42 protein-coding genes are annotated in these 43,870 nt (G+C 72.2%); 19 read left to right on the top strand and 23 right to left on the bottom strand.

Annotation, left to right across the window (positions count from 1 at the left end; translation table 11 throughout):
- Positions 1-237 precede the first annotated feature (237 nt).
- Positions 238-735, top strand: a complete 498-nt coding sequence (gene tamR, locus HZS56_RS02150) for a MarR family transcriptional regulator TamR (protein WP_064728313.1) — start codon at positions 238-240, stop codon at positions 733-735.
- Here the strand turns inward: tamR and HZS56_RS02145 are convergent.
- Positions 694-1,461, bottom strand: a complete 768-nt coding sequence (locus tag HZS56_RS02145) for a LuxR C-terminal-related transcriptional regulator (RefSeq protein WP_216718904.1) — start codon at positions 1,459-1,461, stop codon at positions 694-696. The two genes, tamR and HZS56_RS02145, sit on opposite strands and share 42 nt — an antisense overlap.
- A 305-nt stretch (positions 1,462-1,766) precedes the next feature.
- Between HZS56_RS02145 and HZS56_RS02140 the strand changes: the two genes are divergently transcribed.
- Positions 1,767-2,267 (top strand): GNAT family N-acetyltransferase, encoded by a 501-nt coding sequence (locus HZS56_RS02140; protein ID WP_216718903.1) that lies wholly within the window; start codon positions 1,767-1,769, stop codon positions 2,265-2,267.
- On the opposite strand, the gene HZS56_RS02135 is transcribed toward HZS56_RS02140, so the two are convergent.
- Positions 2,245-2,589, bottom strand: coding sequence for a MerR family transcriptional regulator (locus HZS56_RS02135; protein ID WP_216718902.1), 345 nt, complete (start codon positions 2,587-2,589; stop codon positions 2,245-2,247). The genes HZS56_RS02140 and HZS56_RS02135 overlap by 23 nt on opposite strands.
- 112 nt (positions 2,590-2,701) lie before the next feature.
- Between HZS56_RS02135 and HZS56_RS02130 the strand changes: the two genes are divergently transcribed.
- Positions 2,702-3,598 (top strand): NmrA/HSCARG family protein, encoded by an 897-nt coding sequence (locus HZS56_RS02130; RefSeq protein ID WP_216718901.1) that lies wholly within the window; start codon positions 2,702-2,704, stop codon positions 3,596-3,598.
- Positions 3,599-3,683: 85 nt separating this feature from the next.
- On the opposite strand, the gene HZS56_RS02125 is transcribed toward HZS56_RS02130, so the two are convergent.
- Together HZS56_RS02125 and HZS56_RS02120 are read right to left on the bottom strand one after the other, a co-directional pair.
- The gene (locus tag HZS56_RS02125; protein WP_216718900.1) at positions 3,684-4,604 is read right to left on the bottom strand and encodes an alpha/beta fold hydrolase; all 921 of its coding nucleotides are present in this window, start codon (positions 4,602-4,604) and stop codon (positions 3,684-3,686) included.
- 202 nt (positions 4,605-4,806) lie between these two features.
- On the bottom strand, positions 4,807-5,268 hold the full coding sequence (locus tag HZS56_RS02120; protein ID WP_216718899.1) for a MarR family winged helix-turn-helix transcriptional regulator: 462 nt from the start codon (positions 5,266-5,268) through the stop codon (positions 4,807-4,809).
- Positions 5,269-5,452: 184 nt separating this feature from the next.
- Between HZS56_RS02120 and HZS56_RS02115 the strand changes: the two genes are divergently transcribed.
- A complete protein-coding gene (locus HZS56_RS02115; RefSeq protein ID WP_216718898.1) occupies positions 5,453-6,676 on the top strand; it encodes a cytochrome P450 in 1,224 nt (407 codons plus the stop codon).
- 68 nt (positions 6,677-6,744) lie between these two features.
- Positions 6,745-6,945, top strand: coding sequence for a ferredoxin (locus tag HZS56_RS02110; RefSeq protein ID WP_216718897.1), 201 nt, complete (start codon positions 6,745-6,747; stop codon positions 6,943-6,945).
- Positions 6,946-7,177: 232 nt separating this feature from the next.
- Here the strand turns inward: HZS56_RS02110 and galK are convergent, their stop codons facing one another.
- The 3 genes from galK to galT form a co-directional block, all read right to left on the bottom strand.
- Positions 7,178-8,341 (bottom strand): galactokinase, encoded by a 1,164-nt coding sequence (gene galK, locus HZS56_RS02105; protein WP_216718896.1) that lies wholly within the window; start codon positions 8,339-8,341, stop codon positions 7,178-7,180.
- 167 nt (positions 8,342-8,508) lie between these two features.
- The gene (gene galE, locus HZS56_RS02100) at positions 8,509-9,471 is read right to left on the bottom strand and encodes a UDP-glucose 4-epimerase GalE (RefSeq protein WP_216718895.1); all 963 of its coding nucleotides are present in this window, start codon (positions 9,469-9,471) and stop codon (positions 8,509-8,511) included.
- Complete coding sequence (galT, locus tag HZS56_RS02095; protein ID WP_216718894.1) at positions 9,468-10,529, bottom strand: galactose-1-phosphate uridylyltransferase; 1,062 nt, start codon at positions 10,527-10,529, stop codon at positions 9,468-9,470. The genes galE and galT overlap by 4 nt, the downstream gene beginning before the upstream one ends.
- A 227-nt stretch (positions 10,530-10,756) precedes the next feature.
- Here galT and HZS56_RS02090 point away from each other — a divergent pair, with 227 nt between their 5' ends.
- Both HZS56_RS02090 and HZS56_RS02085 read left to right on the top strand, forming a co-directional pair.
- A complete protein-coding gene (locus HZS56_RS02090) occupies positions 10,757-12,445 on the top strand; it encodes a sodium:solute symporter family protein (protein WP_216718893.1) in 1,689 nt (562 codons plus the stop codon).
- Positions 12,446-12,466: 21 nt separating this feature from the next.
- On the top strand, positions 12,467-12,775 hold the full coding sequence (locus tag HZS56_RS02085; protein WP_216718892.1) for a hypothetical protein: 309 nt from the start codon (positions 12,467-12,469) through the stop codon (positions 12,773-12,775).
- Between the two features lie 198 nt (positions 12,776-12,973).
- Here HZS56_RS02085 and HZS56_RS02080 read toward each other — a convergent pair whose 3' ends face one another.
- The 4 genes from HZS56_RS02080 to HZS56_RS02065 form a co-directional block, all read right to left on the bottom strand.
- Positions 12,974-13,654, bottom strand: coding sequence for a helix-turn-helix transcriptional regulator (locus HZS56_RS02080; RefSeq protein WP_216718891.1), 681 nt, complete (start codon positions 13,652-13,654; stop codon positions 12,974-12,976).
- 214 nt (positions 13,655-13,868) lie between these two features.
- Positions 13,869-15,677: an outer membrane protein assembly factor BamB family protein gene (locus tag HZS56_RS02075; RefSeq protein WP_253913565.1), complete on the bottom strand. Its 1,809-nt coding sequence runs from the start codon at positions 15,675-15,677 to the stop codon at positions 13,869-13,871.
- A 58-nt stretch (positions 15,678-15,735) separates the two neighbouring features.
- Positions 15,736-17,562 carry an outer membrane protein assembly factor BamB family protein gene (locus HZS56_RS02070; RefSeq protein ID WP_216718890.1) on the bottom strand — a complete coding sequence of 609 codons (1,827 nt, stop codon included), beginning with the start codon at positions 17,560-17,562 and terminating at the stop codon, positions 15,736-15,738.
- A gap of 291 nt (positions 17,563-17,853) precedes the next feature.
- Entirely contained in the window at positions 17,854-19,665 is a 1,812-nt protein-coding gene (locus tag HZS56_RS02065) for an ABC-F family ATP-binding cassette domain-containing protein (protein WP_216718889.1), read from the bottom strand.
- Between the two features lie 156 nt (positions 19,666-19,821).
- Here HZS56_RS02065 and HZS56_RS02060 point away from each other — a divergent pair, with 156 nt between their 5' ends.
- Positions 19,822-20,412 (top strand): Uma2 family endonuclease, encoded by a 591-nt coding sequence (locus tag HZS56_RS02060; protein WP_216718888.1) that lies wholly within the window; start codon positions 19,822-19,824, stop codon positions 20,410-20,412.
- A 16-nt stretch (positions 20,413-20,428) separates the two neighbouring features.
- On the opposite strand, the gene HZS56_RS02055 is transcribed toward HZS56_RS02060, so the two are convergent.
- The 6 genes from HZS56_RS02055 to rsmI form a co-directional block, all read right to left on the bottom strand.
- Complete coding sequence (locus HZS56_RS02055; protein ID WP_216718887.1) at positions 20,429-21,325, bottom strand: 4-(cytidine 5'-diphospho)-2-C-methyl-D-erythritol kinase; 897 nt, start codon at positions 21,323-21,325, stop codon at positions 20,429-20,431.
- A gap of 15 nt (positions 21,326-21,340) precedes the next feature.
- Positions 21,341-22,258, bottom strand: coding sequence for a 16S rRNA (adenine(1518)-N(6)/adenine(1519)-N(6))-dimethyltransferase RsmA (rsmA, locus tag HZS56_RS02050; protein WP_216718886.1), 918 nt, complete (start codon positions 22,256-22,258; stop codon positions 21,341-21,343).
- Between the two features lie 603 nt (positions 22,259-22,861).
- Positions 22,862-24,292, bottom strand: a complete 1,431-nt coding sequence (locus HZS56_RS02045; RefSeq protein ID WP_216718919.1) for a resuscitation-promoting factor — start codon at positions 24,290-24,292, stop codon at positions 22,862-22,864.
- 237 nt (positions 24,293-24,529) lie between these two features.
- Positions 24,530-25,429 (bottom strand): TatD family hydrolase, encoded by a 900-nt coding sequence (locus HZS56_RS02040; RefSeq protein WP_216718885.1) that lies wholly within the window; start codon positions 25,427-25,429, stop codon positions 24,530-24,532.
- Positions 25,430-25,470: 41 nt separating this feature from the next.
- Positions 25,471-25,908 (bottom strand): hypothetical protein, encoded by a 438-nt coding sequence (locus HZS56_RS02035; protein ID WP_216718918.1) that lies wholly within the window; start codon positions 25,906-25,908, stop codon positions 25,471-25,473.
- Between the two features lie 209 nt (positions 25,909-26,117).
- Complete coding sequence (rsmI, locus tag HZS56_RS02030) at positions 26,118-26,966, bottom strand: 16S rRNA (cytidine(1402)-2'-O)-methyltransferase (RefSeq protein ID WP_216718884.1); 849 nt, start codon at positions 26,964-26,966, stop codon at positions 26,118-26,120.
- 96 nt (positions 26,967-27,062) lie between these two features.
- Here rsmI and HZS56_RS02025 point away from each other — a divergent pair, with 96 nt between their 5' ends.
- A complete protein-coding gene (locus HZS56_RS02025) occupies positions 27,063-28,808 on the top strand; it encodes a dolichyl-phosphate-mannose--protein mannosyltransferase (protein ID WP_216718883.1) in 1,746 nt (581 codons plus the stop codon).
- Here the strand turns inward: HZS56_RS02025 and HZS56_RS02020 are convergent.
- Positions 28,805-29,389 carry a TetR/AcrR family transcriptional regulator gene (locus tag HZS56_RS02020; protein ID WP_216718882.1) on the bottom strand — a complete coding sequence of 195 codons (585 nt, stop codon included), beginning with the start codon at positions 29,387-29,389 and terminating at the stop codon, positions 28,805-28,807. The two genes, HZS56_RS02025 and HZS56_RS02020, sit on opposite strands and share 4 nt — an antisense overlap.
- A gap of 120 nt (positions 29,390-29,509) precedes the next feature.
- Here HZS56_RS02020 and HZS56_RS02015 point away from each other — a divergent pair, with 120 nt between their 5' ends.
- Positions 29,510-30,682 carry a saccharopine dehydrogenase family protein gene (locus tag HZS56_RS02015; RefSeq protein WP_216718881.1) on the top strand — a complete coding sequence of 391 codons (1,173 nt, stop codon included), beginning with the start codon at positions 29,510-29,512 and terminating at the stop codon, positions 30,680-30,682.
- Positions 30,683-30,905: 223 nt separating this feature from the next.
- Here HZS56_RS02015 and HZS56_RS02010 read toward each other — a convergent pair whose 3' ends face one another.
- Positions 30,906-31,484: a TetR/AcrR family transcriptional regulator gene (locus HZS56_RS02010; protein ID WP_216718880.1), complete on the bottom strand. Its 579-nt coding sequence runs from the start codon at positions 31,482-31,484 to the stop codon at positions 30,906-30,908.
- Positions 31,485-31,604: 120 nt separating this feature from the next.
- Here HZS56_RS02010 and HZS56_RS02005 point away from each other — a divergent pair, with 120 nt between their 5' ends.
- A complete protein-coding gene (locus HZS56_RS02005; protein ID WP_216718879.1) occupies positions 31,605-32,051 on the top strand; it encodes an anthrone oxygenase family protein in 447 nt (148 codons plus the stop codon).
- Here HZS56_RS02005 and HZS56_RS02000 read toward each other — a convergent pair.
- On the bottom strand, positions 32,023-33,102 hold the full coding sequence (locus HZS56_RS02000) for an SDR family NAD(P)-dependent oxidoreductase (protein ID WP_253913564.1): 1,080 nt from the start codon (positions 33,100-33,102) through the stop codon (positions 32,023-32,025). The genes HZS56_RS02005 and HZS56_RS02000 overlap by 29 nt on opposite strands.
- A 135-nt stretch (positions 33,103-33,237) precedes the next feature.
- Between HZS56_RS02000 and HZS56_RS01995 the strand changes: the two genes are divergently transcribed.
- Positions 33,238-33,510, top strand: a complete 273-nt coding sequence (locus HZS56_RS01995) for a hypothetical protein (RefSeq protein ID WP_253913563.1) — start codon at positions 33,238-33,240, stop codon at positions 33,508-33,510.
- A 49-nt stretch (positions 33,511-33,559) separates the two neighbouring features.
- Here HZS56_RS01995 and HZS56_RS01990 read toward each other — a convergent pair whose 3' ends face one another.
- Positions 33,560-34,666, bottom strand: a complete 1,107-nt coding sequence (locus HZS56_RS01990; RefSeq protein WP_216718878.1) for an ABC transporter substrate-binding protein — start codon at positions 34,664-34,666, stop codon at positions 33,560-33,562.
- A gap of 278 nt (positions 34,667-34,944) precedes the next feature.
- Between HZS56_RS01990 and HZS56_RS01985 the strand changes: the two genes are divergently transcribed.
- From HZS56_RS01985 to HZS56_RS01975, 3 genes are all read left to right on the top strand, one after another.
- Positions 34,945-35,226 carry a hypothetical protein gene (locus HZS56_RS01985; RefSeq protein ID WP_216718877.1) on the top strand — a complete coding sequence of 94 codons (282 nt, stop codon included), beginning with the start codon at positions 34,945-34,947 and terminating at the stop codon, positions 35,224-35,226.
- Between the two features lie 165 nt (positions 35,227-35,391).
- A complete protein-coding gene (locus tag HZS56_RS01980) occupies positions 35,392-37,008 on the top strand; it encodes a penicillin-binding transpeptidase domain-containing protein (RefSeq protein ID WP_216718876.1) in 1,617 nt (538 codons plus the stop codon).
- Positions 37,009-37,144: 136 nt separating this feature from the next.
- Positions 37,145-38,818, top strand: a complete 1,674-nt coding sequence (locus HZS56_RS01975; RefSeq protein ID WP_253913595.1) for a penicillin-binding transpeptidase domain-containing protein — start codon at positions 37,145-37,147, stop codon at positions 38,816-38,818.
- Between the two features lie 28 nt (positions 38,819-38,846).
- Here HZS56_RS01975 and HZS56_RS01970 read toward each other — a convergent pair whose 3' ends face one another.
- A complete protein-coding gene (locus HZS56_RS01970) occupies positions 38,847-39,248 on the bottom strand; it encodes an SsgA family sporulation/cell division regulator (protein ID WP_216718874.1) in 402 nt (133 codons plus the stop codon).
- 198 nt (positions 39,249-39,446) lie between these two features.
- Here HZS56_RS01970 and HZS56_RS01965 point away from each other — a divergent pair, with 198 nt between their 5' ends.
- The 4 genes from HZS56_RS01965 (at position 39,447) to HZS56_RS01950 (ending at position 43,528) form a co-directional block, all read left to right on the top strand.
- The gene (locus tag HZS56_RS01965) at positions 39,447-40,571 is read left to right on the top strand and encodes an energy-coupling factor ABC transporter permease (RefSeq protein WP_216718873.1); all 1,125 of its coding nucleotides are present in this window, start codon (positions 39,447-39,449) and stop codon (positions 40,569-40,571) included.
- The gene (cbiQ, locus tag HZS56_RS01960; protein WP_216718872.1) at positions 40,572-41,333 is read left to right on the top strand and encodes a cobalt ECF transporter T component CbiQ; all 762 of its coding nucleotides are present in this window, start codon (positions 40,572-40,574) and stop codon (positions 41,331-41,333) included. It begins immediately after the preceding gene.
- Positions 41,321-42,148, top strand: a complete 828-nt coding sequence (locus tag HZS56_RS01955; protein ID WP_253913562.1) for an energy-coupling factor ABC transporter ATP-binding protein — start codon at positions 41,321-41,323, stop codon at positions 42,146-42,148. The genes cbiQ and HZS56_RS01955 overlap by 13 nt, the downstream gene beginning before the upstream one ends.
- A gap of 192 nt (positions 42,149-42,340) precedes the next feature.
- Positions 42,341-43,528, top strand: a complete 1,188-nt coding sequence (locus tag HZS56_RS01950) for a serine hydrolase domain-containing protein (RefSeq protein WP_216718915.1) — start codon at positions 42,341-42,343, stop codon at positions 43,526-43,528.
- 49 nt (positions 43,529-43,577) lie between these two features.
- On the opposite strand, the gene HZS56_RS01945 is transcribed toward HZS56_RS01950, so the two are convergent.
- Positions 43,578-43,853: a DUF1876 domain-containing protein gene (locus HZS56_RS01945; protein WP_216718871.1), complete on the bottom strand. Its 276-nt coding sequence runs from the start codon at positions 43,851-43,853 to the stop codon at positions 43,578-43,580.
- Positions 43,854-43,870 lie beyond the last annotated feature (17 nt).

The following is a 43,870-nucleotide window of genomic DNA, read 5'->3' as shown; positions in this document are numbered from 1 at the left end:
AGCCGGGGCGGTCGGGCGGGAAAGGCGATCGAGCGGTCGGGGGCCGCGGGAGGTCGGGGTGGGAGAGGCGGTCGGACAGGCGGATGGCGGAAGGCCGGGCGGGTGGCGGGAAGGCGGGCGTACGGGGCGGGAACGGCCGCGGGGAAGAGATACCCACCCTCGCCCGCAACCTATCTCGATGTCAAGACAGTTGATGTCAAGAGACTTCACGTCGACACAACCACTACACTGATCGCCATGGAGGACGAGGTCGATCGGCTGGTCGCTGCGTGGCGCCGGGAGCGCCCGGACCTCGACGTGGAACCGCTCGAGGTGCTGAGCCGTGTGAGCAGGCTCGCCCGGCACCTGGACCGTGCACGCCGGCTGGCCTTCTCCGAACACCAGCTGGAGCCCTGGGAGTTCGACGTGCTCACGGCCCTGCGCCGCGCGGGCACCCCGTACCAGCTCTCCCCCGGCCAGCTCCTCACCCAGACCCTGGTCACCTCGGGCACGATGACCAACCGCATCGACCGCCTGGCGAAGAAGGGCCTGGTCGAGCGGTTGCCCGACCCCAGCGACCGGCGCGGTGTGCTGGTCCGGCTCACGGACGAGGGCCGGGACCGCGCGGACCAGTCCCTGGCCGGGCTGCTGGCCCAGGAGCGCGCCATCCTGGCCGAGCTGTCCCGGGCCCAGCGCGGCGAGCTGGCGGCTCTGCTACGCCAGCTGACCGCCCCGTTCGACAACATCCCCGGATAGGTCGGCGGGCCCGACCCCGGCCCGGCGGGCCAGTGCGACGGCGGCGAGGGTGCTGTGCACGCCCAGCTTGCCCAGCACGTTCTGCATGTGGGTCCGCACGGTGTGCGGGGACAGGTACAGCCGTTCCGCGACCGCCTTGCGCCCGAGCCCGGCGACCATGCAGCGCAGCACCTCCCGCTCCCGCGGCGTCAGCGACTCCACCAGCCGCTCGCTCTCGGTGCGGTGCTTGCGGGCGGCGGTCAGCTCGCGCAGTACGCCGGTGAGCAGGGCGGGCGGCAGATGCGTCTCGTCGCGCAGGACGCCCCGTATGACGCTGAGCAGCCGGGACAGGGAGCAGTCCTTGGCCACCCACCCGGAGGCCCCGGCGCCCAGTGCGAGCGCCGCCCGCCGGGGGTCGTCCCGCTCGGCGAGCACCACGATCCGCGCCCCGGGCTGCGCCGAGCGCACCCCGGCGACCAGCGAGATCCCGTCCACGAGCCCGTCCTCGTTGCCGTCCCGCACGGGCACGGCGGGCCGCGCGCCGGGCACATGGCCGCCCAGGTCGGCATCGACGAGCAGCACGTCGAACCGCCGCCCCTCGGACGCGGCCCGCTCCATGCAGCGCAGGGCGGCCGGACCGCTGCCGGCCGCTGAGACGTCCACGTCGGGCTCGGCGGCCAGGGCGGCGGCGAGCGACTCGGCGAAGATGCGATGGTCGTCGACGACCAGGACTCGGATACGAACCACGAAACCCCCTCCCCCGAGCTCCTCGAGGAGCAGGGGATACCCATCGTCTGTCCGTCCTGAAATGACGACACCGGCACCGGCACGGCGCCCGAAGCCCCGTGTCCGGCTGTGCGCCCGGTACTCCGGGACGGGTCGCCGCAGCCGCACGGCCGCCGCCGTGCAGTAAGTGCTACCCCCGCCCCGGGCGCCGTACCCGGCTGTCTCGCCCCCTGAACGGCACCGGCCCCCACCGGTGCTGTCCATCAGAGTACGGGCGGGCGCCGGGAGCGGAAGGCTATTTGCAGAACTGACAGCCCGGCGCGTTTATGGTGAGCCGCATGTTTCGTCTCGTGACAGAAGTGGACAGGGCACGGCGCGATCTGCTGCGCACCCGCCTCCGGGAGACGAACACGGCTGCCTCCTCCGTCCTGCGCTCCCTGCGCGGTACCCCTCACGAACGCGAATTCCCGCTGCACGTGTGGGTGCTGGACGGCACCGGCGCCCTGGCGGGCGGTCTCGTCGGCCACACCTGGGCGACCTGGCTCCACGTGACGTACCTCTGGGTCGAGGACGTGCACCGGGGCTCGGGCCTGGGCTCCGCCCTCCTCGACGAGGCGGAGCGCACCGCCCGCGCCGAACGCGGCTGCACCGCCGCCCGCGTGGAGACCTGGGACTTCCAGGCCCCCGGCTTCTACACGGGACGCGGCTACGACGTGATGTGCGTGATCCCCGACTACCCTCCGGGCCTCACGGAGTACACGCTGGTGAAACGGCTGGGCCCCGGCGCACCGGCGGCCGGCGCGCCTACCGCCCGTGCGCCTCGGTGATGCAGGCGTCGAGGCGGTCGCGGGCGTCCCGCAGCTCCGTCATCCGCCCGTCGAGGCGGTCGCGGGCGGCCGCCAGCAGCTCCAGCAGCTCGGGGGAGGGCGCCTCGCCCGGTTCGGCGAAGGGCAGGATCTCGCGAACGGTCCTGCTGGGCAGGCCCGAGGCGTAGAGCCGCTGGATCACCGCGACCCGTTCGACGGCTTCCTGCGGGTACTGGCGCTGGCCGCCCGGGGTCCGGGTGGAGTGCAGCAGGCCCTGCTGCTCGTAGTAGCGCAGCGCCCGGACGCTCACCCCCGCCTTCGCGGCGACCTCTCCGATCCGCACCCGGGCCTCCCGACTCGGTCCCTCGCGCAGCGTTTGCCCCTGACGCCGACGTCAGGTTCTAGCGTAGCGAACACGGCACGAGCCGCCCCTTTTCCACCTGTGGAGTACGTCTGTGACCAGTACCGGTATCGGAGAGACCGTCGTCGTCCTGGGGGCCACGGGACAACAGGGAGGGGCGGTCGCGGCGGCGCTGCGGGCCGACGGCCGGACGGTGCGCGCGGTGGTGCGCGACCCGTCCGGCAGCCGGGCCCGGGCCCTCGCCGCCACCGGCGTCGAAACCGTCCGCGGCGACCTCGGCGATCCCGGCTCGCTGCGCGCGGCCTTCTCGGGAGCGCACGGCGTCTTCAGCGTCCAGCCGAACTCCGGCCAGCCGGACGCCGGAGTCGGCGACGAGGACGAGGTCCGCTTCGGCACGACGGTGGCCGACGCCGCCGTGCGCAGCGGCGTCGCCCACCTCGTCTACAGCTCGGCGCTCACCGCGGGCGCGGTGACGGGCGTTGCCCACCTGGACACCAAGCACCGCATCGAGGCGCATGTGCGGAGCCTGGACATCGCCGGCACGGTCATCCGCCCGGCCACCTTCATGGAGATCCTGCTGTCGCCGGGCACCGGCCTCGGCAAGGGACAGCTGTCCTTCCTGACGCGCCCCGAGCGGGCCATGCAGTTCATCGCGGTGCGCGACATCGGCCGGATCGCCGCCGCGGTCTTCGGCTCACCCGACCGGTACGCCGGCCGCACGATGGAGATCGCCGGTGACGCCCTCACCGGTGAGGCCCTGGCCGAGCACCTGACCCGGGCCGCCGGCCGGCCGATCGGCTACCGCAGGCTGCCCGGCCGGGACGGCGTCCTCGGCAGGCTGGCGGCACTCGTCGACGACGGCAGGCTGGCGGGGAACGCCGACCTCGGCGCGCTGCGCGCGGAGTTCCCGTTCCTGCTCTCCTTCGACCAGTGGCTGAAGGGCCCCGGCGCGGGCCCTCTCGTGCAGGCGCTCCGGCCGACGGGCGCCTAGGACGTTCGCTGTGCGACGGGGAGTGGCCCCGGGTCGTGGCGGGGGAAGCCACGGCCCGGGGCCGGTCTGCGGGACGGGGGCGGGGTCAGTGCTGGTGGGCGGCGCGGTGGGTGACCTTCTGTACGGCCTTCAGGGCGAGGTCGGGGCGGTCGGTGTGGATGTAGTGACCGCTGCCCTCGGCCGTGGTGAGCCTGCTGTGGGTAGAGATGCGCTGCCACTCCCGCTGGCCCTCGGCCCACATCGTCTCCAGGGCGGGCCCGTACTCGGGGACCTCGGCGTACTGCGACTCGTGCTTGAGGATCTCGACCGGGATGTTCCCGGCGGAGCGGACCGGGCCGTCGGCGATGACGAACTGCTCCGGGTTCTGGCCCTCGTTGGCGGCGATCGCACCGTCACGGACCTGGGCGGGCACACCGGTGGCGTCGGCGGGGATCGTGCGGTTCATGTCGCGGGTCAGGTGCGGAATGGTGGCGTCGAGGAGGACGAGGCCCTTGACCCGGTCGGTGTGGCCGGGGGCGTAGCGGGCGGCGATGTAGCCGCCGAGGGAGTGTCCGGCCAGGACGACCGGGCGGTCCCCGGCGAGGCGGTCGAGGACTCCGGTGAGCAGGGCGCCGGTCTCGTTCATGGTCTGCAGGGTGCCTGCCTCGGGCTTGTCGCTGGCGCCTTCGCCGAGGCGGTCGTAGGAGCAGACCCGGTTGTGCCTGCTCAGCGACTTCTGGAGCGCGGCCATGTTGTCCAGGCCCTCGCCGCCGCCCGCCATCAGCATCACCAGAGGCTGACCGCGGTGGGCCCGGCCGGAGCAGGAGACGTTGACGGTGTGGCCGTCGACGCGGATCTTCTTGGTGCCGGTGAAGTCGGTGCCGGTGAAGGAGGCCCCCGCGGCGGAGGAGGAGGCGACGGTGCTGGTGGTGGCCTCGGCCTGCTCCCCGTTGAGGGCGAGTCCCGCGCCGGCCGCGGTGCAGGCGACGGCGATCGCGGCGGTCGTCTTGGCGAGGGTGCGGAACACGGGAGCCTCCAGCAGGCAGGAGTGGTGGGAGTACGGGGCAGGTGCGGGGTCTTTCCCGGCCGGCCGGTTGTCGTTCCCGGCGACTGATGAGGACTCTATGGATCCGGCGCCCCGCGATCGTCACCCCGCGGTGGACATCTGCGCGTAGCTCCCCCGGGGGACAGGCCCCCTCACGCACCGCCCTTCCCGGTGTCCGCGCGGGTCAGCGCGGCCAGGGACGCCCGGTGAGGCGTTCGATGTCGGTGTTGAACTGCTGGAGGTCCTCGACGAAGCGCCGGAGCCGGTCCGCCGGCCAGTCGGCGAGGACCTCGGAGAGGCCGGAGGCGATGGCCTCGCGGTCGGCGTGCAGGCGCTTGAGTCCCTCGGCGGTGACGCGGAACTTGCGGGCCACACTGCCGTTGGGATCCAGCGTCCGCTCCACCAGTCCCTCCCGCAGCAGCGCCGCGGTCTGCCGGGTGAAGGTCGACGGGGCGAGCCCGAAGGCCTCGACGAGGTCCGGCACCGACATCGGACCCTGCACCTCCAGGCGGCTGAGCAGGACGTAGGCGCTGCGGTCGAGCGCGTCGCCGCTGCCGCGCACCCGGCGCGGGGAGGTCATCTCCATGTGCCGGGTGAGGATCAGGAACTCACGCTCGACGCGGTCCCCGGCCTGCCGTGGGTCCATGCCGTCCTCCTCAGGGCCTCGGGGTGCCAGGTCGTGGCGCCCACCACCCTATGTCCGCACCGGAACCGGTCCGTCCCGGACCCGGATCCGACCCTTTCGAAAGTGCATCATGCACTTTTACTGTATGGTGCACTGCGCAGGTTCTCCAGATGGACGCCCCACCGCCTTTCCGAGGAGACACACGATGACCGAACAGGTCGTACGTCTGCCCCTGAGCACCGACACGGCGCTCGACGCCCCCGCCGAGTGGGAGGAACTGCGCGACCGGTGCCCCGTCGCGCACGCCTCCCTGCCCAGCGGCGACACGGCGGTCTACCTGACCCGGTACGAGCACGTCAGGAGCCTGCTCTCCGACGCCCGCTTCGTACGCCCCACCGCGAAGGACAACGCCGCCCGGGTGGCGCCCGGCGGCGTCGGCGGTGCCGCCGCCACCGGCAGCAGCTCCGCCCTGCCCGACCGCGGGGAACCGCACCGGCGCTGGCGCCGCCGGGTCGGCAAGTACTTCACCGCCAAGCGGATGGCCGCCCTGCGCCCCGGCATGGCCGCCATGGCCGAGGACCTCGTCGACGCCATGGTGGAGCGGGGCGCCCCGGCCGACCTCCGGGCGGGCCTGGGCTTTCCGCTGCCCGTCTACGTCATCTGCGACCTCCTCGGCGTCCCGGCCGAGGACCGGGAGCGCTTCTCCCACTGGTCCGACACGTTCCTGAGCGTGACCCGCTTCAGCGCCGACGAGATCCGCAGCGCGCACGAGGAGTTCGTCGCCTACATGGCCGGGCACATCGCCGCCAAGCGCGCGCAGCCCGCCGACGACCTGCTCAGCGCGCTCATCCAGGGGAGCCCGGACACCGAGGACGCCGACGACGCCGAGGGCCTGAGCGACGACGAGCTGGTCGCCACCGGCATGGGTCTGCTCGTCGCGGGCCACGAGACCACCGCCAACATGATCGGCAAGATGGTCTCGATGCTGCTCGACGACCGCAGCCGCTGGGAGCAGCTGCTGGCCGACCCGGCGCTGGTGCGCACCGCCGTCGAGGAGGCACTGCGCTTCGACGCCAACCTCGGTTTCGGCGTGCGCCGTTACATCAGCGAGGACATCGAGATCGACGGGCAGCTCGTGCCCGCGGGCAGCACCGTGGTGTGCAGCATGCCCGCCGCCAACCGCGACGAGCAGGCGTTCACCGGCGCGGACGACATGGACCTCTCCCGCCTGCCCAATCCCCACCTCACCTTCGGCGCGGGACCGCACTCGTGCCTCGGCCAGGCCCTGGCCCGCACCGAACTCCAGGTCGTCCTGGAGACGCTGCTCACCCGTCTGCCCACGCTGCGTCTGGCGGTCCCCGTCGCCGAGCTGCGCAAGACCGAGGGCCTCCTCGTGGGCGGCCTGCGCGAAGTCCCCGTCGCGTGGTGACCCAGGTGTCGCCTGGTGACCCCGGTCCGACGGACCGTCCGGAGCAGCGAGAGCGAGAGGAACGCCCCATGAAGCTCAGCGTCGACGAGGACAAGTGCTGCGGCGCCGGTGCCTGCGTCCTGGCCGCCCCCGAGGTCTTCGACCAGCGCGACGAGGACGGCGTAGTGATGCTGCTGGTGGACACGCCCGGCACCGACCAGCACGCCGCCGTGCGGGAGGCCGCGGCGATGTGCCCCGCCGGGGCCATCGAGGTGACGGAGACTCCCTAGGGACACCTCGGGTCCCCCGGGCCCTCGGGACCACCGGGCCAGGGACCACCGGGCTTTGGGGATCCCCAAGGGCCCCCGGGGATCCCCAAGGGCTTCTGGGCCCCTGAAAGGCCCAAAAGGACCTCCTGGGCCCCCTTGGGACCGCGGGGACCCCTGGCCCCCTGGGACCCCTGAGCCCCCTGGGACCCTGGCCCCTGGCCCCTGGCCCCTGGCCCCTGGGCCGGAACAGCCGTCACCCCACGCGCCGGGCCCCCGCCGAAGGCACCGCCTCGAAGGTCCGTGGCGTCTTGAAGGCCGCCGCCGCGAAGGCGTCCCGCACCGCCTCGGTGACGGGCTCCACGTCGGCGGCCTCCACCAGGACGATCGCCGAGCCGCCGAAGCCGCCGCCGGTCATCCGGGCGCCGAGGGCGCCGGCGGCGAGGGCCGTGTCGACGACCAGGTCCAGCTCGGGGCAGGAGATGCGGAAGTCGTCGCGCAGCGAGGCGTGGCCCTCGACGAGGACGGGGCCGATGGCGCGGGTGTCGCCGGACTCCAGGAGCGAGACGACGCGTTCCACGCGCTCGTTCTCGGTGACGATGTGCCGGACCAGGCGGCGGATCTCCTCCTCGTCGCCGAGGCGTTCGAGGGCCGCGTCCAGGTCGGCGTACGGGACGTCGCGCAGGGCGTCGACGCCCAGGAGCGCGGCGCCCTTCTCACAGCCGGCGCGGCGCTTGCCGTACTCGCCCTCGCTGTGGGAGTGCTTGACCCGGGTGTCGACGACGAGCAGGCGCATGCCCTCGGCGGCGAGGTCGAAGGGGATCTGCCGCTGGGAGAGGTCGCGGGTGTCGAGGAACAGGGCGTGGCCCGCCTCGCAGCAGGCGGACGCCGTCTGGTCCATGATGCCGACCGGGGCACCGACGTAGACGTTCTCCGCACGCTGGCACAGGCGGGCGAGCTGCCGGCCGCACAGGCCCAGGGAGTAGAGGTCGTTCAGGGCGAGGGCGACGACGACCTCCAGGGCCGCCGAGGAGGACAGCCCCGCGCCCGAGGGGACCGTGGAGGCCAGGTGGACGTCGGCGCCGGTCAGCTCGTGGCCCGCCTCGCGCAGCGCCCAGACGACACCCGAGGGGTACGCGGTCCAGGCCTTGTCCGAGCCGGGGGCCAGGTCGGCGACGCGCAGCTCGACGGGGCCGGCCCCGATGTCCGCCGAGTGCAGGCGCAGGATGCCGTCGTCGCGCCGGGAGACCGCCGCGACGGCCGTGTGCGGCAGGGCGAAGGGCATGACGAAGCCGTCGTTGTAGTCGGTGTGTTCGCCGATGAGATTGACCCGGCCCGGCGCCGCCCACACCCCCTCCGGCTCCGCTCCGTACAGCTCCCGGAACCGCTCGCCGACGGTCTCCGCGACAGCCTCGCCCATGCCCTGACCCCTCGTACTTCCGTGACTTGGTGGGTACCGGCCGAGCACCGGCCGGTACGTGCCGGGTACCAACCGGCGCTGACCGGTACGTGCCGGGCAGCAGTACTGCCCGCCACGAGCCGGGTACCAACCAGTACTGCCCGGCACTGACCGGTACCGGCCGTGTCCTAGCCGGCGCGTCGCTGCGCGAACTCCCACGCGTCCGACACGATGCCCGCGAGATCCGCGCGGGACGGGTTCCAGCCCAGCTTCTCGCGGGCGGTGTCCGCCGAGGCCACCAGGACCGCCGGGTCGCCGCCCCGGCGCGGGGCCACGACCTCGGGGATCGGGTGGCCGGTCACGCGGCGGACGGTCTCGACGACTTCGCGGACGGAGAAGCCGTTGCCGTTGCCCAGGTTGCAGATGAGGTGCTCGCCCGGCTCGGCGGCCGCCACGGCCAGCAGGTGGGCGTCGGCCAGGTCCGCGACGTGGATGTAGTCGCGCACGCAGGTGCCGTCCGGCGTCGGGTAGTCGTCGCCGAAGACGGAGATCGCGTCGCGGCGGCCCTGTGCGACCTGGAGGACCAGCGGGATGAGGTGCGACTCGGGGTCGTGGCGCTCGCCGCAGTCGCCGTACGCGCCCGCGACGTTGAAGTAGCGCAGCGAGACCGCGCCCAGGCCGTGGGCGGCCGCCTCGCCGGTGATCATGTGGTCGACGGCGAGCTTGGAGGCGCCGTACGGGTTGGTGGGCTTCGTCGGCGCGGACTCGACGATCGGGACCTGATCGGGCTCGCCGTACGTGGCGGCGGTGGAGGAGAAGACCAGGCGCCGCACGCCCGCGGAGCGCATCGCCTCCAGGAGGGCCATGGTGCCGCCGACGTTGTTCTCCCAGTACTTCTCGGGCTTCACGACCGACTCGCCGACCTGGGAGAAGGCGGCGAAGTGCAGGACGCCGTCGAAGGAGGCGTCCAGCCACTTGGCGGCGTCGCGGATGTCGCCCTCGACGAAGGCGGCGCCGGCCGGGACGCCCTCGCGGAACCCCGTGGAGAGGTTGTCGAGGACGACGACCTCGTGGCCGGCCTCCAGCAGATGCTGGGCGACGACACTGCCGACATATCCGGCCCCGCCGGTCACCAGGTACTTCCCGCTCATGAACTCGCTACCTCTCGCAGTCGCTCGGCCGCGCGCTCCGGAGGCACGTCGTTGATGAACACGTTCATGCCGGACTCGGAGCCCGCGAGGAACTTCAGCTTGCCGGACGTACGGCGGATAGTGAAAAGTTCCAGGTGGAGCGCGAAGTCGTCCCGTGTCACGCCCTCGAATTCCTCCAGGTGTCCGAACGGTGCCTGGTGCCAGGCCGCGATGTAGGGCGTCGGCGGCTCCCCCGCGCCGAAGATCCGGTCGAAGCGCCTCAGGAGTTCCAGGTAGACCTCGGGGAATTCCGTGCGCGCCGCCTCGTCGAGGCCGAGCAGGTCGGGCACCCGGCGCTTCGGGTAGAGGTGCACCTCGTACGGCCAGTGCGCGGCGTACGGCACGAACGCCACCCAGTGCTCGCCCTCCAGGACGACCCGCTCCCCGTCCAGCTCCTCCGCCAGTACGGCGTCGAACAGGTTCTCCCCGCCGGTGGCGTCCTTGTGCGCGGCGAGTGAACGCAGCATCAGGGCGGTGCGGGGGGTGGTGAAGGGGTAGGCGTAGATCTGCCCGTGCGGGTGGCCCAGGGTCACTCCGATCTCGGCGCCCCGGTTCTCGAAGCAGAACACCTGTTCAACGGAGGGCAGATGGGACAGCTCGGCGGTGCGGTCCGTCCAGGCGTCGAGCACGAGCCGGGCCTGTTCCTCGCTCAGGCCGGCGAAGGAGGCGTCGTGGTCGGAGGTGAAGCAGACGACCTCGCAGCGGCCGGAGTCGCCGGCCAGCGAGGGGAAACGGTTCTCGAAGACCACGACGTCGTACGACGAGTCCGGGATCTCGCTCAGGCGGTCGCCGCGCGAGGGGCACAGCGGGCACTGGTCGGCCGGCGGGTGGTAGGTGCGGCCCTGGCGGTGCGAGGCGACGGCGACCGAGTCGCCGAGCAGCGCGTCGCGGCGGATCTCGGAGGTGGTGACCGTCCGCTCCAGCGGGCGGCGGTCCACGGCCTCGCGGACGGTGTCGTCGCGCAGGTCGTAGTAGACGAGCTCGCGACCGTCGGCCAGCCGGGTCGAGGTCTTCTTCACTGCCGGACTCCTCTGCGCCACGCGCTCTGCGTCACTCGATGAACTCACTCCACCACTCAACACAATCCAACATAACACATCACAACCCACCACCCCCAGCACCCGCCCCCGCACCCTCCACACCGATCATCACAATCAAACAAATTTCATTACCGGAAGTGTTCAAATACTGAACGCGGAGGCGTAGGTTCCGCTCCGGATCAGTTCGCGAACGAAGCGAGTGCTTAATGCAAACCCCCACACACCCCACATACCTAGCGGCAGAGCTTCGACTCCCCACCAACTGGCTCGACTACACGATCCTGGGGATCTACTTCCTGGTCGTCCTGGGCATCGGCTTCGCCGCCCGCCGCTCGGTCAAGACCAGCCTGGACTTCTTCCTGTCCGGCCGCTCGCTGCCCGCCTGGGTCACCGGCCTCGCGTTCGTCGCGGCCAACCTGGGCGCGACCGAGATCCTCGGCATGGCCGCCAACAGCGCCCAGTACGGCGTCTACACGACCCACTGGTACTGGATCGGCGCCATCCCGGCGATGGTCTTCCTCGGCCTGGTGATGATGCCGTTCTACTACGGCTCGAAGGTCCGCTCGGTCCCCGAGTTCCTGCTGCTGCGCTTCGACAAGGCATCCCACCTGCTGAGTTCGGCCCTGTTCGCCGTCGCGGCCATCCTGATCGCCGGCGTGAACCTCTACGCCCTCGCGATCGTCGTCGAGGCGCTGCTCGGCTGGCCCGAGTGGGTGGCCATCGTGGTGGCCGGCTTCTTCGTCCTGGCGTACATCACCCTGGGCGGCCTCTCCTCGGCCATCTACAACGAGGTCCTCCAGTTCTTCGTGATCCTGGCCGGCCTCATCCCGATCACGATCCTGGGCCTGAAGAAGGTCGGCGGCTGGGACGGCCTGTCCGACTCCCTCTCCGCCAACCACGGCTCCGACTTCATGACGGCGTGGGGCGGCACGGGCATCGGCAGCGACAACCCGCTGGGCGCCAACTGGCTGACCATCGTCCTCGGCCTCGGCTTCGTCCTCTCCTTCGGCTACTGGACGACGAACTTCGCCGAGGTGCAGCGCGCCCTGTCGGCGAAGAACCTCTCGGCGGCCAAGCGCACCCCGCTGATCGCGGCCTTCCCGAAGATCTTCATCGTGTTCGTGGTGATGATCCCCGGCCTGGTCGCCGCCGTCCTGGTCCCGAAGATCGGCACGCCCGGCTCGGACCTCCAGTACAACGACGCGATCCCGTACCTCATGCAGCAGTTGCTGCCCAACGGTGTCCTCGGCATCGCGGTGACCGGTCTGCTGGCCGCCTTCATGGCCGGCATGGCGGCGAACATCTCCTCGTTCAACACCGTCTTCACCACCGACATCTGGCAGAAGTACGTGAAGCAGGGCCGCGAGGACGCCTACTACGTGCGCTTCGGCCGCCTCATCACGGTGATCGGCGTACTGGCGTCGATCGGCACGGCCTTCCTGGCCTCGTCGTTCTCGAACATCATGAGCTACCTCCAGACGCTCTTCTCCTTCTTCAACGTGCCGATGTTCGTCGTCTTCATCATCGGCATGTTCTGGAAGCGGGCGTCCATGAAGTCCGGCTTCTGGGGCCTGGTCGCGGGCACCACTGCGGCGATGGTGAACTACTTCGTCATCTACAAGCAGGGCATCATCGACATCCCCTCCGACCAGGGCGCCAACTTCGTCTCCGCGATCGCGGGCTTCGTCGCCGGCGCGGTGGTCATGGTCGCGGTGTCCCTGTTCACCAAGCCGAAGCCGGTCACCGAACTCCAGGGCCTGGTCTACGGCACCACGTCCCCCGGCATGTCCGAGGCGCCCTCCGAGGGCGACGACGCGTGGTACCGCAAGCCGGCGCTGCTCGGCTGGGGAGCCGTCGTCCTGGCCGCCGCCTGCTACATCCCGTTCTCGTTCTGATCGCGGGAGGATTGAGAGAACATGTCTGATTCCTACTCCGACAGGAACGTCCACGAGGAGGTCTCCGAGCTGGAGACCAAGTCGGTCACGGCCGCGCGGCTGTTCGACATCCGGCGGATCATCGGCGGGCTGTTCGTGGTCTACGGCGTCATCGTGACGATCGCGGGCTTCGTGGCGTCCGACAACGACATCGACAAGGCGCAGGGGGTGAACATCAACCTCTGGACCGGGCTGGGGATGCTGGTCCTGGGCCTGTTCTTCCTGGCCTGGCTGAAACTCCGCCCGACGGCTCCGCCGCCGCCTCCGCTGGAGGAGGGGACGGAGGACTGACAGCCGCCGCTGCGGGCAATCGTGCCTCCCCCAGTGCCTGAACGGCCTGGGAGGTGCCCCCAGGGCGGCACGGGTGGGCGCAGCGGCACCCCGCAGCGCCGGGCTGCGCACCCACCCCCCGGCCAACACCCACGCCGGGGACCCGGGAGACACCGAGCCCAGCGCAAGGGCCCGCAGCTGGGCCCCGCCCGGCGCCCCTCACCCGCCGGAGGCAGAGGCGGCGGCCCGGTCCAGCAGCCCCGTGCGGGCCGCCAGGGCCGCCGCCTCCAGGCGGGAGCCCACGCCCAGCTTCATCAGGACCCGCTGGACATGCGTGCGCGCCGTCGAGGGCGCTATGCCCATGCCGGCCGCGATCAGCCGGGTGTCCTCGCCGTCGGCGACCCGCACCAGCACCTCCACCTCCCGCGGCGTGAGCATCTGCAGCAGCCGCTGCCCCTCGTCGTCCGGCTGCGCCGCCGGGTTCAGCAGCTCCCCGAACGCCCCCTGCAGCAGCGCAGGCGCCACCGCCGCCTCCCCGGCCCGCGCCTTCATGATCGCCCGCTCCACGCCCTCTATGCGCTCGTCGTGCCGGACGTACCCCGACGCCCCCGCCGCGAACGCCGCGGCGATCCCCCGCGGGCTCGGTACCGGCCCCAGCACCAGCACCGCCACCTGCGGACGCTCCCGCTTGATCCGTGTCACCGGGTCGAAGATCCCCGGCTCGGCCGGCACCGCCGTCCCCAGCAGGCACACCTCCGGCGCCCTGCTGATCACCAGCTCCGCCGCCCCCGCGGCCGGTGCCGCCGCGGCCAGCACCCGGTGCCCCCTCAGTTTCAGCGCCGAGGCGAGCGCCTCGGCGAGCAGTCGGTGATCGTCGACCACCATCAGCCGTACTCCCATGGAGCAACCCCCCAGTCACCCAAACCCGGCATGCCCACGGAAGCTACACGCTGGGCCGTCCTCGCGCTGCCCCTACCGGCGATAACCGCCCCCCGGAACGCCGAAAGCCGCATCCGCACGCCCCCACGCCCAGCGGCGGACGTGCGACGGCCCCGCCCCCGCGAGGACGGGGACGGGGCCGCGAGGCACCGGAGCGTTCGGGGACGGGACGGGCTCAGCCGCCGGCGCCGAAGCCGATCGCCAGGTACTCCTTGTCGCCCGTGCTGGACGGCTTGCTGGCGTACACCTGCGACATGTACAGGCGCCCCTGCGCGTAGCGCAGCTCCGAGTAGTCCGGCGACATACTGGCCTCCACGTCGCGCACCGCGTCGGTCGCGGGGTTCTCCAGCAGCGTCGTCTGCTTGAAGGAGGCGCCGTCGATGCTCACGACCTGGCCGCCCTTGTCGTACGGCGGGCGCTTGTACGCGATGACGTTGCCGCCGTCCATGCGCAGCGGGGTGATCGTGTAGTTGTCGCCGGAATCCGCGCGCTGGCCGGTCTGCTTGCCGGTGGTCAGGTCGAAGGCGACGACCTCGTTGGCCTGGCCGTAGGACTCCCCGGAGCCGTCGTGCTCCTCGGTCGGGACGTAGAGCTTGCCGTTGCCGGCCGCGAGGCCCGTGCAGCTCTCGATGCGGGTGATCGTGTCGCAGCGGGCCGCGTACTGGTCACCGGGGGCCGAGATGCGGGTGAGCAGCTTGCCGGTCTTGTTGTCGATGGAGAAGAAGTCCGAGATGCCGCTGCCGTCACCGGCGGAGTCGCCGACGTCGGCGGCCACGACCAGCGGCTCCGTCGACACGATGCCCGCGTACTCGATGCCCTTGGCCATCTTGTACTCGGTGATCACCTTGCCGCTCTTCGGGTCGATGGTCTGGATGTGCAGTTCCCGGGCGTCGTACGAGCCGCACTTGCGGACCGCGACGAGCTTCTCGCCGCCGCCGTAACCGGCGTCGTAGCAGGTGTCGGTCGTCTTCGGCGACCAGAGGATGTCGCCCTTGGCAATGTCGAAGGCGACGCCGCCGTCGGTGCTGCCGGCCGCCACGGTGTCACCGCTGATCGTGACGTTGCCGAAGGAGATCGGCTCCTCACCGGCGGTCTTCGTCCACACCTTCTTCCCCGCGTCCAGGTCGAGGACCGAGACCTGGGTGCAGCCGTGCGAGGGCTCCGCCTTGGTCGGCATCGCGGGCTGGTGGATGATCGCCGTCTTGTTGTCGTCGGTGACGTGCTCGGTGACGGCGCACACCGGGCCCTCGAGCTTGATCGACCACGCCTTGCTGCCCTTGACCGGGTCGTACCCGACGACCTCGGCGATGCCGCTCTTGGCGTACACCTTGTCGGTCAGCCAGGAGCCGGAGACGACGACGCTGCTGTCGTCCTTGCTCACCTCGGGCATGGGCACCTGGAAGAGCACCTTGGAGGCCGGGTCGGCGGGCGCCTTCTCCTTGCCGCCGGTGGCCTTGCCGCCGTCGCCGCCCTTCTCCTCCGTGCCGCCGCCCGTGCCCCCGCTGGAGCCGGCGGTGTCCTTCTTGCCGTCGTCGTCGCCGGAGGAGGCGTACCAGACGCCGCCGCCGACGATCAGCGCGATGGCGACGACGGCGGACACGATGATCGCCACCTGCGCGTTCATCTTCCGGCCGCCGCCCGGCCCGCCGGCCTGGGCCTGCATCGGCACGGTCGCCTGCGGATAGCCGTACCCGGGCTGCTGGCCGGGCTGGCCGTACGGCGGCGTCGGCTGCCCGTACGGGTTCGGCTGTCCCGGCTGCTGGCCGGGGTACCCGTAGCCGGGCTGGGGCTGCGGCGGTGCCTGCGGGTAGCCGTACCCCGGCTGCTGGGGCGGCGGCCCGGCGGGCGGGGTCGGCGGAGCGGCGGGCGGCGGTGTCTGCGGGGCGGACGGAGGCGTCTGCGGGTAGCCGTACCCGGGTTCGGGCGCCTTGCCGAGGCCCGGACCCGCGGGCGGCGTCGGCGGCTGCTGCGGTGGCTGGGTCATGGCGTGAGTACCTCGGAGAGCGGGGACGACGGAGGACGGAACGGACGGGAGAAGAAGGTCACTTGCCGTAGGCCAGCATCAACTTCTCCTTCGACTCGTCTTTTCCGCTCAGGCGGGTGCTGGAGATGTAGAACCGCCCGTCGACCCAGTCGACTTCCTTGGAGTAGAAGCTGTTCTCGATGTCCGCGGTGCCCTGCGGGTTCTGCAGCAGCTTGCTCGGCTTGTGGCTGTTGCCGCCGGTCGGGACGGACACGATCTGGCCGCCCGCGTCGTAGGACGGCTGGACGTACGCGATGAGCTGGTCGCCCTCGGCCTTCAGCGGCACCATCGACTCGTCCGCGGGGGACTTGGCGCGCCACTTCTCCTTGCCGGAGGCGAGGTCGACGGCGACGATCTCGTTGGCGCCGCTGGTCGCCTCGGTCGGCAGGAAGAGCGTGTTGTCGGCGACCGTGACGCCCGTGCAGCCCTGCAGGTCGCGCTCCATGATGGCCCAGCCGCACTCGGGGGCGAAGTCCTCGTCGACGCCGACCTGTTCGAGGACCTTGCCGCCGGAGGTGAAGGTGGAGATGTTCCAGACCTTCTTGTCCTCGTTGGTGGCGTAGACGACGAGCGGGTCGACGGAGTACGCGCGCTCGACCCGCCAGCCCTTCTCGTACTGGTACGTCCACAGGACCTTGCCGGTCTTCGGGTCGAGCCCCTGGACCTCGTCGTGCTCGTTGTCGCCGCCGGCGCCGCAGGAGGCGACCTGGACCAGCTTGTCGGCGCTCCCGGCGAATCCGGCGGGGAAGCAGGCGTCGCCGTACTTCTTCTTCTCGTACAGCTTCTTGCCGCTGGTGACGTCGTAGGCGGTGCCGGACTGGGAGCGGCCGATCATCATGGTGTTGCCGCTGAGGGTGAGTTCGAGGGAGAGCGTGGAGTCGAACAGCTCGCCGTCGTCGACCTTCCCCGTCCAGCCCTTCGCGCCGGTGGCGAGGTCGATCTCCTGGAGCTGGTTGCACTTGGCGCGGTCGCTGGAGCCGCTCATGTAGGCGACGACGATCTTGTCGGCGGCCGTCTTCTCCCGGGTGGCCGCGCAGATCTTCTCCGGGAAGGCGACCGGGTCCCAGGCGGGCTTGCCGTCACCGACGTTGTACGCGAAGACCTGCTTGTACGCCGCCTTCACCGCGGCCTTGTCGGTGATCCACATGCCCTCGGCCTCGGCGCCGGAACCGGGGGCGTCGGGCGCCTCCTTGTACCAGAGCACCTTGGCCTCGCCGGCCTGGCGGCCCTCGTTGAGGTCCTCGGGGTCCTCGCCGCCGTCACCGCTGCCGTCACCGGGGTTGACCGGGGCACCGCCCTTGGAACCGGAGGGCTTCGGGTCGTCGCTCTGACCGGCGACGGACGGCTTCTTGTCCTCGTCGTCACCGCCCGAGGTGACCGCCCAGACGCTGCCGCCGATGACGAGCAGCGCCGCGACCGCGGCGGCGATCGCGAGGGCGGGCTTGCCCTTGAACGGGTTGCGGGAGCCGGACCCGCCGGGCGGCGGGGTGCCGGGCGCGCCCGGGTACTGCGCCTGCGGATAGCCGTAGCCGGGCTGACCGGGCTGCTGGCCGTAAGGACCCGGCTGCTGGGGCTGGGCGTACGGGCCGGAGCTGTACGGACCGGGCTGGGCGTACGGTCCGGACTGGCCCGGCTGACCGGGCTGACCGGGCTGACCGGGCTGCTGCGGATAGCCGTACCCCGGCTGCTGCGGCGGCGGACCGGACGGCGGGCCCTGCGGGGGCGGCGGCGTCTGGGGCGTGCCCTGCGGGGGCGGCGGGGTGGGTGCCCCGAAACCTCCTGGCGGTGGGTCCTGCGGTGCTCCGAAGCCACCCTGGTGCGGCGGCTGATTCGGCGGCTGGCTCATCAGCGCGTTCCCCCTTATTACTCACTGATTTTTAGCCACGCCCCGGGTCACGCGCTGGTCCCGGAGTCGTCGAAGGCGATCGTTCCACATGCCTCGGACAGTCCTCGGACAGTCCTCGGACGGCCTTTCTATCACCCGCGGCCGACCCCCCACCGGGCCGCGTCCACCCCTGTTCCCAAGGGAGGACCGGCCCGTGATGCCTCTGTTACGCGCCTTCACGCGGCCTTTACACCACCCGCTCCCCCTGCCCGCAAGGTGACGCGCGGGCGGGGCGGAGCGGACACGGAGGGCTCAGGCGTCCTCGGCGAGTTCCAGCCAGCGCATCTCCAGCTCCTCCCGCTGGCCCACCAACTCCCGCAGTTCCGCGTCGAGTTCGGCCACCTTCGCGAAGTCCGTGGCGTTCTCGGCGATCCGCGCGTGCAGCTTTGTCTCCTTCTCGGAGACCTTGTCCAGCTGCCGCTCGATCTTCTGGAGTTCCTTCTTGGCGGCGCGCACGTCGGCGGCGCTCTTCTCGGGACCGGCGGTGGCGGGCTTCGCGGCGGCCGGGGCGCTCGCCGCGGCGGCCTCCTCCATCCGCTGCCGCCGCTCCAGGTACTCGTCGATGCCGCGCGGCAGCATGCGCAGCGCGCCGTCGCCGAGGAGGGCGAAGACCCGGTCCGTGGTCCGCTCGACGAAGAACCGGTCGTGGGAGATGACGACCATCGAGCCGGGCCAGCCGTCGAGGACGTCCTCCAGCTGGGTCAGGGTCTCGATGTCGAGGTCGTTGGTGGGCTCGTCGAGGAAGAGCACGTTGGGCTCGTCCATGAGGAGCCGCAGCAGCTGGAGCCGCCGCCGCTCGCCGCCGGACAGGTCGCCGACCGGCGTCCACTGCTTCTCCTTGCCGAACCCGAAGGTCTCGCACAGCTGCCCGGCGGTCATCTCGCGTCCCTTGCCGAGGTCGACGCGCTCCCGCACCCGCTGCACGGCCTCCAGGACCCGCCAGTCGGGGTCCAGCTCGGCGACCTCCTGCGACAGGTACGCCAGCTTGACGGTCCTGCCGACCCGCACCCGCCCGCCGGCCGGCTGCTCCTCGCCGTCGCTGCGGGCGGCGTCGGCCATGGCGCGCAGCAGGGAGGTCTTGCCGGCGCCGTTGACGCCGACGAGGCCGATGCGGTCGCCGGGGCCGAGCTGCCAGGTGACGTGCTTGAGCAGCACCTTGGGTCCGGCCTGGACGGTGACGTCCTCCAGGTCGAAGACGGTCTTGCCGAGCCGGGACGACGCGAACTTCATCAGCTCGCTGCTGTCCCGGGGCGGCGGCACGTCGGCGATCAGCTCGTTGGCGGCCTCGACGCGGAAGCGCGGCTTGGACGTCCGCGCGGGCGCCCCGCGCCGCAGCCAGGCCAGCTCCTTGCGGACCAGGTTCTGCCGCTTGGTCTCCTCGGTGGCGGCGATGCGCTCGCGCTCGGCGCGGGCGAAGACGTAGTCGGAGTAGCCGCCCTCGTACTCGTAGACGTCGCCGCGCTGCACGTCCCACATGCGGGTGCAGACCTGGTCGAGGAACCACCGGTCGTGGGTGACGCAGACGAGCGCGGACCGCCGCTCGCGCAGGTGCCGGGCGAGCCAGGAGATGCCCTCGACGTCGAGGTGGTTGGTGGGCTCGTCCAGCACGACCAGATCCTGGTCCTCGATCAGCAGCTTGGCCAGCGCGATCCGGCGCCGCTCACCGCCGGAGAGCGGCCCGATCACGGTGTCGAGCCCCTGTGGGAACCCCGGCATGTCGAGGCCGCCGAACAGCCCGGTCAGCACGTCGCGGATCTTGGCGTTGCCCGCCCACTCGTGGTCGGCCAGGTCCCCGATGACCTCGTGCCGGACGGTGGCGGCGGGGTCGAGGGAGTCGTGCTGGGTGAGCACGCCGAGCCGCAGCCCGCCGGAGTGGGTGACCCGGCCGGTGTCGGGCTCCTCCAGCCTGGCCAGCATCCGGATCATGGTCGTCTTGCCGTCGCCGTTGCGCCCGACGACGCCGATGCGGTCCCCTTCGGAGACGCCGAGCGACACGCCGTCGAGGAGTGCACGGGTGCCGTACACCTTGCTGACGTTCTCGACATTGACCAGATTGACGGCCATTTCTCTCCTGACTGGGGGATCGATCAGCCTTCAAGCGTAGGCCCTCCGGGGGGTGGGGGGACGCGGGCGGGGGCGGTCACTCTTTGTGGTGACGTGTGACGTATCCCCCGGTTACCTTGGAAGGCAGGCAGCAGGATCCCGTCCATGGGAGGAACCATGACCGCCGAGTCCGTTGAGCAGCCGCGTTGGCCGATGCCGCCGACGGACGGTTACACAGTGGACGACCTGTTCACGCTGCCTGATCTCCCGCGACACACTGAGTTGATCGACGGGAGCCTGATTCTTGTGAGTCCACAGCGCTGGTTCCATTTCACGGCTATCGACCTACTGGTGAGCGGCTTGCGGAGCACGATTCCGCCGCATCTCAAGGTCGCCCGCGAGATGACGGTCGTACTGGACCGGCGCAACGGTCCTGAGCCGGACATCTCCATCATCAAGGCAGAGGCGAGACGAGGGCCCCTCCAGACGCGTTTCGAGGGCGACGAAGTCGTGATGGCGGTCGAGGTGATCTCGCCGGAGTCCGAGTCACGAGACCGGCACACCAAGCCGCACAAGTACGCCACGGCGGGGATTCGCCACTTCTGGTTGGTCGACATGGTCAGCCCGGACAGCCGTCCCGTGATCCAGGTGTACGAACTGGGACAGACCACAGGCACCTACGCGCTGACCGGCATTCATCACGACCGAATCAAGGTCGACGTCCCCTACTCGATCAACATCGACCTCACCGCCATCGACGAGCTCTGACCTGGGCCGAGCTCCCTCACACCACCGTCGCCCCCGCCGCCGCCCCCACCGCGGTGCGCACGTCGCGGCAGGTGCCCGAGGCCCGCAGGACCCCGGCGATGTCGGAGGCGGACCGGGCGTCCGGGGCGAGGAAGGCCGTCGTCGGCCCCGAGCCCGAGACCAGCGCCGCCAGCGCGCCCGCCGCCCGCCCGGCGGCGAGGGTGTCGGACAGCTCGGGGAAGAGGGAGAGGGCAGCCGGCTGGAGGTCGTTGGTGACGGCGACGGCGAGCGCGGCGGGGTCGCCCTTGGCGAGGGCGTCGAGCACCGCCTGGTCGGCGGCGGGCTCGGGAATCTCCAGGCCCTCCCCCAGCCGGTCGAACTCACGGAAGACGGCCGGCGTCGACAGCCCCCGCGCGGCCAGCGCGAAGACCCAGTGGAAGTCGCCCCCCACCTCCAGCTCCGTCAGCCGCTCGCCCCGCCCAGTGCCCAGCGCCGCCCCGCCGACCAGGCTGAACGGCACGTCGCTGCCCAGCTCGGCGCAGATGCCGAGCAGTTCCTCGCGACTGGCGCCGGTGCCCCACAGGGCGTCGCAGGCGAGCAGCGCGCCCGCGCCGTCGGCACTGCCGCCCGCCATGCCGCCCGCGACGGGGATGTCCTTGGCGATGTGCAGGTGGACGTCGGGTGCGCGGCCGTACCGCTCGGCCAGGGCGAGGGCCGCGCGGGCGGCGAGGTTGGTGCGGTCCAGGGGGACCTCAGCGGCGTCCGGGCCCTCGCAGGTGACGCGGGGCCCGTCGGCGGCGGGGGTCGCGGTGATCTCGTCGTACAGGGAGACCGCGAGGAAGACGTTGGCGAGGTCGTGGAAGCCGTCGGCGCGCGCGGCGCCGACCGCGAGCTGGACGTTGACCTTGGCGGGGACGCGGACCGTCACGCTCACTTGCTCGTCACTCCCCTACTGCTCGTACTGCCCGGGCTCGGCGACACGGGACTTCTTGTGCTCGGCGACACGGGACTCCTTGTGCTCGGCGATACGCGCGAACTCTTCCACGGTCAGCGCCTCGCCACGCGCCTGCGGCGACACGCCCGCGCCGACGAGTGCGGCCTCGGCGGCGGCCGCCGACCCGGCCCATCCGGCGAGCGCGGCCCGCAGGGTCTTGCGGCGCTGGGCGAACGCGGCGTCGACGACGGCGAACACCTCGCGCCGGGAGGCGGTCGTCCTCAGCGGTTCCGCCCGCCGGACGAGTGACACGAGACCGCTGTCGACGTTCGGCGCGGGCCAGAAGACGTTGCGGCCGATCGACCCGGCGCGCCTGACCTCGGCGTACCAGTTGGCCTTCACGGACGGCACGCCGTACACCTTCGAGCCGGGTCCGGCGGCGAGCCGGTCGGCGACCTCGGCCTGGACCATGACGAGGGTGCGCTCGATGCTCGGGAAGGTGTCGAGCATGTGCAGGAGGACGGGGACCGCCACGTTGTAGGGCAGGTTGGCGACCAGCGCGGTCGGGGCGGGGCCCGGGAGGCCGGTCACCCGCATCGCGTCGGAGTGCACGAGCGCGAACCGGTCGGCGCGCTCCGGCAGGCGGGCGGCGACGGTGGCGGGCAGTGCGCCGGCGAGTACGTCGTCGATCTCGACGGCGGTGACCCGGTCGGCGGTCTCCAGCAGGGCCAGGGTGAGCGAGCCGAGACCCGGACCCACCTCGACCACCACGTCGTCGGGGCGTACCTCGGCGGTGCGGACGATACGGCGGACCGTGTTCGCGTCGATCACGAAGTTCTGGCCGCGCTGTTTGGTGGGGCGTACGCCGAGGGCGGCCGCGAGTTCACGGACGTCGGCGGGGCCCAGGAGGGTGTCGGGGGCGGGGCTGCTCACTCCGCAAGGGTAGCCGGGGGCGCGAGGGCCTCCGGCCGGCCGCGGGATCGTCCGGGGCCCGCCGCCGGTCGCCGCTGGGTGCCCTCCGGCCCGACGCAGGGGCGCCGCTGGGTGCCTCCGGCCCGTCGCAGAGTCGCCTGCGGCCCGCCGCCGGGGCGCCGCTGGGTCGCTCCGGGTCGCCGCAGAGCCGGCTCCGACCCGTCACCAGCCACCGCAGGGCCACCTCCGACCAACCGCAGGGGCGCCGCAGAGCCACCTCCGACCCGCCACAGGAGCGCCGCTGGGCCCGCTCCGGATCGCCACCGGATCGCCGCAGAGCCGCCTCCGACCCGCCACCGGAGCGCAGCAGAGTCACCTCCGGCCCACCGCCGGAGCGCCGCTGGGCCCGCTCCGGATCGCCACCGGATCGCCGCAGAGCCGCCTCCGACCCGCCACCGGAGCGCCGCAGAGTCACCTCCGGCCCACCGCCGGAGCGCCGCTGGGCCCGCTCCGGATCGCCGCCGGATCGCCGCAGAGCCGCCTCCGACCCGCCACCGGATTGCCGCCGGGTCGCGCCTGGTCGCCGGACGTCCGGCGCACTCCCGCGGCCGCCACCGGCAGGCCTCACCCCCGCAGGCGGGCGCCGCAGTGCGGCCAGGAACTGGCGCCGCTGCGGACGTACAGCTTCTTCGCCCGGTACGTCTGCTCGGCGGGCGGCGCGTCCTCGGGGCGGCCCTCGCCGCCGAGGCCGTGCCAGGTGGCGGCGTCGAACTGGTACAGGCCGCCGTACGTGCCCGACGGGTCGACGGCGTCCGGGCGGCCGCCCGACTCGCAGGCCGCCAGCGCCTGCCAGTTCAGGTGGCCGGCGCCCTCGACGGAGGCCGGCCGGGGCCGGGTGCCGACCCGCACGATCTGCGGGCGGGCCTCGCGCACCACCTCCGTGCGCAGCCGGCGCGGTTTCTCCCGTACGCCGTTGACGGTGCGCACGGCGTAGGTGGTCCGGCGCAGACCGGGGCGGCCCGCCTGCTGCACGACCTCGGTCCCCCGGTAGAGCGAGGAGTCCTCCGTGCGCCGGGCGGCGAAGGGGATCGGGTCCTCGCGGACCTCCTGGGAGCCGGTGATCCGCAGCACGGTGATCGTCTGCCCGTCGCGGGGGAAGGCGGTGGCGGGGACGGAGGTGGTGTCCTCGCCGCGCAGGGTGACACCGGCCTGCTCGACGGCCTCGCCCACGCTCGCGGCGTTGGTGCGGACGGTGCGGGCCCGGCCGTCCGCCATGACCGTGACCACCCGCTCGGTCCGCACCACCAGGGCCAGCCCCGTGCGGCCGATGCGCCGCGCTCCCCCCGTGGACAGGTACGCGCCCTCGGTCCGCACGCCGAGCTGCCGCAGCGCCCCGCCCACCGTCTCCGCGGTCGTCCACACCTGGCGCCGGTGGCCGTCGAGGGTGAGCAGGAGGGGCCGACCATGGCGGACTGCGACGTCCTCGCCGGTGGTCAGCGGGGTGCCGGGGGCGGGGAGGATCACGTCGTGGGCGCCGGTCTCGACGCCCTGTTCGGCGAGAAGCTCGGTGACGTCGTCGGCGAAGGTGTGCAGGGTGCGCGGCGTGCCGTCGACGGTCAGCTCGACCGCCTTGTCCTTGGCGACGAAGGCACTGGTGCCGCCCGCGAGGAACGCCACGACCAGCGCGCGCGGCAGCAGCCGGCGCAGGGCTCCGTCCGCCCGCCCGCTCTCCCGCGGGCGGCGCCGGCTCCCGGCCCGCGGACCGTCGACGGGCGTACGCGGGGCGGCGCCCTGCGGGGGCAGCGCGGGCGCGGTCGGCTCGTGGACGGGCACCGGACGGGTGCCGCCGAAGCGCTCCCCACGGGCCCCGCCGCGGGCGTTCCCGTACGGGAGGGTCGGGGCGTTGTGGAGGTCGTACGGTGCGAGTGCGAGGTGGGCGTCGTACGGTGCGGGCCGCTCGTACGGCCCCGGGTGTCCGTACGGTGCGAGGTACTCGTACGCCCCCGGGTGCTCATACGCCCCGGGGTGCGGGTGCGGCCCGGGAGGCTCGTACATCCCGGGATACCCGTACACCCCGGGATACCCGTACACCCCGGGATACCCGTACGCCCCGGGATACCCGTACGGCCCGGAGCACGGGTACCCCTCGGACACCGCGGTGGTCTCGAACTGCTGCGTTCTGCTCACGCCGGCACACTCCTGGCGCCCGGGGGTCCGGTTCGGGCCCCCAGAACCTAGCGGAGCGTCCGTCACTCTCCCAAGCGGCCCGACTACCCAGCGTGGCGCGCCCGCTCACGCGCCCGCGTACCCGAAGGCGCGTGCCGTGTTCGCTGCGAGGGCGGCGGCCAGCGTGTCCTCGTCGACGCCCCGCACCTCGGCCATCGCCCGCACCGTGACCGGCACCAGGTAGGGGGCGTTCGGCCGCCCCCGGTAGGGCACCGGCGTCAGGAACGGCGCGTCGGTCTCGACCAGGACCAGCTCGGAGGGGGCGACGGCGAGGGCGTCGCGCAGGTTCTGGGCGTTCTTGAAGGTGATGTTGCCCGCGAAGGACATGTAGTACCCGGCGCTCGCGCAGGTCTCGGCCATCTCGGCGTCGCCGGAGTAGCAGTGGAAGACGGTGCGCTCGGGGGCGCCCTCCTCCTTGAGGATGCGCAGGACGTCGGCGTGGGCGTCGCGGTCGTGGATGACGAGGGTCTTGCCGTGCCGCTTGGCGATCTCGATGTGGGCGCGGAAGGAACGCTCCTGCGCCTCCTTGCCCTCGGGCCCGGTGCGGAAGTGGTCGAGGCCGGTCTCGCCGACGCCCTTGACCTGCGGGAGTGCCGCGAGCCGGTCGATCCCGGCCAGCGCGTCGTCGAGCGCCGCGTCCCCGCCGGGCTGCCGCGCCCCCTGCCTCGACCAGCCGTCGGGATCCCCGTGCACGATGCGCGGCGCCTCGTTGGGGTGCAGGGCGACCGTGGCGTGGACGGCGTCGTACGCGGCGGCGGTCTCGGCGGCCCAGCGGGACCCGGCGAGGTCGCAGCCGACCTGGACGACGGTCGTGACGCCGACGGAGGCGGCCTTGGCGAGCGCCTCGTCCACCGTGCCGGACTGCATGTCGAGGTGGGTGTGCGAGTCGGCGACCGGTACCCGCAGGGGCTCGGGAAGCGGGGGCGCGGCGTTCTTGTCGGGCCGGCCCGAGGCGTTCGAAGGCATGCTCCCGATCCTACGAAAGCCCCGGGCGGCTCCTTGCCGGGTCAGCTCGCCCGGCGGTGGAGGTGGAGGGCGTGCAGCAGGTCGCTCAGGTGCCGGCGCCCGCGTCCGTCGGAGAGCCCCGGCGCTCCCGGCCCGGGCGTCTCGGGCACGAGGGGCACCTCCAGCGGGCCGGCGGGCGGCACCCGGTGGGAGCCGTGGGAGGCGCCGCGCACGGAGGCGACCCGGCCCGGGCGCATGATCCGTACGACGTGGTTCTCGCAGGTGGGGCAGGTCGGCCGGGTCAGCGGGGAGGGCACGACGCGGCCGTCCGCGACGTAGCGCACGAACTCGTTCCCGTCGGCACCCCTGTGGTGCTCTATCTCGAACGACTGCTCCCAGCCGTGCCCGCAGCGCATGCAGGCGAAGGAGTACGACTCGTGGACGACGGCAGTGGCACCGGCGTGCGCCCCGGTCCGTGCCGCGCTCTCGCTCATGCTCATCCCGGCTCCCTCCATGCTCATCCCGGCTCCCTCGGGTGCGTTCGCTTCTCCTCCTGCCAGTGGACTCCTCCACGGAGGGGAAAGCACCGGGTGCGGCCGAGTATTTGAGGCGTTTTGGGTCGCCCTTGGCAGGAGCACCCGCAAGGTCAGGCCCGGGTCAAGCCAAACCCTCCGGATCCCCTCGCACCCCCTGGGCGATACCTCCTGTCTCACACCCCCGCGTTCTTCGCCGCCACCACCGCGTCGAACACGTCCCGCTTGGGCAGCCCGGCCTGCGCGGCCACCGCCGCGATCGCCTCCTTGCGCCGTTCCCCCGCCTCCTCGCGCGTCCGCACCCGGCGCACCAGCTCCTCGGCGCCGATCTCCTCGGGCCCCTTGTCCGGCGCCCCCTCGACCACGACGGTGATCTCGCCCCGCACCCCGTCACCGGCCCACGCGGCGAGCTCCCCCAGCCCACCGCGCCTGACCTCCTCGTACGTCTTGGTCAGCTCCCGGCAGACGGCGGCCCGGCGGTCGGCGCCGAAGACCTCGGCCATGGCGGCGAGGGTGTCGTCGACGCGGTGCGGGGACTCGAAATAGACGAGCGTCCGCCGCTCCTCGGCCACCTCGCGCAGCCGGGTCAGCCGCTCGCCCGCCTTGCGGGGCAGGAAGCCCTCGAAGCAGAACCGGTCCACCGGCAGCCCGGACAGCGCTAGCGCGGTGAGCACGGCGGACGGTCCGGGTACGGCGGTGACGCGGACGCCGCGCTCGACGGCGGCGGCGACCAGCCGGTAGCCGGGGTCGGACACGGAGGGCATCCCGGCGTCGGTCACCAGCAGCACGCGCGCGCCGCCGGCCAGCTCCTCGACCAGCTCGGGGGTGCGGGCGGACTCGTTGCCCTCGAAGTACGACACGACACGCCCGGCGGGCGCCACTCCGAGCGCCTGGGTGAGCCGGCGCAGCCTGCGGGTGTCCTCGGCGGCGACGACGTCGGCGCCGGCCAGTTCCTCGGCGAGCCGTGGCGGGGCGTCCCGGACGTCGCCGATGGGGGTGCCCGCGAGTACAAGAGTTCCAGTCACTCCCCCATCCTCCCAGCACCGTCCGGACGCGCCCCGGAGCGCACCGGTGGGGGCCATGCGCGGGACGCGCACAGCACCGTTCCCTACGATGGCGCGGTGACCAGTACCGCGTCCTCCACGGACACCCGGCAGGGCCAGGCCCCGCACGACGAGCGGCCCGCCTGGCAGCAGCGGCTGCGCCGCTTCGGCTACCCGGCGGGGCCCTCGGCCGGCGACGTCCACGACCGGCTGGTGCCGCCGTACACGAGCCCGAGTCCGCGCCTGTGGGCCTTCCTGGGCCTGTCGAAGCCGCTCAGCGACCGGATCCTGCGGTGGTCGGCGTGGGGCGGTCCACTGCTGGTGGCGCTGTTCGCGGGTGTGCTGCGCTTCTGGAACCTGGGCAGCCCGAAGGCGGTGATATTCGACGAGACGTACTACGCCAAGGACGCGTGGGCGCTGATCCACCGCGGTTTCGAGGTCAACTGGGACAAGAACGCCAACGACCTGATCCTGAACTCGGGCGGCGACGTCCCGATCCCGGCCGACGCGGCGTACGTCGTGCATCCGCCGGTCGGGAAGTACATCATCGGCCTGGGCGAGCTGCTGTTCGGTTTCGACCCGTTCGGCTGGCGCTTCATGACGGCGCTGCTCGGCACGCTGTCGGTGCTGCTGCTGTGCCGGATCGGGCGTCGCCTGTTCCGCTCGACGTTCCTCGGCTGCCTGGCGGGCGCGCTGATGGCGGTGGACGGCCTGCACTTCGTGATGAGCCGCACGGCGCTGCTGGACAGCGTGCTGATGTTCTTCGTCCTCGCGGCCTTCGGCTGCCTGGTCGCCGACCGCGACTGGGCCCGCGGGAAACTGGCCGCCGCGCTGCCCGTGGACGCCGACGGGATGGTCCGCCCGGACGCGGACGTCGCCGAGCGCTTCCGCTTCGGCTGGCGCCCGTGGCGCCTGGCGGCGGGCCTGATGCTGGGCCTGGCCCTGGCCACGAAGTGGAACGGCCTCTACATCATGGCGGCGTTCTGCGTGATGGCGGTCCTGTGGGACGTGGGCACCCGCAGGGTCGCGGGCGCGCACCGCCCCCACCTGTCGGTCCTGAAGTACGACACGGGCTGGGCCTTCCTCTCCACGGTGCCCGTCGCGCTGGTCACGTACCTCCTCTCCTGGCTGGGCTGGATCCTCTCCCCCGCCGACGGCACCGGCGGCTACTACCGCGACTGGGCGGCGACGGACGGCAGCGGCAGCTCCTGGTCGTGGCTGCTGCCCGACTGGTGGCGCAGCCTGTGGCACTACGAGACGCAGGTCCTCGAATTCCACACCCACCTGACGTCACCGCACACGTACCAGTCGAACCCGTGGAGCTGGATCGTCCTGGGCCGCCCGGTCTCCTACTTCTACGAGTCCCCGTCGCCCGGCTCCGACGGCTGCCCGGCCGACGCGGGCGAGAAGTGCGCCCGCGAGGTGCTGGCCCTGGGCACACCGCTCCTGTGGTGGGCCGGCTGCTTCGCCCTGCTCTACGTCCTGTGGCGCTGGGTCTTCCGCCGCGACTGGCGCGCGGGCGCCATCGCCTGCGGCATCGCGGCCGGCTACCTCCCCTGGTTCCTCTACCAGGAACGCACGATCTTCCTCTTCTACGCCGTCGTCTTCCTCCCCTTCCTCTGCCTCGCGGTGGCGATGCTCCTGGGCGCGATCATCGGCCGCCCGGGCTGCAGCGACACCAGACGCGTGGCGGGCGCGACGGGCGCGGGCGTCCTGGTCCTCCTGATCGCCTGGAACTTCATCTACTTCTGGCCGCTGTACACCGGCACGGCGATCCCGATGGAGGACTGGCGGTCGCGGATGTGGCTGGACACCTGGGTCTAGTAGCGACCGGTGTCGACGTCTGCGGTGAGCGTGTCCCGGAGCGACGCGGCGACCGTGTGGAGACAGGTGGCGAAGTCCTTCTGACCGTGCGCGTCGGTCCAGCGGTCGAAGGCGTTCTGCATGGCGATGGTGGCGATCTGCGCCACCAGTTTCGCGCTGTCGTCGTCGACGCATCGCTGCAGGAGCGCGTCGTGGATCGCGCCGGTGACCGCGGCGGACTTGGTGCGCTCCCGCTCCTGGAGCTCCGGGCTGGAGGCGATCACGGCGCGGCGTTCGGCGGTGCGGTCGAGGTGTTCGACGAGGGTGGCGCCGACCTGGGCGAGGGCCTCGAGGGTCACTGACAACGGGGAGGCGGCCCGGCTGACGTCGAGGACCGCCTCACGGATCGCGACGGGCAGCCGTTCCGAGCCGGCGAACAGCACTTCGCGCTTGTCGGGGAAGTAGCGGAAGTACGAGCGGCGGGTGATCCCGGCCCGCTCGGCGATCTGCGTCACGGTCACGTTGTCGTATCCGTGCTCCGTGTACAGCTCGAGCGCCGCTCGGGTGAGGCGTTCCTCGGTTCCGGGGTCCCATCTGGCCATGGTCCGACGATAACAAGTGATGTCCCAGTGTGTCATCAGTGCTAGAGTCGGTGATGACACAGTGAGACATCACTGAGCGGCCGGACGACCGCTTCGCCCCGGAACGGCAGGAGCACACCCATGACCGACACCACCCACAGCGCACGATCCGGAGAGACCGGAGAGACCGGAGAGATCTGGATCCTCGGCGCCGGCGGGCGGATCGGAGGCGCCGTCGCCGCGCACCTCGCCGCCCAGGGACTCAGGCCGGTTCTGGTCGGACGCGAAAGCAGCGGCGACCGGCTGCGCGACACCGCCGCGGACCTCGGGACGCGCGCTGTCGTCGTCGACGGCGCTCATGGCGCCAACGGTGCCAACGGCATCGACGGCATCGCGGCGGAGATCAGCCGGCAGCGGCCTGCCGTGGTCTTCAACGGCATCGGCAACTACGCCGAGACGGCCCCGGTCCTCGCCAGGGCGTGCATGCCCGGCGGCCACTACCTCGACCTGGCCGCGGACCTGACCGCCGTCCCCCGCCTGCTCGGCCTGCATCAGGAGGCCGAAAGGGCGGGCAGCACGCTGGTGACCGGCTCCGGCTTCGGCGTGCTGGCCACCGAGGCCGTCGTCATCCGGCTGTGCGAGGGCCGCCCGGCTCCCGCCGCCGTACGCGTCGACGCCCTGGCCTCCGTGTCCCTGGCCGCCGGAGTCGTCGGCGGCGCCTTCGCCGCCTCGATGATCGACACGTTGGCGACCGGCGGACGCCGCTACTCGGACGGACGCATGGTCACCTCACGCCTCGGCGCCGATCTGCAGAAGCTCACCCTGCCCGACGGCCGGCGGGCGAAGTCCGCCGGTGCTCCCACGGCCGAGCTCATCGCCGCCCAACGGGCCAGCAAGGCACCGTCCGTCACGGTGACCACCGGAATGGCCCCCACCTCGCCCGTCATGCGGGCCCTGGCCCCGCCGGCCGGAAAGCTGCTGTCCGTCGGGCCGCTGCGACGCTTCGCCGTCGGCCAGATGGCCAAGGCCAAGATGAAGGAGACCCCGCGCCCGCGCCGGCACTCCTGGGGGCACGCGGTCGTCACCTGGCCCGACGGCACCCACCGCGAGGGCTGGCTGCGCGCCGACGACGGCATGGACTACACCGCCTCGGTGGCAGCCGCGGTGGCCGCCAGGCTCGCCCGAGGCGAGGGCCGACCGGGCGCCTACACACCCGGCGCCCTGTTCGGTGCCGACCTCGCCGAACAGGCGGGCGGACAGTTCCTCCTGCCCGACATGACCCACCCCACTCCGGACGGGGCAGCCCTCGGCTGAGGGGCTGCCCGCATCTCGTCTCTCATCCCGACACCCGGCCGGCGCCCGCGACAAACGCTCCCCCATCGACCGACCCGAGCTCGGCCCCGAGCCGTCCGGCCGGACTCGTACATGTCGCAGGCTCACCCGCATCGCAGGCTCATCCACGTCATCGGCTCCTCGGCGTCATCGGCTCCTCGGCGTTCGCATCAAGACGCCGAGTACCGACCGCCGGGACGGTGTGTCACACCACGGCGAGCCGGTCCACCAGTAGCTCCACCCTCCGCCCGGCGTCCTCCGGCGGCAGCCGTCCCGCCCGGGTCAGGGTGGCCAGGCCGTGCAGGGCCGCCCAGAACACCTCGGTGAACAGCCCCGGATGGACACCGCCCCCGGCGACCCGGCCGAGGCTTTCCAACAGGGCGGCGAAGGCGTCCTTCAGCGGCTCCGGCGTGTCCTCCTGCGCGAACGGCAGGCCGCCGTCGAGCCGGAACATGGCGTCGTAGACCGCCGGGTTGGCCTCGGCGAAGTCGAGATAGGCGCGGGCCAGCGCGGTGACCCCGGCCCGGGGGCCGTCCGCGGCAGTGGTCGCGGCCCGCAGCGCCGCTGCCATCTCGGCGGCGCCCTCGAGCGCGACGGCGCCGATGATCTCGCGCTTCCCGCGGAAGTGGCTGTAGAGGACGGGCTGGCTGTACTCGATGCGCTCGGCGAGCCGCCGGGTGGTGACCGCGTCCCAGCCCTGCTCCTCGGCGAGTCCGCGGGCGGTCGCCACGATGAGGCGCTCACGGCCCGCCCGCTCACGCTCCTTGCGTTCCTGTACCGACATGACGTGACCCTAGCACCGCTAGACAATCGAGCGGCAGCAGTACTAGCGTTGCTGCATTATCTAGCACCGCTAGATCCGGATCCCGAACGGGATCCCGAGCCGGATCCAGAAGGGATCACCATGCTCACCGCACTCGAGGTCTGCACCACCGTGATCGTCGGCCTGATGGTCGGGGTGGAGTTCGCCGTCGCCTTCGTCGTCAACCCGATCCTCAACGCCCTCCCCGACGACAGCGCCCTGCTCGGCCGCGCCCACGGGGGCCGGATGCTCGGCGCCCTGATGCCGGTCTGGTACGTCGCTTCGCTCGCCCTCACCGCGGCCTGGGCCACCACCGCACGGGGCGAACCCGGCGCGAAGCTCGTCGTCACCGCCGCCACGCTCCTGCTCCTGAGCGTGATCATGTCGGTCGCCCTGCTCGTCCCCATCAACAACCGGGGCAAGACCTGGACGCCCGAGAACCGCCCCGCCGACTGGAAGGAGCAGGTGACCCGCTGGGACCGCTACCACTACGCCCGCGTGGGCGTCATCATCGCCGCCTTCACCCTGCTCGCCGCCGCCCTGGCGTGAGCACCCGGTCCAGCAGACGGTCGGGAAGGAAGCGCGCGAGAGGGATGGTGAACGCGGCATCCGTGCCGAGCGTGTACCGCGTGCGCGGCCGAGCCACCGTGACCACTCGGGCAACCTTGGCCCCGGCTTTCGCCGCGGGCACGGCACGCTTCAGGAAGGCGGCGTTCGAGGCGACGGTCGATTCGACGAGGGCGCCGTACAGACGCCGGTGCTCGGCGCTCATCCGGCCTGCGAGTTCGAGGGAGACGTCTCCGCTGCGGGCGGCCATCTCCGTTCGCACGCCGCCCGGCTGGACGACGACCACCTGCACGCCCTGCGCCCTGACCTCACGGCGCAGGGCGTCGCTCGCGGCTTCGAGCGCGAACTTCGTCCCCGCGTAGGCACCGAAGATCGGGAGGGCGGCCACCCCGCCCACGGAACTGATGTTGACGATCCGGCCCCGACTCCGCCGCAGATACGGCAGCAGCTTCTGGATGACGGCGATGTGCCCGAACAGATTCACCTCGAACTGCTCCCGCCATACATCGAGCGGCAACACCTCGACCGGCGCGTTGACTTCGATCCCGGCGTTGTTGACGAGCGCCCGCAGCGCACGCCCCTCGGGATCCCCGGCGATCCGCTCCGCGAGCGCGTCGACATGCTCGGGAACGGTGATGTCCAGGGTGACCGGCTCGACACCTGCACCCCGAACGGCGTCGGCCTCGCGGTCGGTACGCACCCCGGCAAGAACGTGGTAGCCCATCGAGGCGAGTTCGCGCGCCGTCGCGGCCCCTATACCCGTCGAGGCCCCGGACACGACGACGAGTTCGTTCTTGCGCGCAGAGGCCATGGCGGTGGCGCCTTTCAGGGAGGATGCGCACGCCGACTCGACGAGCCGACGCGCAGAACCGGACACCACTTCAATGTAGATACTGCAAACAATGTAGTCAACGACTACACATCGCTCGGCAAACCGGGAAACGGGCCCACTCCCGTCCGTGAAGAGCACAGCACTCCGCCCGTGCACGCCGGTCCCGGGCAGCACCCGTACGCCGTCCGCCCTGTCGTTCATGACGCCACCCCGGGCAGGCATGGATGTCACGGGTGTCGAGGTCGACGCCGTACGTGGCACCAGAGGATGTCGCGACGCAGCCGCTGGATGCGGACTTTCCCGTCGTCGCGGCTGGTCACCAGAACACGACAGCAAATGTCCTCACGACCGGCACAGCGCCTGCGGTTCGAGGTGGTGCTGGAAGGCGTCCGGGTGCCCCGGCCCGGGCTGGGACGGCCGCCTACCCGGCCTCGCCGGGGACGCGCCGACAAGGCGTACGCCTCTGCCAAGAACCGCGCCCACCTGCGCCGACGTGGGATCCGCCGCGCCATCCCGGACAAGGCCGACCAGGCGGCCAACCGCAAGAAGCGCGGCTCGCGCCGCTACGAGGCGGCCGTCCTCGTCGCTGCCATCAACGAGTGGCTGTGACCGGCACTTTCCAAGTTCGGCAGATCTGGGCAGTTGGACTCCCCTGCTCTCAGCCGCCGTGGAGGGTCCGAAAGCGGTCGGGTTCCGCCGGGTCCCGATCAACGACTTGGACTGGTGTCCAAGCCCATTGCCAAACGCTGATGCCCGGTGTGCGGGAGAACTGGATCGGCCTGCGGGTGCCCTCGACCGCCACGAGCGGCCATGACTCGGCGATGACCGCCCGGTCCGTGCCGTGGGAACGCAGCACCGCGGCGAGGACGGCGACGGTGTCCCAGCCCTCGAAGGCGACGAAGGAGGGCGCTTCGCCAAGCCGCTCGCGGAGCTCCTTCCCGACGCGTTCACCGAGCGGACCGAGGCGCTCGGGCAGGTAGCGCAGGAACGGGATCCCGGCGCCGCCCTCGCCCAGCGCCGCGGCCCATCCGGCGAACTCCGGTTGTCCGGCCGGAGCGCCGATGAGGATCTCCGCGAGCCGCCGGTCGCCCCGGACGGCCCGGACGATCGGCACCGCCGGCTCCGGATGGCCGACCAGTAGTAGGAGCGCGGTCGCGCCATGGTCGACGAGCGCGTCGCACAGGGCCTCGGGCGTGAGCGTCGCGTCGAGTTCGAGGACGGTGCCGTCGTGGGGAGCGAGGTGCTCCCGCAGGACGCGGGTCCCGGACGCCCAGTAGACGCTCGGCTGGGTCGCCACGGCGATCCGACGCCGACCCGCGCGGAGGAGGAAGTCCGCGTAGATCCGCCAGCCGTAGGACTGGGCCGGGGCCAGACGCGCGACCCACTCCGTCGGCTCCTCGGTGAGCGTGTCGAGCACCGCGGACGAGCAGAGAAACGGCACGCCGAGGGCGTCGGCTCGGGCGGCGGCGGCGCGGGCGACCACGCTGTGGTACTCACCCACCACGGCGGCCACGCCCAGGTGTGCCAGTTCGTCCACGGCCGCCGCAGCCCGCTCCGGATCGGCCGCGGTGTCCCGGACCACCAACTCCAGTGGTCTGCCGTCGATCCCGTCGGCGTCGTTGACCTCGCGAACGGCCAGGTCGAGTCCTGCGAGCAGGTGTCGGCCCGCCTCGACCCAGCCGGGCCGCGTCAGCGGGACGAGAGCACCCAGGCGGATGGACGACCCGTCTGTGTGCTCCGCTCCGGACGGCGGGGGCGTGTCCATCGTGTGTCGTCTCCCCTGGGACGATGCGGTCGCGATCCGCCCGGATCTCGCGCCGGCCGCTGACGGTGCGGGATCATCACGTCCCGCCGAGGCAGGCGCGCCCGGGTGATCATGCCGGTCATTGAATCCAATACCCGCGCCCCTAGGCAACCGAGATCTCGCTCGCTGAGCCGCCAAGATTCTTCGTCATCGGCACCAGCGAGGGCCTGCATCCAGAAGGTCACTTCCGAACACGCTCTACTGGGCGTCTCAGTTGCCTGCAGGCCATAGCCGAGTCCATGTCCGGCCGCTCCCCCGTGCGTACCGTCGGCGAACTGCGTGCCACCCTCACGACGGGCCGCGGCCTCCCTGACGACGCCGGCGATTTCGAGGCCGGGCCGGCCCGTGAGCTCCACCGCGCCGATCCCGCCGGCCTCTCCGGCGTCGTCCGCCTCGTCGAGGAGTACCGCCGCCGGGTCATCGCCCGGCAGGACCCGGTCTTCGGTTCCTCCGTCGCCGCAGCCGTTGCCGAGATCCGGGCGGCCCGGAGGAAGAGCCCCGTGACCGACGGTCGGCGGTAGGGCACCGCCGAGAAGGGCGTCCCGCCCCCGTGTCTCCGTTGGGCCACCAAACGGAAACACCCGTACCGTTGTTCACTTTGTACGCATAGGCTGAACCGCTACCGCTTCTGAACGCGTTCAGGAGGTGGACGCACGGTACGAAGGTCTGGCTGGGAGGGACTGTCGATGGCCAAGGGGGTGAAGGTCGCCGTCATAGGCGGGGTGTTCGCCGTGATGGTGGGCGGGGCCGGGTACGGCGCCTACAACGTCGTGTCGGCGTTGGGCGGTGACGGAGGCGGGTCGGCCAGGAGCGGGCCGCCGAGTTCGGACGAGGTCCGGGAGACCACGGAGGAGTTCTTCGCGGCCTGGGAGAAGGGCGACGCGACCGCCGCGGCGTCGCACACCAACAACTCCTCGGCCGCCGGGACGCTGTTCACGGCCTACGGCGACGCGGCGCACATCGGCGACGTCGAGATCACGCCGGGGGCGGCCAGTGGGGCCTCCGTGCCGTTCACGGTGAAGGCCGAGGTGTCCTACGAGGGGACGACCAAGCCGCTCAGCTACAAGAGCAAGCTGACCGTGGTGCGCGGGGAGACCAGTGGGCGGGCGCTCGTCGACTGGGAACCGTCGGTCGTGCATCCGGAGCTGAAGGACGGGGACACGCTCGTCACCGAGAAGTCCGAGACCCCGCAGATCGAGGCCGTCGGGCCGGACGGCGACGTGCTGAGCAAGGAGAAGTACCCCTCGCTGGGGCCGGTGCTGGCCACGTTGCGGGAGCGGTACGGGTCGAAGGCCGGCGGCACTCCGGGCGTGGAGCTGGCGGTCCGGCACACGACCAGGGAGGTCCCGGACACCCCGCTGCTGACGCTGACCGAGGGCGAGCCGGGCAAGTTGCGGACGACGCTCAGCGCGAGCGTGCAGGCGGCGGCCGAGAAGGCCGTCAAGCGGTACGGCGAGTCGTCGGTCGTCGCGGTGCAGCCGAGCAGCGGAAAAGTCCTGGCCGTCGCCAACAACCGCAAGGACGGCTTCAACGCCGCCTTCCAGGGACGGGTCGCGCCCGGGTCCACCATGAAGATCATCACCGCCGCCATGCTCATCGACAACGGCGTGGCCTCGATGAACGGGCCCGCGCCCTGCCCGGACACGGCGACCTGGCAGAGCCAGACCTTCAAGAACCTCACCGGCATGAAGGCCAACCCGAGCGCGACGCTCGCCAACACCTTCATGCGTTCCTGCAACACCGGATTCGTCAAGCTCGTCGACGAGAAGCCGCTCACCGACTCCTCGCTGACCGAGGAGGCCGAAAAGCGCTTCGGGCTCGGGCAGGACAACTGGCAGACCGGCGTGGTCACCTTCGACGGCAGCGTGCCCGCCTCCGGCGGCCCGGACCGCGCCGCCAACGCCATCGGCCAGGGCCAGGTCCAGATGAACCCGCTGAACATGGCCTCCGTGACGGCGACCGCGATCACCGGCGAGTTCCGCCAGCCGTATCTCGTCGCCTTCGACCTGGACGACCGGGAGCCGGCCACCGCCGAGGGCCTGCCGCAGGGCACGGCGAACCAGCTCAAGCAGATGATGCGGCTCACCGCCACCCAGGGCACCGCCGTGGCCGCCATGTCCGGTCTCGGCGGCGACATCGGTGCCAAGACCGGGTCGGCCGAGGTCGACGGGCAGACCACCTCCAACAGCTGGTTCACCGGCTTCCGGAACGACGTCGCGGCGGCGGCGATGACGGAGGAGGGCGGCCACGGCGGCGACGCGGCCGGGCCGATCGTCGCAGATGTGCTACGAGCCGGAGGCTGAGGCAACCGGGCCGCGGTCAAGGACCTACTGTGGACGGGTCGTTGGAAGTGGCTGAAGAGGCAGGCATCGGCAGGAGGGCTCCTTGGGCCCTCCGGATCCGGGCGCCGCGGAGGAACGGGACGCAGTGGGCAGCAGAATGGGCGCCGGCGAGCGGCGCAGGACGAAACCCGCCGTGATCGGCGGTGTGGCCGCGGTGCTCGTGGCCGGCGCCGGTTTCGGTGCCTACGCGGTGTACGGCGGTGAGGCCGAGGCCGAGGACGGCGCGCGGACCAAGTCCGCCGCGGCCGAGGAGAAGGTGAAGACGGGCCCGCTGACCGCCACCGAGGTCACCGGCACGGCCCAGCGGTTCCTGACCGCCTGGCAGCAGGGCGACGTGGCCACCGCGGCCGACGCGACCGACGACGCCGAGGCCGCGAAGGCCCTGCTCACCGGCTACGGCAAGGACGCCCGTATCAAGGACGTCACCCTCACCGCGGGCACCCCGGCCGACGGCAAGGTCCCGTTCTCCGTCAAGGCCACGGTCGCCTACGAGGAGACGTCGAAGCCGCTGGCGTACGACAGCGCGCTGACCGTCGTCCGCCGGGACGGCGACGGCGAGCCCCGCGTCGACTGGCACGCCGCCGTGGTCCACCCCGAGCTGGAGGACGGCGACAAGCTGGTCACCGGCAAGGCCGGGGACCCGCCCGTCAAGGCCGTCGACCAGGACGGCGGTGAGCTGACCACCGACAAGTACCCCTCGCTCGGCACCGTCCTGGACGGCCTGCGCGAGAAGTACGGCGACAAGGCCGGCGGCACCCCCGGCATCGAGCTGCGCGTCGTCCGCGAGAAGGAGAAGGGCGAGAACGGGAAGGAGGACGCGGAGGCCGACAAGACCCTGCTGGAGCTGAGCAAGGGCACGCCCGGGACCGTGAAGACGACCCTCGACCCCGCCCTCCAGGCCGCCGCCGAGAAGCAGGTGGACGGCAAGAAGCAGGCGTCGGTCGTGCTGATGCGGGCCTCCACCGGTGAGATCCTCGCCGTCGCCAACGGCGGCCACGGCTTCAACACCGCCTTCCAGGGTTCGCTGGCCCCGGGCTCCACGATGAAGGTCATCACCGCTTCGATGCTGCTCGAGAAGGACCTGGCGTCCGTGAACGAGAAGCACCCGTGCCCCAAGTACTTCACCCACGGCGGCTGGAAGTTCCAGAACGACGACGAGTTCGAGATCAAGGACGGCACCTTCAAGGCGAGTTTCGCCCGCTCCTGCAACACGGCCTTCATCAGCCAGGCCCCGGAGCTGAAGGACGACGACCTGACCAAGCAGGCGAAGGAGGTCTTCGGCCTGTCGATGAACGACTGGGCGGTCGGCGTCCCCACCTTCGACGGCCGGGTGCCGGTGGAGAGCCAGGCGCAGATGGCCGCGGCCCTCATCGGGCAGGGCGGGGTCCGGATGAACCCGCTGAACATGGCGTCGGTCTCCGCGACCGTGAAGTCGGGCAGCTTCCACCAGCCGTACCTGGTCGCCCCGTCGGTCGACGACCGTGAACTCGCCACCGCCTCCCGCACGATGTCCGGCGCCACGGTGGGCGCGCTGCGCGAGCTGATGTCCTACACCGCCGCCGCCGGAACCGCCGCCGAGGCGATGGCCGGGGTCAGCGGTGACGTCGGCGCCAAGACCGGCTCGGCGGAGGTCGACGGGCAGGAGAAGCCCAACGGCTGGTTCACGGCGTACCGGAACGACGTCGCCGCGGCGGGCGTCGTCCAGCAGGGCGGGCACGGCGGCGAGACCGCGGGCCCGATCGTCGCGGCCCTCCTCAAGGCGGCCGGCTGACCCACGGCACCCGACCGACCGGTGGCGCTCAGTAGGCCACCGGTCGGGCCACCGTCTGGTCCACCGGTCGGGCCACCGCCGTGTAGGTGCGGCGCAGGAACCGGGTCAGTGCCTTGGTCTCGAACTGGACCACCGAGCAGCCCTGCGGCGAGTGGAACTCGACGACCGACTGCACCCGCCCGCAGGGCCACACCCGCACGTCGCCCGCCCCTGCTGGTGCCCGCAGGCCCTGTTCGAGCAGGGCGCGGGAGAAGGTCCACTCCCGGGCTGCGGAGGAGCTGCCCCCGCCGGGCAGCGCGACGCGGACCGTGCGCGGGTCGTGGTCGGGGTCGTAGCGCAGTACGACGGGTATCGCGCCGCCGTCTTCCTGGTCGGGGAGGTCCGCGTCCGTCAGGATGTGGGCTCGTGCGTACTGTTCGACTACGGACATCTCATCGCCCCTCACGCTCTGCCACCTTCACGGAACCGCTGCGTCCGCCCCCACTCCAATGTCCCATATTTCCCGGGTCACGCCCTGCGAGCCGTATCTCACATGTGAGGTCCGCGTGAGGTCTGCGCGGGATCGGCTCAAGATCAGCATGCACCTCGCTCTTGCGAACAGGTTGCAATAGGTCTCTACTATCGAACCGTGCATGTACCTGACGGATTCATCAACGCCCCGACGTCCGCCGTCACCGGAGTCGTCGCCGCCGGCGCCGTCGCGGTCAGCCTGCGCGGCGCGCGCCGGGAGCTTGGGGGCACCTCCCGCGCGGGCGAAGCCGAGCGTGGGGGAGAGAGGACCGCGCCCCTGGCGGGGCTGGTCGCGGCGTTCATCTTCGCGGTGCAGATGCTGAACTTCCCCGTCGCGGCCGGGACCAGCGGGCATCTGCTCGGTGGCGCGCTGGCCGCCATCCTCGTGGGTCCGTACACGGGCGTCCTGTGCGTGTCCGTGGTGCTGCTGATGCAGGGCATCCTCTTCGCCGACGGCGGTCTGACCGCGCTCGGCGTGAACATCACCGACATGGCGATCGTCACCACCGTCGTCGCCTACGCCGTCTTCCGGGGCCTGGTGAAGGTGCTGCCGCGCACCCGGCGCTCGGTCACCGTCTCCTCCTTCGTCGCCGCCCTCGTCTCCGTGCCGGCCGCCGCCCTCGCCTTCACGTTCCTGTACTGGATCGGCGGCACCACCGACGTCGCCATCGGCAAGGTCGCCACCGCGATGATCGGCGTGCACGTGCTGATCGGCATCGGCGAGGCCGTGATCACCGCGCTGACCGTGGGCGCCGTCGTCGCCGTACGCCCGGACCTCGTGCACGGGGCGCGGGGACTGGGACCGCGGCTCAAGCTGCGCGTGAACGGCGAGCTGGTCGACGCCCCCTCCGGCAACACTCCTTCCGGTACCACTCCTTCCGGCACCGGGCCGGCTCCCGCGCCCGTCGCCGCCCGCTCGCACCGCAAGGTGTGGATCACCGGCCTCGTCGCCTCGCTGGTCCTGGCCGGATTCGTCAGCTTCTACGCCTCCGCCAACCCCGACGGCCTGGAGAAGGTCGCCTCCGACAAGGGCATCGACGAGAAGGCCGAGGAGCACGCGAGCGCGGACTCGCCGCTCGCCGACTACGGCGTGGAGGACATCACCGACGCCCGCGTCTCGGGCGGTCTCGCGGGCGTGATCGGCGTCGGCGTCACGGTCGTCGCGGGCAGCGCGGTGTTCTGGGCGGTGCGCAGGCGGCGCAGCGACGACGCCTCCCCGAGCAGCACGGAAACGACCCGTTAGGTGGGGACGGGCCACGCGCACCGGCTCTACCGGCACGGCCACTCCCCCGTGCACGGTCTGCCGCCGCACACCAAACTCGCCGCCGCCTTCGCCTTCGTGGTCGTCGTGGTGTCGACGCCGCGCGAGGCGATGTGGGCGTTCGGGCTGTACGCGGTGCTGCTCGCGGCAGTGGCGTACGCGGCCCGCGTCCCGGCGTCCTTCCTGCTCAAACGGTTGCTGATCGAGGTGCCGTTCGTCGCCTTCGCGGTGCTGATGCCCTTCGTGGCGGAGGGCGAGCGCGTCGGCGTGCTCGGCATGTCCCTGAGCGTCAACGGGCTGTGGGGCGCCTGGAACGTGCTGGCCAAGGGCACCCTGGGCGTCGCCGCCTCGGTACTCCTCGCCTCCACCACCGAGCTGCGCGCCCTGCTGCTCGGCCTCCAGCGGCTGCGGCTGCCGCCGCTGCTGGTGCAGATCGCGTCGTTCATGATCCGGTACGGGGACGTGATCGCCGACGAGATGCGGCGGATGCGGATCGCCCGGGAGTCGCGCGGCTTCGAGGCGCGCGGAGTACGGCACTGGGGCGTGCTCGCCAAGTCGGCCGGTGCCCTCTTCATCCGCTCCTACGAACGCGGCGAGCGCGTCCACCTGGCCATGGTCAGCCGCGGGTACGCCGGTTCGATGCCGGTCATCGACGAGGTGACGGCGTCCCGGGCGCAGTGGTCGTACGCGCTGGCCCTCCCGGGTGCGGCACTGGTGGTCTGTCTGCTGGGATGGACCCTGTGACCGACCCCGCGACCGGCCCCGTGACCGGCCCCGTGACCGGCCCCGTGGGTGACCCCGTCTCCGACGTGCCCGCCTCCCTCGACGTGTCCGGGCTCGCCTTCGCCTACCCCGACGGGCACCAGGCCCTGTTCGGCGTGGACTTCTCCGTCGCGCGCGGCGAGCGGGTCGCGCTGCTCGGTCCCAACGGCGCGGGCAAGACGACCCTCGTCCTCCACCTCAACGGCATCCTGACCGGCGGCACCGGCACGGTCGCCGTCGCCGGGCTGCCGGTCGACCGGCGGAACATGGCCGAGGTCAGGCGCCGGGTCGGGATCGTCTTCCAGGACCCCGACGACCAGTTGTTCATGCCGACCGTGCGCGAGGACGTGGCGTTCGGGCCGGCGGCGGCCGGGGTGAAGGGGGCGGAGCTGGAGGCCCGCGTGGACCGGGCGCTGGAACTGGTGGGCATGGCGGACTTCAAGGACCGGCCGCCGCACCACCTCTCCTTCGGCCAGCGGCGGCGGGTGGCGGTGGCGACCGTGCTCGCCATGGAGCCGGAGATCCTGGTCCTGGACGAGCCCTCATCCAACCTCGATCCCGCCTCGCGCCGCGAACTCGCCGACATCCTGCGCGCGCTGGACGTCACGGTCCTGATGGTCACCCACGACCTGCCCTACGCCCTGGAGCTGTGCTCCCGCGCCCTGATCCTCAGCGACGGCGTGATCGCGGCGGACGGTCCGACGGCCCACCTGCTGGCGGACGACGAGCTGATGCGCGCCCACCGCCTGGAACTGCCCTTCGGCTTCGACCCGCGTTCGGTGCCGGCTCGCGGTTGACGACCGGGTCGACAAGTCGGGTCGACGGCCGGGGCGACAGCCGGGTTGTCGGCCCGGCGAGGAATCGCGGGCGGCCGGTGGCGGTTGCACCCACTGTTGCAGCGGCACTTGCAGTCACAGTTGCAGCCACAGTCGCAGCCACTGTCACGGGCGAACGTCCCGGGCGAACGGAAGGAACGTACAGAGGTGAGCGTGGACGTGCACGGCACAGTCGCCGAGGACTTCGAGCCGGTCCGGGACGCGTTCGTCCGCAACTTCACGGCGCTCGGCGACCGGGGCGCCGCGGTCGCCGTCTACCGGGACGGCCGCAAGGTCGTCGACCTGTGGGGCGGCACCCGGGACATCGACGGCACCGAGCCGTGGCGCCGGGGCACCGCCCAGGTCGTGCGCTCGGCGACCAAGGGTGTCGCGGCCGCCGTACCCCTGCTGCTGCACCAGCGCGGCGAGTTGGACCTGGACGCGCCGGTGGGCGAGTACTGGCCGGAGTTCAAGGCGCACGGCAAGGAACGGGTACGGGTCCGGCACGTGCTGAACCACCGGGCGGGGCTGCCGGTCCTGGACCGTCCGCTCGCCCCGGATGAGGCCCTCGACCCGCTGCGGGGCCCGCGGGCCGTCGCCGCCCAGGCGCCGGTCTGGGAGCCGGGCACCGACCACGGCTACCACGCGTTGACGTACGGCTGGCTGCTCGACGAGCTGGTCCGCCGGGTGACGGGCGGGCGCGGCGCCGGTGAGTGGATCGCGGACGAGATCGCCGGTCCGCTGGACCTGAACCTGTGGGTGGGGCTGCCCCCGGCCCAGGAGGCGGCGGGCCGGGCCGGGCGCGCCGGCCGGCTGGAGGAGCCCGAGCCGTCCGGGAACGGCCCCCGCCTGCGCCCCAAGCGGGCCGTCACACAGGCGTACGGGGACCCGGACTCCCTGACCCGCCGTGCCTTCGCCGCGATCACGCCCTTCCCGGACCAGAACGACCCGGCGTACCGCGCGGCGGCCCTCCCCGCGACCAACGGCATCGCGACGGCCGAGGGGCTGGCCCGGTTCTACGCGGCGCTGATCGGCGAGGTCGACGGCGTGACGCGGCGGGTGCGGCTCTTCGACCCGGCGACCATGGAACGGGCGCGCGCCGAGGAGTCCGCCGGTCCGGACCGCGTGCTGGTGGTGAACACCCGCTTCGGCCTCGGCTACATGCTGCACGGCAGCGCGTCGCCGTTCCTGTCCACGGGCTCCTTCGGTCACCCGGGCCGCGGCGGCGCCCTGGGCTTCGCCGACCCGGAGACGGGCATCGCCGTCGGCTACGTCACCAACGGCTTCCGCAAGACCGTGACGGCGGATCCGCGGGCGCAGGCGCTGGTCCGGGCGGTACGGGAGTCGCTCGGCGCGAGCTGAACCGGCGGCCGGCCGCCCCTCCGCCCGTCACACATGAACCGGGCGGCCCTCACACATGGATCGGGTGGGAGGTCCGGCCCGACGCCGAGTCGATCTCCTCGTGCGCCTTGGTGAGCAGCTGCATCGCCAGCTCGTTCAACGCGCGTGCCCCCGCGACCTCCTCACCGACCCGTGGCTGCCGGGAGTCGGCCCGGTGCCGGCTGGCGTGGCCGTGCGCGCGGACCTCGGTGCCGTCGGGCAGCCGCACCATCGCGACCGCCCGCGTGTGCTGGTCGTCCTCCATGAACTCGAGCTCGACATGCCATCCCACTGCGGTGTGCATCATGACGTTCACCTCCGGAA

Origin of the sequence: Streptomyces mayonensis (assembly GCF_018982965.1) — a bacterium.
Lineage (GTDB): Bacteria > Actinomycetota > Actinomycetes > Streptomycetales > Streptomycetaceae > Streptomyces > Streptomyces mayonensis.
The sequence above is the reverse complement of the archived record's forward strand: the minus strand, read 5'-3'. Positions and strand labels throughout refer to the sequence as shown.

Bases quoted from the DNA above. Each gene is read 5' to 3' on its own strand.
- tamR (WP_064728313.1), top strand. From the start codon at position 238: ATGGAGGACGAGGTCGATCGGCTGGTCGCTGCGTGGCGCCGGGAGCGC.
- HZS56_RS02140 (WP_216718903.1), top strand. From the start codon at position 1,767: ATGGTGAGCCGCATGTTTCGTCTCGTGACAGAAGTGGACAGGGCACGG.
- HZS56_RS02120 (WP_216718899.1), bottom strand. From the start codon at position 5,268: ATGGACCCACGGCAGGCCGGGGACCGCGTCGAGCGTGAGTTCCTGATC.
- HZS56_RS02115 (WP_216718898.1), top strand. From the start codon at position 5,453: ATGACCGAACAGGTCGTACGTCTGCCCCTGAGCACCGACACGGCGCTC.
- HZS56_RS02110 (WP_216718897.1), top strand. From the start codon at position 6,745: ATGAAGCTCAGCGTCGACGAGGACAAGTGCTGCGGCGCCGGTGCCTGC.
- galK (WP_216718896.1), bottom strand. From the start codon at position 8,341: ATGGGCGAGGCTGTCGCGGAGACCGTCGGCGAGCGGTTCCGGGAGCTG.
- galE (WP_216718895.1), bottom strand. From the start codon at position 9,471: ATGAGCGGGAAGTACCTGGTGACCGGCGGGGCCGGATATGTCGGCAGT.
- HZS56_RS02090 (WP_216718893.1), top strand. From the start codon at position 10,757: ATGCAAACCCCCACACACCCCACATACCTAGCGGCAGAGCTTCGACTC.
- HZS56_RS02085 (WP_216718892.1), top strand. From the start codon at position 12,467: ATGTCTGATTCCTACTCCGACAGGAACGTCCACGAGGAGGTCTCCGAG.
- HZS56_RS02080 (WP_216718891.1), bottom strand. From the start codon at position 13,654: ATGGGAGTACGGCTGATGGTGGTCGACGATCACCGACTGCTCGCCGAG.
- HZS56_RS02075 (WP_253913565.1), bottom strand. From the start codon at position 15,677: ATGACCCAGCCACCGCAGCAGCCGCCGACGCCGCCCGCGGGTCCGGGC.
- HZS56_RS02070 (WP_216718890.1), bottom strand. From the start codon at position 17,562: ATGAGCCAGCCGCCGAATCAGCCGCCGCACCAGGGTGGCTTCGGAGCA.
- HZS56_RS02065 (WP_216718889.1), bottom strand. From the start codon at position 19,665: ATGGCCGTCAATCTGGTCAATGTCGAGAACGTCAGCAAGGTGTACGGC.
- HZS56_RS02060 (WP_216718888.1), top strand. From the start codon at position 19,822: ATGACCGCCGAGTCCGTTGAGCAGCCGCGTTGGCCGATGCCGCCGACG.
- HZS56_RS02045 (WP_216718919.1), bottom strand. From the start codon at position 24,292: ATGTACGAGCCTCCCGGGCCGCACCCGCACCCCGGGGCGTATGAGCAC.
- HZS56_RS02040 (WP_216718885.1), bottom strand. From the start codon at position 25,429: ATGCCTTCGAACGCCTCGGGCCGGCCCGACAAGAACGCCGCGCCCCCG.
- HZS56_RS02035 (WP_216718918.1), bottom strand. From the start codon at position 25,908: ATGAGCATGAGCGAGAGCGCGGCACGGACCGGGGCGCACGCCGGTGCC.
- HZS56_RS02020 (WP_216718882.1), bottom strand. From the start codon at position 29,389: ATGGCCAGATGGGACCCCGGAACCGAGGAACGCCTCACCCGAGCGGCG.
- HZS56_RS02015 (WP_216718881.1), top strand. From the start codon at position 29,510: ATGACCGACACCACCCACAGCGCACGATCCGGAGAGACCGGAGAGACC.
- HZS56_RS02010 (WP_216718880.1), bottom strand. From the start codon at position 31,484: ATGTCGGTACAGGAACGCAAGGAGCGTGAGCGGGCGGGCCGTGAGCGC.
- HZS56_RS02005 (WP_216718879.1), top strand. From the start codon at position 31,605: ATGCTCACCGCACTCGAGGTCTGCACCACCGTGATCGTCGGCCTGATG.
- HZS56_RS02000 (WP_253913564.1), bottom strand. From the start codon at position 33,102: ATGAACGACAGGGCGGACGGCGTACGGGTGCTGCCCGGGACCGGCGTG.
- HZS56_RS01995 (WP_253913563.1), top strand. From the start codon at position 33,238: ATGTCCTCACGACCGGCACAGCGCCTGCGGTTCGAGGTGGTGCTGGAA.
- HZS56_RS01990 (WP_216718878.1), bottom strand. From the start codon at position 34,666: ATGGACACGCCCCCGCCGTCCGGAGCGGAGCACACAGACGGGTCGTCC.
- HZS56_RS01985 (WP_216718877.1), top strand. From the start codon at position 34,945: ATGTCCGGCCGCTCCCCCGTGCGTACCGTCGGCGAACTGCGTGCCACC.
- HZS56_RS01980 (WP_216718876.1), top strand. From the start codon at position 35,392: ATGGCCAAGGGGGTGAAGGTCGCCGTCATAGGCGGGGTGTTCGCCGTG.
- HZS56_RS01975 (WP_253913595.1), top strand. From the start codon at position 37,145: ATGGGCGCCGGCGAGCGGCGCAGGACGAAACCCGCCGTGATCGGCGGT.
- HZS56_RS01970 (WP_216718874.1), bottom strand. From the start codon at position 39,248: ATGTCCGTAGTCGAACAGTACGCACGAGCCCACATCCTGACGGACGCG.
- HZS56_RS01955 (WP_253913562.1), top strand. From the start codon at position 41,321: ATGGACCCTGTGACCGACCCCGCGACCGGCCCCGTGACCGGCCCCGTG.
- HZS56_RS01945 (WP_216718871.1), bottom strand. From the start codon at position 43,853: ATGATGCACACCGCAGTGGGATGGCATGTCGAGCTCGAGTTCATGGAG.